Source organism: Pedobacter albus, assembly GCF_036324255.1.
GTDB classification, from domain to species: domain Bacteria; phylum Bacteroidota; class Bacteroidia; order Sphingobacteriales; family Sphingobacteriaceae; genus Pedobacter; species Pedobacter albus.
Genome location: NZ_JAZDQT010000001.1, coordinates 1,037,712 through 1,095,382 on the forward strand (window position 1 = coordinate 1,037,712; position 57,671 = coordinate 1,095,382).

49 protein-coding genes and 2 riboswitches (2 of these 51 cut by a window edge) are annotated in these 57,671 nt (G+C 43.7%); of the genes, 13 read left to right on the forward strand and 36 right to left on the reverse strand.

The genetic code is table 11. The features are described from left to right. The 5 genes from kynU to VRU48_RS04450 all read right to left on the reverse strand — a co-directional run. A protein-coding gene (kynU, locus tag VRU48_RS04430) for a kynureninase (RefSeq protein WP_330106715.1) crosses the window boundary here: on the reverse strand, positions 1–888 show its 5' portion. The gene continues 402 nt to the left of window position 1, outside the view; 888 of the gene's 1,290 nt are visible here — the first part of the coding sequence; its start codon is at positions 886–888; its stop codon lies off the left edge, out of view. 71 nt (positions 889–959) lie between these two features. Beyond that, positions 960–1,559 carry a rhodanese-like domain-containing protein gene (locus VRU48_RS04435; RefSeq protein ID WP_330106716.1) on the reverse strand — a complete coding sequence of 200 codons (600 nt, stop codon included), beginning with the start codon at positions 1,557–1,559 and terminating at the stop codon, positions 960–962. Between the two features lie 52 nt (positions 1,560–1,611). Continuing rightward, a complete protein-coding gene (locus tag VRU48_RS04440; RefSeq protein ID WP_330106717.1) occupies positions 1,612–2,217 on the reverse strand; it encodes a DNA-3-methyladenine glycosylase in 606 nt (201 codons plus the stop codon). Beyond that, on the reverse strand, positions 2,210–2,686 hold the full coding sequence (locus tag VRU48_RS04445; protein ID WP_330106718.1) for a GAF domain-containing protein: 477 nt from the start codon (positions 2,684–2,686) through the stop codon (positions 2,210–2,212). The genes VRU48_RS04440 and VRU48_RS04445 overlap by 8 nt, the downstream gene beginning before the upstream one ends. A 90-nt stretch (positions 2,687–2,776) precedes the next feature. Continuing rightward, positions 2,777–3,028, reverse strand: coding sequence for a PLDc N-terminal domain-containing protein (locus tag VRU48_RS04450; protein WP_330106719.1), 252 nt, complete (start codon positions 3,026–3,028; stop codon positions 2,777–2,779). Between the two features lie 111 nt (positions 3,029–3,139). Here VRU48_RS04450 and VRU48_RS04455 point away from each other — a divergent pair, with 111 nt between their 5' ends. The 3 genes from VRU48_RS04455 (at position 3,140) to VRU48_RS04465 (ending at position 6,598) form a co-directional block, all read left to right on the forward strand. Then, positions 3,140–5,308 carry a S46 family peptidase gene (locus tag VRU48_RS04455; protein ID WP_330106720.1) on the forward strand — a complete coding sequence of 723 codons (2,169 nt, stop codon included), beginning with the start codon at positions 3,140–3,142 and terminating at the stop codon, positions 5,306–5,308. Positions 5,309–5,372: 64 nt separating this feature from the next. Beyond that, a complete protein-coding gene (locus VRU48_RS04460) occupies positions 5,373–5,621 on the forward strand; it encodes a hypothetical protein (RefSeq protein ID WP_330106721.1) in 249 nt (82 codons plus the stop codon). Positions 5,622–5,956: 335 nt separating this feature from the next. Beyond that, positions 5,957–6,598 carry a hypothetical protein gene (locus VRU48_RS04465; protein WP_330106722.1) on the forward strand — a complete coding sequence of 214 codons (642 nt, stop codon included), beginning with the start codon at positions 5,957–5,959 and terminating at the stop codon, positions 6,596–6,598. A 7-nt stretch (positions 6,599–6,605) separates the two neighbouring features. On the opposite strand, the gene VRU48_RS04470 is transcribed toward VRU48_RS04465, so the two are convergent. The 9 genes from VRU48_RS04470 to VRU48_RS04510 all read right to left on the reverse strand — a co-directional run bounded on the left by VRU48_RS04470 (position 6,606) and on the right by VRU48_RS04510 (position 16,503). Next, positions 6,606–7,307 carry a Dph6-related ATP pyrophosphatase gene (locus tag VRU48_RS04470; RefSeq protein WP_330106723.1) on the reverse strand — a complete coding sequence of 234 codons (702 nt, stop codon included), beginning with the start codon at positions 7,305–7,307 and terminating at the stop codon, positions 6,606–6,608. Then, positions 7,300–7,992, reverse strand: coding sequence for an SIR2 family NAD-dependent protein deacylase (locus VRU48_RS04475; protein ID WP_330106724.1), 693 nt, complete (start codon positions 7,990–7,992; stop codon positions 7,300–7,302). The genes VRU48_RS04470 and VRU48_RS04475 overlap by 8 nt, the downstream gene beginning before the upstream one ends. Before the next feature lie 224 nt (positions 7,993–8,216). Next, positions 8,217–8,801, reverse strand: coding sequence for a DUF6580 family putative transport protein (locus VRU48_RS04480; RefSeq protein ID WP_330106725.1), 585 nt, complete (start codon positions 8,799–8,801; stop codon positions 8,217–8,219). 66 nt (positions 8,802–8,867) lie between these two features. Further along, the gene (locus tag VRU48_RS04485; protein ID WP_330106726.1) at positions 8,868–9,965 is read right to left on the reverse strand and encodes a DUF5074 domain-containing protein; all 1,098 of its coding nucleotides are present in this window, start codon (positions 9,963–9,965) and stop codon (positions 8,868–8,870) included. 82 nt (positions 9,966–10,047) lie between these two features. Beyond that, positions 10,048–11,184 (reverse strand): PKD-like domain-containing protein, encoded by a 1,137-nt coding sequence (locus tag VRU48_RS04490; protein WP_330106727.1) that lies wholly within the window; start codon positions 11,182–11,184, stop codon positions 10,048–10,050. Between the two features lie 37 nt (positions 11,185–11,221). Further along, positions 11,222–12,181, reverse strand: a complete 960-nt coding sequence (locus VRU48_RS04495; protein WP_330106728.1) for a PKD domain-containing protein — start codon at positions 12,179–12,181, stop codon at positions 11,222–11,224. 1 nt (position 12,182) lies between these two features. Continuing rightward, positions 12,183–13,322 (reverse strand): YncE family protein, encoded by a 1,140-nt coding sequence (locus VRU48_RS04500; protein WP_330106729.1) that lies wholly within the window; start codon positions 13,320–13,322, stop codon positions 12,183–12,185. An 11-nt stretch (positions 13,323–13,333) separates the two neighbouring features. After that, on the reverse strand, positions 13,334–14,467 hold the full coding sequence (locus tag VRU48_RS04505; RefSeq protein WP_330106730.1) for a YncE family protein: 1,134 nt from the start codon (positions 14,465–14,467) through the stop codon (positions 13,334–13,336). Further along, a complete protein-coding gene (locus tag VRU48_RS04510; protein ID WP_330106731.1) occupies positions 14,464–16,503 on the reverse strand; it encodes a TonB-dependent receptor plug domain-containing protein in 2,040 nt (679 codons plus the stop codon). Before VRU48_RS04510 ends, VRU48_RS04505 begins: the two co-directional genes overlap by 4 nt. Before the next feature lie 89 nt (positions 16,504–16,592). Further along, a riboswitch (cobalamin riboswitch) is annotated at positions 16,593–16,781 on the reverse strand. A gap of 496 nt (positions 16,782–17,277) precedes the next feature. On the opposite strand from VRU48_RS04510, the gene VRU48_RS04515 reads away from it, so the two are divergent. Next, on the forward strand, positions 17,278–18,534 hold the full coding sequence (locus tag VRU48_RS04515; RefSeq protein ID WP_330106732.1) for a serine hydrolase: 1,257 nt from the start codon (positions 17,278–17,280) through the stop codon (positions 18,532–18,534). Positions 18,535–18,958: 424 nt separating this feature from the next. On the opposite strand, the gene VRU48_RS04520 is transcribed toward VRU48_RS04515, so the two are convergent. The 4 genes from VRU48_RS04520 to VRU48_RS04535 all read right to left on the reverse strand — a co-directional run bounded on the left by VRU48_RS04520 (position 18,959) and on the right by VRU48_RS04535 (position 23,794). After that, on the reverse strand, positions 18,959–20,830 hold the full coding sequence (locus tag VRU48_RS04520; protein WP_330106733.1) for a TonB-dependent receptor plug domain-containing protein: 1,872 nt from the start codon (positions 20,828–20,830) through the stop codon (positions 18,959–18,961). Between the two features lie 97 nt (positions 20,831–20,927). Further along, positions 20,928–21,116: riboswitch (cobalamin riboswitch) on the reverse strand. A 142-nt stretch (positions 21,117–21,258) separates the two neighbouring features. After that, a complete protein-coding gene (locus VRU48_RS04525; protein WP_330106734.1) occupies positions 21,259–22,140 on the reverse strand; it encodes a polyphosphate kinase 2 family protein in 882 nt (293 codons plus the stop codon). Between the two features lie 163 nt (positions 22,141–22,303). After that, positions 22,304–22,939 (reverse strand): DUF6624 domain-containing protein, encoded by a 636-nt coding sequence (locus tag VRU48_RS04530; RefSeq protein WP_330106735.1) that lies wholly within the window; start codon positions 22,937–22,939, stop codon positions 22,304–22,306. 48 nt (positions 22,940–22,987) lie between these two features. Further along, entirely contained in the window at positions 22,988–23,794 is an 807-nt protein-coding gene (locus VRU48_RS04535) for a helix-turn-helix domain-containing protein (protein ID WP_330106736.1), read from the reverse strand. Positions 23,795–24,292: 498 nt separating this feature from the next. Between VRU48_RS04535 and VRU48_RS04540 the strand changes: the two genes are divergently transcribed. Continuing rightward, entirely contained in the window at positions 24,293–26,755 is a 2,463-nt protein-coding gene (locus tag VRU48_RS04540; RefSeq protein WP_330106737.1) for a transglycosylase domain-containing protein, read from the forward strand. Between the two features lie 68 nt (positions 26,756–26,823). Then, a complete protein-coding gene (locus VRU48_RS04545) occupies positions 26,824–30,000 on the forward strand; it encodes a tolB protein precursor (RefSeq protein WP_431311609.1) in 3,177 nt (1,058 codons plus the stop codon). Between the two features lie 209 nt (positions 30,001–30,209). On the opposite strand, the gene VRU48_RS04550 is transcribed toward VRU48_RS04545, so the two are convergent. Continuing rightward, positions 30,210–30,554 (reverse strand): GIY-YIG nuclease family protein, encoded by a 345-nt coding sequence (locus VRU48_RS04550; RefSeq protein ID WP_199140826.1) that lies wholly within the window; start codon positions 30,552–30,554, stop codon positions 30,210–30,212. 133 nt (positions 30,555–30,687) lie between these two features. Between VRU48_RS04550 and VRU48_RS04555 the strand changes: the two genes are divergently transcribed. After that, the gene (locus VRU48_RS04555; protein ID WP_330106739.1) at positions 30,688–31,464 is read left to right on the forward strand and encodes an XRE family transcriptional regulator; all 777 of its coding nucleotides are present in this window, start codon (positions 30,688–30,690) and stop codon (positions 31,462–31,464) included. Positions 31,465–31,544: 80 nt separating this feature from the next. Further along, positions 31,545–31,973 (forward strand): DUF4890 domain-containing protein, encoded by a 429-nt coding sequence (locus VRU48_RS04560; protein WP_330106740.1) that lies wholly within the window; start codon positions 31,545–31,547, stop codon positions 31,971–31,973. Between the two features lie 45 nt (positions 31,974–32,018). Here VRU48_RS04560 and VRU48_RS04565 read toward each other — a convergent pair whose 3' ends face one another. The 8 genes from VRU48_RS04565 to VRU48_RS04600 all read right to left on the reverse strand — a co-directional run bounded on the left by VRU48_RS04565 (position 32,019) and on the right by VRU48_RS04600 (position 43,627). Beyond that, the gene (locus VRU48_RS04565; RefSeq protein ID WP_330106741.1) at positions 32,019–32,924 is read right to left on the reverse strand and encodes a glycerophosphodiester phosphodiesterase family protein; all 906 of its coding nucleotides are present in this window, start codon (positions 32,922–32,924) and stop codon (positions 32,019–32,021) included. Between the two features lie 254 nt (positions 32,925–33,178). Then, positions 33,179–33,598, reverse strand: a complete 420-nt coding sequence (locus tag VRU48_RS04570) for a hypothetical protein (protein WP_330106742.1) — start codon at positions 33,596–33,598, stop codon at positions 33,179–33,181. 74 nt (positions 33,599–33,672) lie between these two features. After that, positions 33,673–35,082, reverse strand: coding sequence for a calcineurin-like phosphoesterase family protein (locus tag VRU48_RS04575; RefSeq protein ID WP_330106743.1), 1,410 nt, complete (start codon positions 35,080–35,082; stop codon positions 33,673–33,675). A gap of 66 nt (positions 35,083–35,148) precedes the next feature. Next, positions 35,149–36,723, reverse strand: coding sequence for a DUF5689 domain-containing protein (locus VRU48_RS04580; RefSeq protein ID WP_330106744.1), 1,575 nt, complete (start codon positions 36,721–36,723; stop codon positions 35,149–35,151). Positions 36,724–36,748: 25 nt separating this feature from the next. Beyond that, on the reverse strand, positions 36,749–38,320 hold the full coding sequence (locus tag VRU48_RS04585) for a SusD/RagB family nutrient-binding outer membrane lipoprotein (protein ID WP_330106745.1): 1,572 nt from the start codon (positions 38,318–38,320) through the stop codon (positions 36,749–36,751). Between the two features lie 11 nt (positions 38,321–38,331). After that, a complete protein-coding gene (locus VRU48_RS04590) occupies positions 38,332–41,760 on the reverse strand; it encodes a SusC/RagA family TonB-linked outer membrane protein (RefSeq protein ID WP_330106746.1) in 3,429 nt (1,142 codons plus the stop codon). Between the two features lie 190 nt (positions 41,761–41,950). Then, positions 41,951–42,955, reverse strand: coding sequence for a FecR family protein (locus tag VRU48_RS04595; protein ID WP_330106747.1), 1,005 nt, complete (start codon positions 42,953–42,955; stop codon positions 41,951–41,953). 102 nt (positions 42,956–43,057) lie between these two features. Then, positions 43,058–43,627 carry an RNA polymerase sigma factor gene (locus VRU48_RS04600; protein ID WP_330106748.1) on the reverse strand — a complete coding sequence of 190 codons (570 nt, stop codon included), beginning with the start codon at positions 43,625–43,627 and terminating at the stop codon, positions 43,058–43,060. A gap of 166 nt (positions 43,628–43,793) precedes the next feature. On the opposite strand from VRU48_RS04600, the gene VRU48_RS04605 reads away from it, so the two are divergent. Genes VRU48_RS04605 through bioD form a run of 5 tightly spaced genes read left to right on the forward strand, consistent with a single transcriptional unit; the run spans position 43,794 to position 49,407 of the window. After that, positions 43,794–45,356 (forward strand): glycerol-3-phosphate dehydrogenase/oxidase, encoded by a 1,563-nt coding sequence (locus VRU48_RS04605; protein ID WP_431311630.1) that lies wholly within the window; start codon positions 43,794–43,796, stop codon positions 45,354–45,356. A gap of 38 nt (positions 45,357–45,394) precedes the next feature. Further along, complete coding sequence (glpK, locus tag VRU48_RS04610; protein WP_330106750.1) at positions 45,395–46,891, forward strand: glycerol kinase GlpK; 1,497 nt, start codon at positions 45,395–45,397, stop codon at positions 46,889–46,891. A gap of 12 nt (positions 46,892–46,903) precedes the next feature. Next, on the forward strand, positions 46,904–47,638 hold the full coding sequence (locus VRU48_RS04615) for an MIP/aquaporin family protein (protein ID WP_330106751.1): 735 nt from the start codon (positions 46,904–46,906) through the stop codon (positions 47,636–47,638). A gap of 31 nt (positions 47,639–47,669) precedes the next feature. Next, positions 47,670–48,806: an aminotransferase class I/II-fold pyridoxal phosphate-dependent enzyme gene (locus VRU48_RS04620; protein ID WP_330106752.1), complete on the forward strand. Its 1,137-nt coding sequence runs from the start codon at positions 47,670–47,672 to the stop codon at positions 48,804–48,806. Further along, a complete protein-coding gene (gene bioD / locus VRU48_RS04625; protein WP_330106753.1) occupies positions 48,796–49,407 on the forward strand; it encodes a dethiobiotin synthase in 612 nt (203 codons plus the stop codon). The genes VRU48_RS04620 and bioD overlap by 11 nt, the downstream gene beginning before the upstream one ends. A gap of 6 nt (positions 49,408–49,413) precedes the next feature. Here the strand turns inward: bioD and VRU48_RS04630 are convergent, their stop codons facing one another. The 9 genes from VRU48_RS04630 to VRU48_RS04670 all read right to left on the reverse strand — a co-directional run. Beyond that, positions 49,414–50,499 carry a peptide-N-glycosidase F-related protein gene (locus tag VRU48_RS04630; protein WP_330106754.1) on the reverse strand — a complete coding sequence of 362 codons (1,086 nt, stop codon included), beginning with the start codon at positions 50,497–50,499 and terminating at the stop codon, positions 49,414–49,416. Between the two features lie 69 nt (positions 50,500–50,568). Further along, positions 50,569–50,913: a 50S ribosomal protein L20 gene (gene rplT / locus VRU48_RS04635; protein WP_330106755.1), complete on the reverse strand. Its 345-nt coding sequence runs from the start codon at positions 50,911–50,913 to the stop codon at positions 50,569–50,571. Between the two features lie 84 nt (positions 50,914–50,997). Continuing rightward, the gene (gene rpmI / locus VRU48_RS04640) at positions 50,998–51,198 is read right to left on the reverse strand and encodes a 50S ribosomal protein L35 (protein WP_330106756.1); all 201 of its coding nucleotides are present in this window, start codon (positions 51,196–51,198) and stop codon (positions 50,998–51,000) included. A gap of 26 nt (positions 51,199–51,224) precedes the next feature. Next, positions 51,225–51,794 carry a translation initiation factor IF-3 gene (gene infC / locus VRU48_RS04645; protein WP_330106757.1) on the reverse strand — a complete coding sequence of 190 codons (570 nt, stop codon included), beginning with the start codon at positions 51,792–51,794 and terminating at the stop codon, positions 51,225–51,227. Positions 51,795–51,805: 11 nt separating this feature from the next. After that, the gene (gene thrS / locus VRU48_RS04650; RefSeq protein WP_330106758.1) at positions 51,806–53,731 is read right to left on the reverse strand and encodes a threonine--tRNA ligase; all 1,926 of its coding nucleotides are present in this window, start codon (positions 53,729–53,731) and stop codon (positions 51,806–51,808) included. Positions 53,732–53,851: 120 nt separating this feature from the next. Then, positions 53,852–54,973 (reverse strand): acyltransferase family protein, encoded by a 1,122-nt coding sequence (locus VRU48_RS04655; protein ID WP_330106759.1) that lies wholly within the window; start codon positions 54,971–54,973, stop codon positions 53,852–53,854. Between the two features lie 171 nt (positions 54,974–55,144). Further along, positions 55,145–56,062 carry a hypothetical protein gene (locus tag VRU48_RS04660; RefSeq protein WP_330106760.1) on the reverse strand — a complete coding sequence of 306 codons (918 nt, stop codon included), beginning with the start codon at positions 56,060–56,062 and terminating at the stop codon, positions 55,145–55,147. 157 nt (positions 56,063–56,219) lie between these two features. Beyond that, entirely contained in the window at positions 56,220–56,948 is a 729-nt protein-coding gene (locus VRU48_RS04665; RefSeq protein WP_330106761.1) for a (Fe-S)-binding protein, read from the reverse strand. 18 nt (positions 56,949–56,966) lie between these two features. Beyond that, positions 56,967–57,671, reverse strand: partial view of an MFS transporter gene (locus VRU48_RS04670; protein WP_330106762.1) — the 3' portion only. 597 nt of this gene lie beyond the right edge of the window; the window shows 705 of its 1,302 coding nt (coding positions 598–1,302); its start codon lies off the right edge, out of view; it ends in the stop codon at positions 56,967–56,969.

Genomic DNA, 57,671 nt, shown 5'->3' on the forward strand with positions numbered 1-57,671 from the left:
ATCGGCACCGGCCTCGGGCACAAAGCCTTTTTCCATCTTAAAGCGTTGTGCTTCCTGATAGCCCCACCAACCGGCAAAACGATGCAGCGAAGTATCGGCGAAGTGTTTTTCGTGTACAAAAATGCCACTGATGCCTCCTGGGCCGGAGTTTTGATATTTATAAGAACACCAGCAGGCAAAATCAATGTCCCAATCGTGTAGCTTCAAAGGCACATTTCCGGCGGCATGGGCCAAATCAAAGCCTACGGTAGCGCCCACAGCATGCCCGGCCTTTGTAATTGCCGGCATATCGTACCATTGTCCGGTAAAATAGTTAACGCCACCAAACAACACCAAGGCAATCTCGTCGCCGTTGGCAGCTATTTCCTGTAAAATAGCTTCGGTTTCTAAAGTATAGGCTCCTGCTTTCGGCTTCACTTCAATGATGGCTTCCTTGGGGTCGTAGCCATGAAAACGAACCTGGCTTTCGATGGCGTACTGATCTGAGGGAAAAGCGCCTGCCTCCATGATGATCTTGAACCTCTTGCCTTGAGGGCGATAAAAACTCACCATCAGCAGGTGCAGGTTAACCGTTAAAGTATTCATCGGACAAACCTCTGCTGCTTTTGCTCCCACAATGGGCGCCATCAGCTTTTTCAGCTCCTTATGGTAAAACATCCATGGGGTTTCGCCTTCAAACCAACCTTCAACGGCCAGGTTTTTCCAGTTGTCTAATTGTACCTGCATTACTTCTTGTGCTACTTTAGGTTGTAATCCTAAAGAATTACCACACAAATAGATAAACTCTTTTCCGTTGTGCTGTGGGAAAAGAAATTGACTGCGCATTTCCCTTAATGGATCGGCTTGGTCCAGCTGTTGGGCAAAAGACAAATTGTTCTCAAAATTCATGTCCCAATATTAATAAAAAAAAGCCTAACCTCTCGGCCAGACTTTGCATTTGCTTCCATAAACAGGACAATTTATTTTGCTTCCGAACCTTCGAATTTGATCCTTTTGTCGTTCACATTAACCAGCTCATCTAACTCATAAATATTTTTATAGCCATAACCATAGAGGTTGATATAAGTTGGGATATTCAAGGCCAACATCACCGGCTTATCAGCTTGCGACAATTGTTTCTTTAGTGATTTTGCCGGCGCTACACTCTTCGTCGCAAAATCAATTTGATCGCCGATAAAGTTGTTGTTGCAGTAAATCAATATTTTAGTGGCGGTATCTGGAACCAGCTTTCTTAGATTTTCTTGTGTAAAATCGGTAAAACTGAGGTGGATTGCCCCTTTTAAGCGCTTTCTGTTGTAGCGAAAGTCAGAGCGGGCATCTAAAATAACCACATTGCTTCCGCTGCTTATCTTCAAGAAGTCGTCCAAGCTAACCAGACGCTTCTTCCGGTGCTGTTCAACTTCGGTTACCAGGGTTTTGAAGTCCTGATAATCAACCATTGCCTTTTTGTACTTCTTTGTTTCTTTGGCAATTTCGTTCTTTTTTAGGGATTGTGCGTTACTGCTATGGCTAACTAACAGGCCACAAAAGATGGCAATGAGGGCTGTTTTCCTGATCATGGTTTTAAAAATTATCTGATTTTGTATCCTAAAAATACAGAATCAAATCGACTTAAGCATGAGGCTTGCTTACATATTTATTGCCCTTTACATAAAACCGCCAAGGCAACAAGGCATGGTCCTCGGCATAAGCTACACCGATACGTGGCGAGGCTACAATTTCTTCGGGACCAAAACTGATGCCATTGTCTTCTATCCAAATTTCATCGCCCAGCAAGTCTTTGGCATTTAGCGCCTTGTTAATGGCTAATGCCTGTGCCAATGCACCCGGTCCGGCGGTTATCCGAGGTGCCAAACTATTCATTTTCCTGCGTTCGAGCATGGTTTCAAGGCCAACCGTAGGCATTAGTCCACGAATGAGCACCGCATGGGGCGTATTTTTTGAAGCAGTAACTACATTAAACAAGTGGTGTATGCCGTAGCAGAGGTATACATAAGAAATGCCACCGGGCTCGTACATGGTTGAGGTGCGGGGCGTAAAACGGCCACCATAAGCATGCGAAGCTTTGTCGGCAATACCATTGTAAGCTTCGGTTTCTACAATCGTGCCCCCGGTTAGCTTACCGTTTACCAAGGTAAAAAGCTGTTTGCCCAACAGTTGTACGGCCAAATCGGTTACATTGTCTTGCTGATAAAAGGAATAAGGCAGTTTAGGCATCTAGCAGATTTACGATTTGCTGTAGGTATTTGGCATCAATTTCATCAAAATGAGCCAAGTATTCACTGTCAACATCCAATACGCCTATAATGTTTTGCTGTTGGTAAAGTGGCAACACGATTTCTGATTTCGAAGCCGAAGCGCAGGCAATATGGCCTGGAAACTGATCTACATCCGGCACAACCAAGGTTTCGGCTTGAGCCCAGGAAGCACCACAAACGCCTTTGCCCTTTTTAATGCGCGTACAGGCCACTGGCCCCTGAAATGGACCCAATACCAGTTCATCGCCTTTAACCAGGTAAAAACCTACCCAAAACCAGCCGAATTGCTCTTTTAAAGCCGCACAAACATTAGCCAAATTGGCAATCAGGTCTGTTTCGCCAAAAAGCAGGGCTTCAATTTGCGGGATAAGCGATTGGTATTGTTCTTCTTTGGTTCCGGTACGGGTAATGGTTAAGTCTTCTGCCATGGCTATGTGATGTTGAATAACAAAACTAGCAAATAACAAGGTTCATTTTGTTTTTCGAATCAATAAATAACGTTCAACTGACAGATGAAACTACCTATTGGTGGCGAGCAGGTCTTTCTTGCCCACGTAAAAATAAATGAGGCCCCCGGCAATGGGCAACAACATCACGATATTGGTCCAGATCCATTTTTTCCGGCCACGGTCCAAAGGAAATTTAGCGATATCGAGGATAGCCCAAATATCAATGGCTAGCACAATGATTGCCAATATGGAGAAGGCTAAAATGCCCAAAACATTTTCCATCATCGTTTCTTTTGCTCCAAGATAAGCAATGTTAAGCATTTATTCAAGTGCAGTTGCGCAAGTATCAACATGGCAAGACTATTCAACAATGCCTCGTTAGGTTAAACAAATTGATTAGCTTTGGCTCGTACTACCCTAACACGAAGTGAAATGAATAAAAAATCCTTACTGATTACTTTACTGCTCTGCGCTGCCATAGGCCAATTCGCCTACCGTGCACCCGAAGAGGGCATGTTTCCCCTGAGCGAAATCCACAAAGTTGACCTGAAAAAAGCAGGCCTTAAAATAGACCAGAACGAAGTTTACAATCCGAACGGAATCAGTTTGGTAGATGCCCTTGTCAATGTAGGCGGCTGTACGGGTTCTTTTGTATCGGACCAAGGGCTGATTATTACCAATCACCACTGCGCCTTTAGCGCGGTACAACTGGCCAGCACACCCGAGCACGACTATCTGAACAATGGCTTTGTAGCCAAAACCCATGAAGAAGAAATTGAGGCAAAAGGACTAACTTGCCGTATTACTGATAGTTATGAAGATGTTTCCGATAAGGTTCTAGGCGCAGTAGCCAACATCAGCGATCCGGCTACCCGACTGCAACTCATCAATAACGCCATGAAGAATTTGGCTTTAGAGGCTGAGAAAAAAGACCCTAGCATCAAAGCCGAGGTATCAGAAATGTTTATCGGCAAAAGCTATGTACTGTTTAAATACAAAACCATTCAAGACGTACGCTTGGTTTATGTGCCCGATCGTCGCATTGGCGAATTTGGTGGCGAAACCGATAACTGGGTTTGGCCACGCCACACCGGCGACTACTCTTTTATGCGTGCTTATGTTGCCAAAGATGGTTCGCCAGCCAAATACTCGAAAGACAACGTGCCTTACACCCCTAAAAAGTTCCTGAAAGTAAACGCTAAAGGAACCAACGAAGAAGATTTCGTGTTCATTTTGGGTTATCCGGGCAAAACTTTCCGCCACCGTCCGGCGCAGTTCATCAATTATCAGCAACAGTTTTTATTGCCTTACGTATCGCAATTGTACGATTTCCAAAACAGCACAATGGAAAGCGTAGGCAAAAAAGACAAAGCTACCGAACTTAAACTCGCCACCCGTATCAAAAGAAATGCCAACGTAATGAAAAACTACAGGGGCAAACTTAAAGGCATTAAAGGCATCGATTTGGTGGCTCAGAAAAAGCAGGAAGATGCGGCTTTGGCTACTTTCATCAATTCGAATGTTGACGTAAAGGCTCAATACGGCAATTTGATGAGCGATATAGACCAACTGTACCAACAGATTAACGGCGACGCCAACAGGGACCTTTGGCTGGGGCAAATCTACACCTCTACCAGCCTGCTCAATATGGCCAAGCAACTTAACGCCTTTAAAAGCGATTTAGAGGCACAACCAAGCGCCCAGAAGGAAAACTACTTCAACAGCAATATTGCCAAGCTTAAACAGTCTTTAAATACCGTTTACGAGGCTTACGATATTGATGTAGACCGCAGGATATTGAAGAAAATGATGATGGATGCCACAGCCTTCTCCGCCAACCAAAGAGTAAGTGCGGTAGACAAAATCACCAACCGTGGCACCAACAACGAAAACATGGTCAACGATTTCATTAACGACGCCTTTGGGCTGAGTCGCCTGAAAGACCAGAACTACGTATTCAACAACATCCTGAAATCGGCCAAATCGGTTAACGACTACAACGACGGGATTTTATTGTTCGAAAAGGGCATTGCCGAACAAATTGCCACGCTTAAGCCTGAAAAAGACCGTAGAGATGGCGTACTGAACAAGTTAATGGGCGATTATGTAAACGTCAAAGAGAAGTTTCTGAAGAAAGACTTCATACCTGACGCCAACAGCACGCTAAGGCTTACCTATGGCCATGTGCGTGGCTACTCGCCTGCCGATGCCAGTTACATGGCACCCTACACCACCATTAAAGGCATTTTAGAAAAAGGCGCCACCGGAAATCCCGAATTCAATTATCCGCAGCAGATCAGGTCGCTTTGGGAAGCCAAGGATTTTGGACCATTTGCCAAAAAAGAGCTGAACGATGTTCCTGTAGCTTTCCTTTACAACATGGACACTACCGGAGGCAATTCAGGTTCTCCAATCATGAACGCTTACGGCGAATTGATTGGTGTGAATTTTGACCGCGCCTACGAAGCTACCATCAACGACTATGCCTGGAACGAAAGCTACAGCCGCTCTATCGGCGTAGACATCAGGTACGTACTTTGGGTAGCGCAAAAAATTGACCATGCCGATTTTCTATTGAAGGAAATGGGCGTTAAACTTTAAACAAAAACAGGCGATAATGGCGAGGCAAAGGCTTCGCCATTTTGCCATAAAAAAAACATAACACATGAGGATAGTTGCCGAATTGCCACACCCGAATTTCAAGATCACCCTGTTTAGCATGAACCAGAAATACATTGTCAAATTTGAACAGGGACAACTGGAACAAAGCTACAAATTAGCCGAGCTCGACCTGATGGGAGGAGGAGCAAACGAAGTTTTCCAAATGCTTGATGAGGAGTTTTTAAACACAGTTACCGAGCGTTTCAAAACCATGCGAAGTGATTTCTCCGCTGCCTACCAAAGAAAACAGTAATCATTCACTTAAGAAGTATAACTAACTGTAAAATAAGGAGTTTAATTTCAATACAGAATATTATTCTTTATTTTTAACTACCTAGACCCTATTTCAATAACCCAAATTAAAACAATTACTTCATGATAATAATTATAACTTATTGATAATAAATAAATTATAATAACAAACAGAACATTATTCTGGTTACTATTTTAGCCAAATAAATGCAAAGTTTGCCCAAAGAAGACCATCTTTGGGCATTTTTTGTTTTTGCGCCATGAGTACCATTGCTACCTAGCCAACCAAACAAAACACTGCCTATGCTGTTGTATTTAAACAGCAAAAACTATCGAATGAAAAAATATATTATGGCAATAGCCTGTAGCTTATTGGCCTGTATAACGGCCACACTGAAAGCACAGGATTCTCCTACCCGACAGGATAAACTTTACAGCATGAGTGGCATCGGCTTCTCTTTTCCAGTTGGGGAAAGCACGGATTATTTAAAGCCCAAATTTTCTACATCGTTAGGTTTAAATTTAGGGCTCGGCAACAAAGGTCTTTTCCTTTATCCCAAGGTAAGTTTGCATGCTTACGGTTACCAGGAATTAAACCCTGATGAAGGCTATACCCATTCGTTAAAAAAAGCGAGAACTACCACCTACCTGCTCAACTTGGCTTTGGGCTATCGGCATATCAACGGTAAATTTGCCTGGTACGGCTTTGCCGGTGGCGGTGGCGGGATTATCCTTACCCCACGCGTTACCATCGATCAAAGCGGGCACTTGGCTACGCTCGACAACAAAAGCAACGGCATGGGCATGATAGAAGCCGGATTGGGCACAGAATACAATATTGGCGGGGCTTCACTCTTTATCGAGGCCAGCTACATGCAGGGTTTCAGCAAAATACAGAACCGCAGCTTTAGCGCCGTACCACTTACGGTAGGCATTAAACCCAACCTGAGCAAGCTGTTCAATAAAAAGAACAAATAAGCGCTTGCTAATCGGCAGGGATAAGATCGATATACCAATATCCCGTAGGCAGGTCTTCTTGGTTAAATTTAGGGAAAGCCTTAAAAACCTTTTCGCCTAAGGTAAAATTAATCGGTTTTTCGAAAATGGGGCCATCAAACACAAAAGTGTGAAACTCTCCATTTTCGCCACAAGGATCGACATAGTTGGGCAGGTCATCCAAAAATTGGTGGTCTATTACCCGTCCACAAAAATCCTGCAGTCCATCTTCGGCTCCTACTACAATGGTTTTATACCCCAATTCTATAAAATCCCGTACCAGTTCCAAACTATCGCCCTTCCATAGCGGAAAAACGGCCAACATACCAAGCTGTCCCAATTGGTTTTCCCGATAGACCTTCAAATCCTCCAAAAAAATATCTCCAAATATGGCATGGCTAATGCCTTCTTCTTTAAGCTTGCTCAGTTGTCCTCCCATAATCTGCTCATAAATTTCCATGTTGGGCATTTCGGGCAATCTTACTTGCAGCAGGTTGAGCTTTAGGCTTTCTACTTGTGCTATCAAAAGTTCCTCTCTTACGCCGTGCATGGCAATACGATTAAAGGAATCGTTTAGCGTGGTGAGCAAATAGCTGATTTCGAATTCTTTTTGTTGTAATACATAGTGAAGGGCCAGCGTACTGTCTTTCCCTCCGCTCCAGTTAAATACGGCTTTTTTGCGATTAGACATGTTGTTTTAATAAATCGGCAGCCACTTTTAAGCCTATAGTAGCAGATTTTTCAATTTTGATCAAATTGTGATAGCGCTCTACCGATGGGATTTTAGGATCGATAATATATTTAGGTACATGTTTGGGTATATAGTCAATTAATCCAGCGGCCGGATAGACGGCCAGCGAGGTGCCTACCAGCATAAACAGGTCGGCAGTTGCACAAATATTGGCCGCGGTTTCAATCATGGGCACAGCTTCGCCAAACCAAACCACATGAGGCCTTAGCTGCGAGCCTAGTTCGCACAATTCGCCCATTTTAATTTCGTTGCCGGTTATGGGATAAACAAGCGCTGGGTTTTGATCGGATTGCGCCAGGGTAATGAGTCCATGCAAATGGACAATCTGGCTAGAACCTGCCCTTTCGTGCAGGTCGTCTATGTTTTGGGTAATGATATGGACATCAAAATGGGCTTCAAGTTTGGCCAGTTCCAGATGCGCTTCATTGGGCAGGGCTGCGCGTACCTGCTTGCGGCGTTCGTTATAAAACTGCTGTACCAATACCGGATTCCAATCCCAAGCCTCTGGCGTAGCCACTTCCCTCACGTTATAGCCTTCCCATAGTCCGTCAGAATCCCTGAAGGTTTTAAGGCCGCTTTCTGCGCTGATGCCTGCTCCCGTTAAAACTACTAGTCTTTTTTTCATCACTATTTTTTCGTGGCGATGAAATTGCACATTGCTGCAAACGGAAATCATTGGCATTACCCTATTTACGGATATTTGCCCATGGCAGTTTCATCGGTTTATACGCTTATCGCTCAAAAGCCGGCGAGGGTTGCTAGTCATATTGGCGGCTTTGAATCTGCTAATTTAAACAAAAAGCCCCTTTGCACGCTAGTACAAAAGGGCTTCTTCGAATATTTTATTTGTTACGAGTGTACAATATCTCTTTTTAGGCTCAAAACAGGGTATTTCGCTTTTAAACTTTCGAATACGCCAAACATCAAAGCCGTATAGGCCAAGGTTCCGTAAAGGAAGTTGAGCTCAAAAGGAATAGCGGCTACCAGGCAGGCCCAAAAACCGGCCAAGGTTTGCGGATAGGTTGTAGAACCCAGCCAAACACCGAAATCGGAAACGATCCAGTGTATAAAAACTACAGCCAAGCTAGCTACAAACAGATTTTGGATGTTTACTTTTTTAATCAAAACCCTACCTACCAATACCATCAGCGCAAAGGCGATATAGGTATAGTACCATCCCTGATAAAAACCATAGTCTTTGCCCATCACCTGTGCAAGGCCGATATCGCTCAATAACAAAACGAGCATAGGCAAGGCAAAGGCATTAAACGTATTTTTGAAATAAGCACCACCAAATAAGGCTACCGCACCAATTGCAGAGAAATTGGCAATGACTTTGAAATCTGGAGAAAGCGGCGCAATTACCCTTAATCCAATGATGACAACCATAAACAATAGCAGTACTAGTGTTCTCGAGTTAAACTTGTTTTCCATTATTCTTTATTTTACTCACAAAACTAGCTTATTTATCGATAATATAAAAGAGTTTAGTTTAAAGCCTTACTGATGGAACACGCTTAGCGAAGGAAAATAATACCCCTCGTAAGAGATAGTTTGCTTCAGGCTGCCATTGGGATCGTAAAAAAACAGGTTGTTGATGGCAAAATTAGCACCAAAACCCGATTGCACGGTTTGGATAACCAGCTGGTTTTGTCTGCCGTCGAAACCTATTCCTTTTCCATAAAATATTTGCTGCGCTGGATTGGTGATCAATGGTGCATCAACCGACGATTTATTGCCGTATACGTAACGATAAACTTCGTTACCACCGCTAAAGCTGGCATTTTTCAATACGTAAACCGTGTTTTCTTTAGTGGATGCCACTATAGAGCTCGGATGCCAGGCACCCCAGGCTGCATAGGTCGTAAATTTGAGGTCAACGCTATCTTTGGCCAAGGTTTGCGGATCAACCTCGTAAAGGTACTTGCCACCAGTATACCACACTTTCCCATTTGGTGTTTGGGCAAATCCCATGGTTACGCCTTTTACCTTTTGGTTTAGGCTATAATCGTCGGCGTTGAAAATCAGCATGCCATTGGTGGCGCTGTGCATAAAAATATATTTACCGGCCTTTAGCATATCGCCAATCTGGCCATCGGCTCCAACCAGTTTGCTGTAGGCGCTCATGGTTTTCAGGTTTACCATGTACACACCCGAAGAACTGCTCAAGAGCCCTGTATTTTGGTCGATGCCTAAAAAGGCTCGCCAATCATTGCCTCCCTTGGCCGCAATACGCCCCTTTTCTTTAAAAGTCAAGGCATCAACTACTACCATAGGTCCGCCAACCTTGCTCACCAGGTACATGTTGTTGTTGAAAATCGTCCCGAACTGTAAAGTAGAACTCGTGGGGTTTAAATCTTTGCTTGGGTTTTCGCGTTTAAAAATACTGTCGGTTATCTTTTTCGTGGTGTAGTCGTAAAAGCTGATTTCGCCGGTACCGTGTCCAAACCAGCCCTCGTTCACCATAAAAAAGCCGTTTTCGTATTTGCCCTGAACTACTGGAGCCGGTTCGTTAACTTGGTCTTTTTTACAGGAGAACAGCAAAAGTGCAGCCGAGGCTACACATAATAATGATTTGGATAGTGTAAATGGTTTCATTTGTGTTGATATTATTGTATGATAAGTGCAGTTAAAGGCTCCTCTGCCAGCAAACAGCACAGGAGCCCAAAGAAGGTATTGTCTATTTGATGTTTAAATCGGTAGCGCCTTTGATTTCTGTAGAAATTTCTCCCAAAAGGGTATTGCCTTTTTCATTCTGACCGGTATATACCTTTACAAAATCGATGGTTTTCAGTTCTACTTTTTTGCCGTTTTTATCTACGGCCCAGGAAATATCGAAGCCATTGTAGCGGTTATTCTGGTAATCGTCGCCAATAGACCAGCTGTCGGTATAGCCCCATGCAAAAGCCGAATTGATAAAGATGCTGCCATATTTGCCCCAGGTAGACCTGAGCAAGGTGCCTTTAAAAGTAAGCGTTTCTTGATTGGGTGCAAATTCTGGGTAGTAATTGTGTTTATGGAAGGTATTGATGTCTACCGAACCGCTGTTGCCCTGGTTGTCTGTCCAGGTTACATTGGCATAGGCCTTCGGATTTTTGTAGGTAATTTCGTAGTTCTTGATGGTAGCAGGGTCGTTGTATTCGCTTCCGGCCAATTCGTACCATTCGTCGTCGGGCAGGCCATTGCCATTCTTATCTTGGCTTACCATTACAATTCCGGGTTCGGCCCAAGGCGTTGTACCTCCTATCGGATTGCCATAAATGGCCAAATCGTAACCGGTTTGGTTGTTTACCGAGTGATCGAAACCAAAAACAACGTAACCGCCGTAGGCACCCAAGGTTAACAGGTTGTTGGTATTGCCAACCAGTTTTTGCGCTTGTTCTAACGAACCTACATTCGTTTCGTTAATGAACTGACCCGGCGCTGGCAAGTATTCGAAAACCTTGCTGATGTACTTGCTGCTGCTTGGCGTGGTGGCAACCACGGGAACCGGAACGGTGATTTTGTAGGTGTAGCTAAAGCTTCCGCCCTCGTTGGTGGCCTTATACACTAAAGTATAGGTACCCGCTACGGTTGGCGTAAAACTGTAGGTATAATCGGTGCCCACCACTTTTCCATCAAGTGTCCACTCGTTGCTAAAGGTTTCGCCATTGAGCGTGGTTACTTTAAAGGCATATTTTTCTGCCAATTTAACCGATACATCGGGATAAACGCTGCCCAAAATAGGCACCGGGGGTTTGGCCACATCGTTCTTTTTGCAGGACGATAGCACTGAAACAAATAAGGTAGCGAGCAATAGATAGTTAATGATTCTCATTTTTTTTTAGGATTAGCCTTGTCTTATAAATTAATTGTTATTTTTTCTGTTGTTGGTATAGCCGGATGTCGATGGCACCGGCAATTTCTGTCGATATTTCGCCGAGGTAGCGCGAACGCGGATTGGTAGTTACCGGATGATAGGGATTGCCATTGCAGTTTTGCGCAGTATACACCTTTACAAAATCGACCTGCGTTAATGCCACTTTTTTGCCGTTTCGGTCAACCGCCCAATCGATGTCGAAAGCATTGTAGCCCCTGCCCAAAAGGCTTTGCAAATTCAAATATTCCGGCGATCCACTGTCGGCATAACCAAAAGAAAACGGCAGATTGGTAATGAGGCCACCTTCGAGCAAGGTATTTTTGAGCAAGGTGCCCTCAAAAGAAAGCTGTGTTTCGTTGATCCAGTTTGGATAATAAGCCTGGTTGTGGTATGAATTCCTGAGCACATAGCCTTCATTACCCAGGTTATCCGTCCATCGGATATCATCGGCAAGCGTACTTGGCTTGTAGTAGGTAATTTTGTAGTTTTTTCGGGTTTCGGCTGCGTTGTATTCGCTACCTGCCAGTTCGTACCATTCGCCATCATCGGGCAAGCCGTTGTTATTAAGATCTTGCATTACGCAAACAATACCCGGTTCAGACCATTCGCCTCCATCGCCAATCAACGGATTGCCAAAAATGCCCAAATCTTTGCCGTTTTCGTTCTTAATCGGATGGTCGAAACCGAATACCACATAGCCTCCAAAAGCGCCCAACGACAACAGGCCGTTATCGCTGGCATCAATCAACGCATTGGCTTTGGCCAAAGTGCCATAGCTCGCATCGTTAATGAACTGGCCGGGTGCCGGCTTGTATTCGTATATTTTACTGATGTAGGCACTTTGTATGATTGGTGCCGGCTTTTCTTCTTCCTTGTTCTTTTTACAGGCAAGCACAAAGAGCAACAGCAACAATGCCGAACTTTTTAAGGCTCGTTTTAATGAATACTCCCTCATCTTATTTGTAGCTATAATTAAACACGGCATGTTGTGGCAATCCCGCAGTAGCGAAACTGTATTTCAGCTTGCCATCTTTTCCAAAAATGTAGGCTTGACCCGCGGAGGAATTGTAGTTCATGGCATCGGCAACTGCTACCGACTGGTCGAAACCATTTACGGTGAGGCCATAAGGCGTGGTTATTTTTGTTCCATCGGTAATCAGGCTGTTGCCCAATTTGCCAGTTGCCAAGTTGATGGCTTTAACGGCTGGATTGGTGTAAACATCCTGGCTTACCCAAGCTTGGTCTTTCACAATGTTTACAGCGCCCAAATCGTAAGATTCGGTTTGTACCACGGCATCGGTTGTACTGTTGATACGTACCAGAGATGGATTGTTGAAAATGATATAATCGTTCCAGGTAACCACATACAGATCGCCATTGGCAGCCGCGGCAATTCTCACCGGGTTATTGCCTACTTCAATATCCTTAACCTTGGTAAACGAAGCCAAATCGATAACCGTAACCTTGGTTTTTAAGCCGTTTGGATAAAAAGGATGCGATGAATTGGTTACGTATAATTTTCCGTTGGCCACTGCCAGTTCTTCGAGACCTTCGGCTTTGTTGGCGCCGTTCATGAGCTGCAGTTCGCCATCAACCGCCAAAGATGCTGTGTCAATGCGACTGATTTTGCCATCGTACCTCGATACATAAGCTTTGTTCCTGTAAAAAGTCACAAACCTTGGCATGTAGCCATCGTTGGCACTGTTAAACGAAATCCTTTTCAGTGATTTGCAGGTAGCGATATCGATAATGTCTACAAACGACTTGGCTTCGCCCTGGTTACCGGCCACCACACAGTACATTTTGCTGCCATAGGCTTTCAAATCGTTGGCCGTTTCGCCCAAATCGGTTTTGTTTACCTTTTTGTACCTATCTTTTTCTACGGTATTGGTAGCTATATCGTAGTAGGAAATGGCACTGTTGTTCATGCCCCAAAGGCCTTCGCAAAGCATATAAACGCCTTTAGTGCCTGCTATTTCCGGAACTTTTGGGATTGGTGCTGGTGTACGGTCCTTTTTACAGGAGCTGGCGAATAGTGTACCCCATAAAATGGCGATCACCATGGTTTTAAACTGTTTGTTGTGAATAGTTCTCATATCTGATTTAATTAATAAACAAAAGCAATGTGGGCTGGGATATCGCCAGTGGTAACAGACCATTTTAATTTGCCTAGCGCATTGTAGCAATGCAATTTGCCGGGTGTTACATAATCCTTGGCATCGGTTACGTATACATCTTTGCTCATCGGATTTACCGCGATTCCATAAGGGATTTTGATGTTTTTTTCGGTGCCGTCGGTTATAAATTTCTGGTCGAGCAGCATTTCGTTCTTTACATCGATCATGTGGTAGCTGATGGTGTTCTTGCCCTGGATATAGTTCCATTCGGTGCTGTACAAATAGGCCAAGTCTCCATCAATGGCCAAGTTGCTGGCCGCGATATCGAATACCTTTTTCACCCGATCGGTATGGGTATCGATCACAAACAAGCGCGATGGGATGGTGTAGTAATCGCCTCTCGAGGTTACATAGAGGTCGCCATAGCGATCGGCTTTTAGGCGATGCAGGTTAATGGCCACCTCAATGCGTTTGATTTCTTTGAAAGTAGTTAAATCGATAACCGAAACCGTACTTTCGTAGTTCGGCGGACTATAGCCTCCCGAATTGGCAATGTAAAGCTTATTGCCTATGATGGCCATTTCTTCGGGTTGCCGGCCTACCTCTACCGTCCTGTTAATGGTTAGCTTTGCCGTATCTATTTCGGCCACCATGCCATTGGGTGCTGTGGGGTCGCCTACCTTGCCCAAATAAGCACTTACATAAGCCTTGCCATTATTAAAGGTTACATAGCGGCAGTTGGTGATGTTGATTTGACCAATACGTTTACCTGTTTTTGCCTGCATCACTTCTACTTTGTTAGAAATATTGACCACTACGTACAATTTATTGCCATAAATGCCAATATCGTTGCCAACATCGCCCAGGCCTTTGGTTGCTTCGGGATTTACCTGGTTGTACAGGTTTCGGGTATAAATGCCATTCACCAGATCAAGGTAATCCAACGAAGCCTTGTTCATGTTCATGTTGCCTTCGTTAACCAAATAAAAACCTTTAATCGCCGAGGTGGGCTCGGGTTCTACCCTGCTGACTTCGGCTGGCAAAGGCATCGGATCTTTCCGGCAAGCCACGAAGCCTAGCACCAGAAAAACAATCAAAAGGCGATGTATTTTACTTTTGCTCATAGCTTAAAGTTTAGGGTTAAACGGTAATTCCTGCCGGGCATCGGAAAGTTTGGAATAACATCATAATACTGGTTAAGCAGGTTATTTACTTCTGCATTGAGGTTAAAACTGGCCTGTTTGAGCTTGAATTCGTAGCCCAAAGCCAGGTCGTGCGTGTACCAAGGCTCCATATAGTTGTAAATGATGTTGGCTTTTTGGTTATAGCGATAACCGGTGTAAATGAAACTGTAGTTGGCGCGCCAGTTGCGGTAATCGATTTTGGCCAAGAAAGAACCGCTGTGTTTAGGGATATAGGGAATCTGTTGCCTATAATTTTCTTCCGAGGGATCGGTTACATCAATGGCCTGTTGAAAAGTATAGTTGATGGCTGTACCAACGGCGAGTTCTTTTCCCAAACTCCAGCCGGTTTTTAGGTTCAGCTCTGCTCCTTTGATATCAACCCTGCCCAAATTGTACATGATCCAGCGGATCAGGTTGGCTCCAGGCTGTGCGATGATCTTGTCCTTAACCTGGTTGTAGTAAAAATCGGCCTGAACCTCTATAGAAGCAAGGCGCTGTTTTTTGAAGGAATTTTGATAGGTAAAACCCAAATCGTATTGCTTGGCAAACTCGGGTTTGAGTAAGGTATTGCCGATAAAGGTATAATAGAGATCGTTGAAGGTGGGCATCCTCAAAATATCCTTGTAAAAACCCCTCAGCCTGAAATTGGACTCTTCAAAAACCTTCCAAGAAAACAGCAAGGCCGGACTAAACACCTGTTTGTTTCCAGCCGAGCTGTACTCCCTTACCTCGTCGTTTACCGTGGTGCTCAATAGGTTGGCCTGCACTTCGAACCTTGGCAGTTTGAACGAGGAACTGAGCACATTTAAAAAGGTGTTTCGGCGAGGATAGGCAAATCGATAAAGATTGGCCTTAAGGTCTTGGTATTGGTAATCCGAAGCAAAAGATACTTGCCAGCTATCGGTGAGCTTGTAATTGGCCGATAGAGCAACATAAGCTTCCCTTTCATGAAAACGATTATCGAGAAAGCCGTTAAGGGTAATGTATTCTGGATCGAGAAAACGGGTATAATCGTAAGCCAGCTTCGTGTTGGCCAAAATCGTAAGGCGTTCTCCAAATTTTTGGGTTAAACTGCCTTGCGCAAAGAAATTTCTGTCCCAAATACGTTGGTTGTAATCGAATTTATTTGCTACAATAGCCCCTGGCAATCCCCTGTCAGACAAGAAGGAATAAAGCTGTGCATGCCATTTGCCCTGTTTGTTCAATTGGCCAAATAAGGCCGTTTCGAGCCTGAACCGGTTTACATCGCCATTGTTTCGTATCGCCGTGGTATCGTAAACACCGTTAGTATACCTAAATTTGTATTTTCCGTTGGCTTTGATGTATTCGCTGCTTACACTGGCCGAAAGATGGTCGCTGATTTTACGTTGGTAAACCAATGAAGGATTGATGAGGCCAAAATCGCCGGTTTTAAAATTAGCCGTGAGGTTGTATTTTTTATTGTCAAAAGCAGGAATGCGGGTTTTTAGGTAAATGGCGCTGGCCGAAGCATAACTTTTGGCCGGTTGCAGCTGTTCGTCGCTTTGGCCACTAACCAAGGCTATCTCTTCCAGGTTATCGAGCGAATATTTGCCCAAGTCTACCTGACCATTCTGCGCATTGCCCAACTGAATGCCGTCGTAGAAAACCGCAGTATGGTTGCTACCCATACTCCGTACATTAATGGTTTTAAGTCCACCAATGCCGCCATAGTCTTTAAGCTGCACACCCGAAAAATACCGAATGGCATCGGCAACCGACAAACTGTTGATTCGTTTGAGGTCTTGGGCGGTTAAAAGCTGTAGCGGAGCCGGCGACAGGCTTTGTCGGCTAACCCGGTATTCGTTTATTTTTACTTCTTGCAATTGGTTAACCTTGCCCAAGGTATCTGTGTTTTGGGCAAAGGCAATGCCTTGAAATGCGCAGAGCATTCCCACTACGGCGAAACCAATAAAAGCAACATAGCCTTCAAAAAAGGCCAATTTCTTTTTTGTCATTTTTGTTGTGAGTTAAACCCACAGCAAACAGAAATGAAGGAGCATGTATCAACAAGCATTTACTCCTAGCTTCAATCCCCGAAAGCTATGAAATCGTAATGCTAAAGGCAGGTCTTCTGACTTGCTCCCGGTTTCCGGCCTTCCCCTTTCTGATCGAAAAAGTGGCCAAGATTTGAAAACCGTTACAGAGCTTACAGCTGCGGGACAGTTACGGATTTACACCGTATTCCCTTTTAATCCCAATTCGAAAATCGGGAACCAAAAGCGATGCAAATATAGCCAAATTAGGCAGAGGTGCAAAAAAACGCAGACAGATGTTACAATTAGAGGGTCGGCTAAAGATTGTGATGGTTTTAACCGCAATCCTATCAAGCCAATAAGCTGTCTAGCTGTGGCTAACCAACAATACACTGCCAAGTCAATTTAAGCCTAGCCACAGCTAAACAGATTTGATAAGGCGTATTATGGCTCTTGTGTTATAGCTCTGTGTTATAGCTCTTGTTGGTGTTCTTCACCAACGGGAAAAGAAACATCTTTGTTTTACATTCTAACCTGTGGCTAATTACCAATACATCTTGTTAACCTAAACACAAGCATGGCGACAGCTAAACAGATTTGATGAAGCGTTTTATAGCTCTTTTGAAGCCATTGTTGGTGTTCTTCACCAACAAAAAAAGAAATATCCTCATTTTAAATCATAACCTGTGGCTAAGTTATCCGTACACCCACCGCGTCTGATTTTAAAACCCTATATTTAAACTTAAAAACAAGCCTATGCGCAACCTATCATCCCTTCTTTTATTATTGATCATCAGTATCCAAGCCATGGCACAACAAACCGACACCCTGTTCTTGGCAAAGCTCATGCAAGGCAAGCCCGAACTTTTTTCAGGTGTACTGAACCATCCCAACAAAAACGAAGTGCAGGTAATCTATACCCAGGTTAACCGCGACCAGCACAACAAGCCAAGCTTTAAGACCTTTAGCTATAACTTCAATCCGCAACGGTATTTTTATCCGGCCAGTACCGTTAAGTTGGCCGCCGTGGTCTTTGCGCTCGAAAAAGTAAATGCCTTGAAGAGCAAAGGCCTAAGTGCCGACCTCACCATGCTAACCGACAGCAACTTTAAAGGTCAAACCAAAGTATTGAAAGACGAAAGCGCACCCAACGGCAAGCCTTCGATAACGCATTACATCAAAAAGATACTCCTCACCAGTGATAACGACGCTTTTAATCGTTTGTTCGAATTTATTGGCAGGGCCGAAATCAATGCCAAGCTCAACAAATATGGCATGAACCACAGCCGTATTTTAAACAGGCTGGCCATTGGCGATGGTGGCGAACAGGCTAGGCATACCAATCCCATCGATTTTTACAAGGACGGAAAACTGGTTTACCATCAGGATGCCCAATACGATGATAAAGACTACCCCCTAACCCTAACCAACCTATTGGTGGGCAAGGGCTACATTGATAGCAAGGAGCAATTGGTAAACGAACCTTACAGCTTTGCCAACAAAAACGTATTTACGGTTGGCGACCAGCAATTGCTGATGAAACGCCTGATGATGCCCGAAGCATTTCCAGCCAAGGAAAGATTCAACCTCTCGCCTGCCGATTACCAGCTCATTTACACCTACATGAGCAAATTGCCAACAGAAAGCGATTACCCCAAGTACGACCCGAAGGAATTTTGGCCAACCTATGCCAAGATGTTGTACTACGGCCGAGAAAAAGAAGTGGCTTTAGACCCAAACATCAGGATTTTCAATAAATATGGTGATAGCTATGGCTACATTATCGACAATTCGTATTTCGTAGATTTCAAGAACAAGATCGAGTTTTTCTTAACGGCTGTTGTGCAATCGAACGAAGACGGCATTTACAACGACAGCAAATACGAATACGAAACCGTGTGCTATCCTTTTATGAAAAACCTGGGACGTACCATTTACGAGTATGAACTGAACCGTAACAAAAAACACTTGCCCAACTTGGACAAGTATAAAATGGACTACGGCAACAAATAACACTTCTACATTTTATCTTGCATAATAACCTGTGATTTAGTATATTAGAATTAACTAACCAAATTAATCACCCTAATTTTAAATCGCAAAGTTATGATCGGAAAAACTTTATCTAGAAATGAGATGAAACAGGTTGTTGGTGGCCTTTTTTCATGCGAAGCTTGTTTTAGCACTTGTCTTTACGACCCTTATGGACCAGGCGCAGGCTGTCCACCGGGAGGCAATTGTATTTTAAAAGAGTGCCCTTCTGTGCAATCGTTTTGCCCTAATTATGAAGAATACAGGTATTATTCGCGATGCGATTGGGAAGCCTAATCCCCTTAAAAACCCATGGGTATTTTTGATGAATACCAATTGGCCAAATACAAAAAAGCCCCATATTAATTTACGGGGCTTTTTTTAGCTTGATTAGAAGCTTAGATCGTTATTTAAAATTAAAGCTTACACCGGCATTCATGTTGAAGCCCATGGTGCTGTAGCCAATAATTTCGGTGTATTTTTCGTCGGTTAGGTTTTTCAAATCGGCAAAAATCTTAATGCGTTTTTTAGCCAAAGCGTATTCCGCATAAAAATCCAATAATTTGTACGAACCCAGCATTTTGTTTACCGAAGGATAAGTGCTAAAATCGCTGTCTACACGCTGACCGGTAAATTTATAGTTGGCGCTCAGATACAACTCGTTGGTCGCTTGTACACCAGCGTTGATGCCATAAGTGTTTTTAGGTCTGCGTAACAAGAAATCGGTTACGGTATTGCCCGAAGTCTGTTTGCCTTCTACATAAGCATAGTAGCCTTTTACGGTAAACTTGCTAAAGGTAACACCTGGTTCGATTTCAAAACCCCTATCCTTTTGCTTATCTTGATTTACATAGCCAGTAGCGCCATAAATAATAGCATCGGTCATATCGCGCTTAAAAGCTACCGCACGCAGGCTTATTTTTTCGTTGAGGAAATTAAAGCTGGCACCGGCTTCATAATTAGTTGCTTTTTCAGGTTTCAGGTTCAAGTTTGCACCATATTGGCCAAAAAGCATATCTAAGGTTGGCGCCCTGAAAGCCGAAGAAACCGTTCCGAACAATTTCACTTCTTTGATAATGTTCAAGCTCGGCGTAACCGCATAAGTATAGTTTTCGCCGTATTTGTTGTGCTTGTTGTAACGGCCACCTACTTCGAGGTTAAAGATACTTAGGTCGTGCAAAAATAAAGAGCCATAAGTACTGAACAGGTTGGTATTAGGCCTTTTCAATACGTTGCCATAATAAGTAACATCGGTCGATCTGTTGTCTAAACCCACCAAAAGATTTACCTTTTCGCCCAGATTTTGGTTATAGAACAAATCAACCAAGTTCATACGGCCTTGATATTGGCCAGGAAAACTGCTTTTATACACACGACCGGTATTCTCATAACTGTAGTTCAAGGTGATTTTGCCTTTATCCAGCTGATATTGTGCATTTAAACCACCGTTAAAGTGCTTAACCGTTGAGGTATTGTTGGCATCGGCGAAAGGTCCGGCATCATAATTAAATTTGCCATAAAAATAGCGCAAGAAAGGATTAATGCTCAAGCGCTTGTCTAATTGCAAAGAGAAATTGGCATTTAAAGCGTCCTGCTTCACGCCATCCTTATCAAACACCTGTGTGTTGCCTACCGGATTAGCGGCTTCAGAAATACCGTCGGTTTTGAAGTGGCTGTAGCTTACATTATAGGTAAAGGCATCTACCTTGCTGCTCAAGCCAATGGTTCCTTTGTAGGAATTATAGCTTCCTGCACTGGCAACGCCATATACATTATTGCCTTTAGTACCTGTTTTTTTGGTAATGATGTTGATTACCCCTGCCACCGCATCAGAACCGTACAAAGTAGACTGTCCGCCTCTTAAAATTTCGATATGGTCGATCTGGTCGATGGCAAACATGCGCAAGTCAAAGGCACCACCGGTACCCGATGGATCGGTTACAGGAATACCATCTACCAAAATTACGGCATAGGCACTGCCGGCTCCCCTTAAAAATACGCTTTTGTCTTTGCCGTAATTGCTGCCGGCACCAACCACGTTAATTCCTGCCTGTTGGTTCAATAGTTCGGCCAAGTTTCTGCCCGCGCTTCGCTCCAGTTCTTCTCTGGTAATGATGCTGACTACCTTACCCGTTTGTGCCTGTTTCTGATCGTTTTTGGTAGCAGCAATAACGACTTCGTTTAATGACTGTACCTCTTGGGCCTTTGTTTGGCTGCCCATTAGCACCAATTGCGCAAGTCCCAGACCTGCTGCAATACATTTGGTTGTTTTGTTCAATGTAGTGAGTTTTTTTGTGCCCACAGCTACAGAATCAATGAAAGAAATGAGGTATAAATAAATTAGTCCCACTCCTAGCTCCAATCCCCGAAAGCTATGAATTATTTACTCGTAGGCAGGTCTTCTGACTTACTCCCGATTTTCGGCCTTCCCATTTCTGATCGAAAAAGTGGCCAAGATTTGAAAACCGTTATAGAGCTTACAGCTGCGGGACAGTTACGGATTTACACCGTATTCCCTTTTAATCCCAATCCAAAGATCAGGAACCTAAAAGCGAGGCAAAGGTAAGTTATTTCTGATTGATTAAAAAAAGACGGCAGTTTATTTTGAATAGAACTACGGGTTAATAGCTTTTAGCATGGCGATTAAAAATCCAGCTACGCGAAAAAATCCGCATATTTATTCTCTGTTCGATTATTTCGAACCTTTTACTTTTCGTCCAGCAATTGTTGCTTTAACACTTGCAACTGATTGGCTTCTTCTTTGGGCAGCACGGGATATTTGAGGTTCATTTTCTCGAATGTTTCGGCAATCACCTGACTGATGACCAAGCGGGTGTACCATTTTTTATCGGCAGGTACTACAAACCAGGGCGCATTAGCGGTAGAGGTTTCTTGGATGGCTTCTTCGTAAGCTTCCATGTATTTCTTCCACAGCGCCCTTTCTTTTAAGTCGCCAGCGGCAAACTTCCAGTTTTTGGCAGGATCTTCAATACGATCCAGAAAGCGCTGTTTCTGTTCCTCTTTTGATACGTTTAGGAAAAACTTCAAAATAACGGTTCCATTATCGGTCAGCTGCTTTTCAAAGTTGCGGATGTTTTCGTACCTGTTTTTCCAAAATTTAGCATCCATTTGCTTTACATTGGTATAAGCAGGAATGTTTTCGCTCAATACATATTCCGGATGCACTTTGCAAACCAACACATTTTCGTAGTGCGAACGGTTGTGTATGCCTATTTTTCCTTTTTCTGGCAATGCCTTGTAATGTCGCCATAAAAAATCGTGGCGATACTCTTCGCTGCTTGGCGTTTTAAAACTGTATACCTGGCAGCCCTGTGGGTTAAGTCCCGACATTACATGTTCAATGGCGCTATCCTTACCCGCGGCATCCATAGCCTGAAAAATAATCAAAACCGATTGCTGGCCCGAAGCATACAGCTTTTCCTGATAGTTGCTGAGCTGCAGCTTGGCTTTCTCCAGCTCGAGCTTTCCTTTTTCCTTATCCAAATCGCCACTATAGCTGGTAGCGAAATCTTTAAGTTTAAATTTCTTTTGAGTAGAGGCCTGATATTTTTTGATGTCGATTTTCATAAGCATTGCATTTTAGCTTTAAATATAAAGCAAAATTTATTCTTCTTGCGCTACATGAAAATCTTTTGAAGAATTGTCTGTCCCCTTTCGTTGTTATACGAGCGCCTAACCGACTTTTTGGAACTGCCAGTAAAAGTATCGCCAGGCATTTAACTTTTCAAACCTAGTTTTTCGATGGAGGTCTTTTCCAGCCCAGAAATGCAGCAGTGGTTTCATAATATTCTTCTATGGGCTCGAGTCCAACTGACTTTCTCCTTGCATTTACATGTTCCGGATCGGCCAAATCTGGCGGATAGACGATTTTGTTGTTGGCATCAAACAATCCTGTTTTTGGAGAAAAAGTAAGCTGTGTTCCATAAAGCTGTTTTCCTCCACTGTTGCGTTGCACACGGTCATATAAATAGGCGTAGTTCCTTCTCGAAGCCTGACCTTTTTTAGAAAGCTTGTCTAAAACAGGAAGTATTTGCTGCTGAAAGCTGAGGTCTTTATCGGCATGCTGTATCAGTACAAAAAAATTGTTCGAAGCTTCTTTGCCAATCATTTTAAAAGTTGGATAACCATATTTGGCATAAATATCCTTTACGATTTTTATGTTACGCACAAAAGTTTCGTTTTTTAATGTTTCCTGTTTTTTGATACTGTCTGCAGGGGCATTCTGTTCGTGCATCTCCTTAAACTTAAGCTGTACCGCTTGATCTGCTGTATAAAGGCTGTCAATGGTTTTGGCCAGGCGGGGATTGGTTTGTGCAGTTGCCTTAAAACCCATCAAGACAACAACAATTACGTATAGCTTTCTCATACTCCAAAATTAGCAACCGGTTTAATTCTAAAATTGTACGGATGTAAACTAGATATACAGCCAAAGGTTTTCTTGCTTGGTCGTTGCTTTTTCAAAAAATGCCTTGGGCGAAAGCGAAGTCAGCTCCTTCACATCCCTAATAAAATGAGATTGATCATAGAAAAAATTGCCCAGCGCCAATTCGGTCAGGTTTTTAGTGGCTGCACTGGCGGCCACAGCATTTCTAAAGCGCTGGATTTTGCGAAAATCGCTTGGTGTTTTGGCCAATTGCCTTAAAAAAAGCCTGTTCATGTACTGCCTCGAAATTCCCAAATCTGCCGCAATAGCCGAAATGCTCTTGCCTTGGTCAAGCCAGTTGAGCATTTGTAAAAGCAGCTCGTCTAGCTCAAATGTCTTTTTCGACAGCCAATATTGCTCCAATAGCTCGATTTGTTCGCTCCTATCAGCAATAGCCAATATATTCCCCATGGTTTCTTCAAAATCGGCAAAAGGCATAAAATTGTCGAAGCTGGCCCTTTGGTGATAATTGGCCACCGGGGCAAAAGCATGTAAACCCAGCGGCTTAAAGTAAATGGTCAGTTCGTTAACGGGCCCCTGATAGTTGATCCGCAATGGTGCCGTATAATTACAGGTTAGGTTGGATTGAAAATTTGACAGGCCGGTTGGCGTACAGTCTGCATAACCATCGGCTACCGCCACTTGCGAACCAGTGAGCACAGACAAGATGAAGAAATTGTTCGGAAACGTATAATAACTCAGCTCTTCGCCCTTTTCGGTTCCACGCAAAAAGTAATAACCTTCTATATAATCAAAGAGTGCAGGATCTGTAGGGCGATAGAAATCGAGTTGCATCATATAATAGTGAACAATCCTTACAAATAAAGTATATTTCCGTCAAAGTGTTTCAATGAAAAGACCAAATCAATCTAGGCTGCCTATTTTTTTGATCAATTGTTCAACTTAAGTCCATCTTTTCACCACCAAAAACACTGTAAATGAAATCTTTTGTCGTAAAAACAACTGCCATAAAAATTTGGCACACCTTTTGTTAAAACATATCCGAGAGCGTTAATTTAGAAATGGGGCCAAAGTCATCCTTGACTAAGGCCTCATTCTTTTTATGGGGTTTCCGTTGGGCGCATTCAAACAGAACCCACACCCAGTATTTCAACCCCATTTGGCCATTAATTATTGTAAATCAAGGCAGTAATTAAACCTAGCTCGGCCCTGTTAAGTCAAAAAACTTTATTTGAATTTAATTGAGTAACTTTAAGCAGTTAAATGCGTTATTTGTACCAGTACTTTTAACACAATTTAACAGATAATATTTTACGTTTTTTCCATCTTTATCCCATGTTTAAAGAAATAAAAAATAAATACATTCGCTATATCACGATTTTTATCTTCTTTGTCATTTTATTCTTCTGCGCATTACAGCTTAACTTTTTATGGCTGTTTGGCTATTCTCCCACTTATACCGACATCAAGAAACCTGCCCAGCGCGTAGGTTCTGAGCTTTATACGGCCGATGGCGTGCTGATTGGACGCTACTTTAAAGAGAACAGAACGCCGGTAAAATTCAACGAAATATCGCCCAGCGTGATCAATGCCTTGGTAGCTACCGAAGACGTGCGCTTTTACAAACACAACGGCATCGACATCCAGGCTTTGGGGCGCGCCGTGGTAGGCATGGGCAAAGATGGCGGCGCCAGTACCATTACCCAACAGCTGGCCAAGAACCTTTACCGTATCCGCTACAACAAATCGCAGGGCTTATTGGGCCGGCTTCCTTTGGCAAGAACCTTAATTCCAAAACTGAAGGAATGGATGACCGCCATTAAGCTCGAATCCAACTATAACAAAAACGATATCATTACCATGTACCTCAATACGGTATCGTTTGGCAACAATACTTACGGCATCAAAACCGCTTCGCGAATTTATTTCAACAAACAGGCCAATGAGCTCGACGTGCCCGAAGCCGCTGTTTTGGTGGGTATGCTCAAAGCCACTACCTCTTACAACCCGATCAAAAATCCCGAAAAATCGCTCGAAAGACGGAATGTAGTGCTTTCTCAGATGAGCAAATACAATTATTTGAGCAAAGCCGATCTCGAAAAATACAAAGCCGTACCCTTAAAAATAGAACAAGGCAGCGTTGACGATGGCAGCGATGGCGATTCTTACCTGAGAGCTGCAGTAGACAAATATCTCGAAAAGTGGTGCAACGACAACAATTACGATCTTTATGAAGATGGCCTGAAAATATACACCACCATCGATTCGAAATTGCAAGGTTATGCCGAAGAAGCCGTACAAGACGAAATGCGCATCCTGCAAAAAAGATTTTACAGCGTTTGGGGCAATGAAGATCCTTGGGAAGATTCGGAGCGTAAAAAAGTAGACTACCCCGAAAGAGCCAAAAGAAACCTGCCCATCTATGCCTTGCTGCAAAAAAAATACAACAACAATACCGATTCGATAGACGCCTATTTTAACAAAAAGAAGAAAATGAAAATCTTTTCTTACAAAGGCGACCGTGATACTTTGTTCTCTACCATGGATTCGATCCGCTATTATGGCAAGATCATGAACACCGGCATGATGACCATGGAGCCCAAAACCGGCAAAATCAAGGTTTGGATTGGAGGCATAGACCATAAATTTTTCAAATACGACCACGTTAACCAAGCCAAAAGACAGGCTGGCTCAACCTTTAAGCCTTTTGCCTATTTGGCTGCCTTGGAAAGCGGCATGAGCCCTTGCGACAAATTTACCGATAAGCCTGTTAAAATTGCTTACCAAGACAAAGGCAAAACCGAATATTGGGAACCTAAAAATGCCGATTGGAACAATACCTACCAAGAAATGTCGCTGCGTTGGGCCATGGCCAAGTCGGTGAATACCGTAACTGCCCAAGTAACCGAAAAAGTGGGTTGGGATAATGTAGTGAAATGGGCACACGAATGCGGCATCGAAAGTCATTTGCAATCGGTACCCTCGGTAAGTTTGGGACCAAACGATGTTTCCGTTTTCGAAATGGTAAAAGCCTACGGTACCTTTTTAAATGAAGGCGTAAAAACCGACCCGATTTTGGTAGAACGCATTACCGACCAAGAAAACAATGTCATTGAAGAATTTACGGCCAAAACCAAGCGCGTACTGAGCGAAGAAATAGCCTGGCTCATGCTGTATATGTTTAGAGGCGGCATGGACGAACCCGGAGGTACCTCAAGGGCCTTATGGGAATGGGACCTTTGGAAAAAGAACAACCAGATCGGTGGCAAAACCGGTACTTCTTCTGATTATGTAGATGCCTGGTATATGGGCATTACCAAAGATTTGGTTACCGGTATCTGGGTGGGTTGCGACGAGCGTACGGCCCACTTTAAAAATGGCGAACAAGGCGAAGGTTCGCGGACCGCATTGCCTATTTTTGGCAAATTTATGGAAAAGGTTTACCACGATCCGAACAGTGGCTACACTTATGGGCCGTTTCCGAAGGCCAAGGTTCCGATTACCAGAAATATCGATTGCCCTACTCCGGTACAGCAAACCGATACCACGGCTACAGACAGTACACAAATAGATTCTTTGACTATAGCCACGCCTATAATAGAAGAGCAACAACCCGTACAGCCTAAAGTGGAGCCTGAAGTGCAAAAAGTAGAAGAAAAAAAGACTACCGAACCACAGCCCAAACAACAACAAACGCCACCGGCTACGGTGCCGCTAACCAGGAAAGAAGAGCGCGAATTGAAAAGAAAACAACGCCAGGAAGAAAAAGAAAGAAAGAAAAACGGAGGCGACAACTAAGCCGAGCAAACCACGCTTCGTCGATTTCCGTAACTGAATATAAGCTTATGTCCTAAAAACTATAACATATGAATAGAAACGCTACTTTTCGAAAAAGATCATGGCTCCTCTTATTGCTTATACTTGTATCTGCCGTTTCGGTGCAGGCCCAGTACTTTGGGCAAAACCGCGTAAGGTACAAAAATGCCGATTTCAAGGTACTGCAAACGCCCCACTTTGAAATCTATTACTACATTAAGAATGAAAAGCTGCTTAAAAAGTTCGCACAGGATGCAGAAACCTGGTACAAGATGCATCAAGAGGTTTTTCGCGATACTTTCTTGAAGAAAAACCCAATCATTCTTTACAACAACCATCCAGACTTCCAGCAAACAACCGCGTTAAACGGCGACATCAGCGTAGGGACTGGCGGGGTAACCGAGGCCTTAAAAAACCGCGTAATTATGCCCGTGTTGGAACTGAATAGCCAAACCAGACACGTTTTAGGACACGAGTTGGTGCACGCTTTTCAATACCATGTGCTGCTGGAAAAAGATTCGATCAGTTTAGAAAATATTGGCAATACGCCGTTGTGGATGGTAGAAGGTATGGCCGAATATCTCTCAGTGGGCAAAAAAGACGCCTTCACCTCGATGTGGATGCGCGATGCCTTGCTCAATCGCGATATCCCTTCGCTAAAAGACCTCACCAACTCGAACAAATACTTTCCTTACCGTTACGGTCAGGCTTTCTGGACCTTTGTAGGTTCGCTTTATGGTGATACTACCATTGTTCCCTTATTTAAGAATACAGCCCGATTTGGTTACGAAAACGGTATTAAATATACTTTTGGCTACGACGACAGAACCTTATCGGGTTTATGGAAAAATGCCATCGAACAGCACTACCGTCCTTTGCTAAAGGCAGACAGTTCGCAGATTAAGATTTCAGGCGCCAAAATCATCGACAACAAGAATGCGGGCAACATGAACGTAGCCCCGGCTATCAGTCCAGATGGCAAATACTTGGCTTTCCTTTCTGAAAAAGATCTATTTGGTATCGATTTGTTTTTAGCCGATGCAAAAACGGGCCGAATTATCAGGAAACTGAGCAGCCAAATCTCCAATTCGCATATCGACGATTTCAACTTTATCGAATCGGCCGGAGCTTGGTCGCCCGACGGCAAACAGTTCGCCTTCAGTATTTTTAGCAAGGGCCGTAATCAACTGCTTATCGTAAATGTTGATAACGGAAGTACCGTCTTGCAAACCGGCATGGGCGAAGTAGAACAATTTGGCAACCTTACTTGGTCGCCCGATGGCAAAGAAATCGCCTTTTCGGGTATGATTGAGGGACAAAGCGATATCTTTTCGTACAATTTGGCCACCAAAGCCGTTACCCAAATCACCAACGACGAGTATTCTGACTATGCGCCGAACTTTTCGCCAGATGGTAAAAAAATCATCTTCTCTTCAGACCGCGCAGCCATTATGGGTGGCAACATCAATGCGGTTAATCCGATCAACATGACCATTTACGATATTGCCAGCAAAACGCTGACCAATATCCCGGTTTTTCCAGGTGCCAACAACTTGAACGCCCAGTTTTCTGGCGACAGCAAACGTGTTTTCTTCCTTTCCAACCGCGATGGTTTCAGGAACCTTTACGAATACACCTTGGATAATGGCACCGTAAAACAGTTAACTGACTATTTTACTGGTATCAGCGGCATCACGGAGTTCTCCCCTGCCATTACCGTTTCGAGAAACGACGATATCATTTACAGCTATTATCGCTACCAGCGCTACACCCTGTACAATTCGCCATTGAGCAACTTCAAGGCAAAAAGCGTAGACCCGCAAGAAGTTAATTTCGATGCGGCCATTTTGCCTCCGATGGAAAATTCTGGCGTAAACATCATCAACTCTAACTTGAGCAATTTTGAGCGTTTTGAAAAAACCATCCCCGATTCATTAAAAACCATTCCTTACCGACCTAAATTCAGGTTGGATTACTTGGCCAATAGTGGTGTTGGTGTTTCGACCAGCAGATTTGGAACAGGTGTACAAGGCGGTATTATTGGTATGTTCAGCGATATTTTGGGTCGAAACCAAATCATTGCCAATGTTTCTGTAAATGGCGAAATCTACGATTTTGGTGGTTTGGTTGGCTACATCAACCAAAAAAGCAGGATCAACTGGGGCGTTGCGCTTTCGCACGTGCCCTACATTACGGGTTTCAGAACCTATGGCGCCTACAACCCTGCCACAGGCGGCAATCCGATAGACACCATCAGCACCAATATTTTACGTACGTTTGAAGACAAGGCCGAGCTCTTTGCTTCTTATCCGTTTAACAAAGTACATCGTTTCGAAGCCGGAGGCGCTTTCTCGCGTTATAGTTATCGCTTAGACCGCTTTAACGAATACTATCAGGATGTGAACGGTTATGCGGCTTATTATTTGGGTTCAGACCGTAAAAAGGTATCTACTGCAGAAGCTGCTAATTCTTTGGGTGTACCATTGAAGCCATTCTCGGTTTTCCAGGTTAACGCGTCGTTTATTGGCGACAATTCCATATTTGGGGTGACGTCGCCCTTGGATGGCTTTAGGTACAGGATTGGCGCTGAACAATATTTTGGCGATTATAATTTTAGCGCAGTTACCGTAGATGTGAGGAAGTATTTCAGAATCAAACCTATTACCATTGCGGTGAGGTCGTACAACTACATGCGTTTGGGTAAGGATGGCGAAAACCTTTATCCGCTTTACGCTGGTTACAATTACCTGATTAGAGGTTACGAAGCCAGTTCTTTCTATAACATCAGAAATCAAAGCCTAGGTAGTTTCGATATCGATCAGCTATCGGGAAGCAAATTGGCGGTATTCAATTTTGAGCTTCGTTTGCCGTTCACCGGTCCGAAAAAACTGGCTCAAATCCCTTCAAAATTCTTGTTTACCGATTTGAACCTTTTCTTTGATGCAGGCTTAGCTTGGAACGAAGACAGCAAAGTAGCTTTTAAAAGTCAGCCTAGCTACAAAACGGTTCCTGTAACCGATTCTCAAGGCAATCCTATTTTAGATGGCAGCGGCAAGCAGGTAACTACCCAAATTGCCAACGAAAGAGTGCCCGCCATGAGCGTGGGCGTATCTGTAAGGGTAAACGTATTTGGCTATTTTGTATTGGAGCCTTACTATGCCTTCCCTTTCCAACGCAAGGAAGTGAAGAACGGCGTGTTTGGGGTAACCTTTGCACCAGGCTGGTAGGCAAACAAGTTTTCAATAGGCAGTCTGCTGTTAGCAAACTGTTCAACAAAAACATAAAAAGCGTCCTGATATTCGGGACGCTTTTTTTTATTGAAACTATTAACTAATTATGGGCAATTGTGTAAAGATGGAAATAAACTATACAGCTCCTCTCCTTTTATTCTCTCCAGTCAATCGGAACAGATATCATGGATGATGCTAAAATAGCATTACGACATTAGAGGCAAAGCCACTTGGGTATTGATTCTAGGCTGAGAAAGGATATGCTCAAAATCCAAACCAATGGTTAAGTCAATCCAATCGGGATTACAAGAGCGTACCATGCGTTCTTTTTGCATACGGGTAAAGCGGCTTACCAGCTTAAAGCGGTTTAGGGCCTGTGCTTCGGTTTTGAATTCTTCGAAATAAACCAAACGGGTTAGCTGCTGGCCGCTATCAAAAAACAAATTGGGCATCTGCTTATAGAAATCGAGTGTTTTGATCAGGTCTGCACTCATTCCTACATGTAAACTTGTACGATTTCTGTCGGTTACGATATAAACAAACTTTTGCATGATAACGGCTTTTAAAGGTTAAAAACTAAATTAATTAGATAATTTCTTGTACTTTCAATAAATATTACTAACTTTATTGGCACAATAATACTAACAATTTTAGTAAAAACAAATTTATTTTAAAATTATTTTTATGTCAAACATTTCATCAAACCTAAAATACCTTAGAAAGAAAAAAGGCCATACACAGCAACAATTTGCTGATTTAATGGAAATTAAGCGATCATTGATTGGCGCTTACGAAGAAGACAGGGCTGAACCGAAATACGACTTACTAAAAAAAATAGCAGAATACTTTGATCTCACCATTGATGAATTCATCAACGAAACCATCAATGATAACTGGAAACCAAAGCCCAAAAGCCAAGGCTCTAATTTGAGAATATTGAGTATTTCTGTCGACCAGAACGATAACGAGAACATAGAATTGGTTCCGGTTAAGGCCAGTGCCGGCTACCTGAATGGCTTCTCCGATCCGCAATACATCCAAGACCTGCCTAAATTCCAATTGCCGTTGCCGGCTTTGAGGCAAGGCACTTTCAGGGCTTTTGAAATTATGGGCGATTCGATGTTGCCTATCCAGCCGGGCAGCGTAATCATTGGCGAGTATATGGATAACTGGAACGACGTAAAAACCGGTGAAACCTATATCATCATCAGCAAAAACGAAGGCGTGGTTTACAAAAGAGCCGGAAACAGGTTTAAGGAAAACAAGGAGCTGAAACTGGTATCAGATAATAAGGTATACGACGCCTACTCTCTGCCGGCCGAAGACATCTTGGAAATCTGGAAAGCCAAAGCCTATATTTCTACGGCATTGCCAGAACCTACGCCAGAGCCAACCATCGAAACCTTATCGAGCATGATGGCCCAAATGCAGAAATCGATTTCGCAACTGAACAAAAATTAACAAATTTTAACAAGCTTTCGTTTAAACTCTCTCCCACTTTTTGCATCTATGCTATAAAACACCAATTAATTTAAAAGCAGATGAAAAGGATGATTTACACAGTAGCCTTGGTCGTAATGGGAGTTACCGCCAGCTACGCACAGCAAGCTGGAAAACCAAAATTAAGTGCAGAACAGCGTGCCGAAAAAGCAGCCGTTGCCATGCAGCAAAAACTGTCGCTAACCGACGACCAGAAACAAAAAATTCAGCAGATCGAATTAGACCGTATTAAAAAGAACGACGAATGGCGCGGACAAGACAGAAGTGCCATGAAAGACAAAATGGAAGAGCGTAAAGCTTTTGCCAAAGCCAATAAAGATAAAATTGATGCGGTTTTAACTGCCGATCAGAAAAAAACCTTGGAAAACTCTCGCCACGAAATGAGGGACAAGCTGAAAGACAGAAAAGGCAAAAGAGGTGGCCGCCCAGGCGACAAAACCCCTCCGCCACCTCCAGCTTCAAACAATTAATTAATTTTTTAAGGGTGTTGAACAAATATGTGCAGCACCCTTTTTCTATTTGGATTTGACCAGCAAATCGGGATAATCTGAAATAATGCCATCTACCGCCAAAGCCCTCAGCTTTTTCATATCGTCGATGGTATTGGCCGTCCATGGAATAACCTTAACGCCAGCTTCATGGGCTTTCTTTATCATATCTTCGGATACGGTGTGCCACTCCGGACTTAAAATAAAAGGCTTAAAGCCCAAATCGGCTATATTCTCTTCAAACGTTTTTTTATTGGCGATCAGGAACGAGGTTTTAACTTCCGGGTATTTCTCATGGATCAGCTGAATGGTTCGTTTATCGAACGACTGGATCACCACATAAGGCGTAATTTTCTTCTTTTCAATCACATCCATCAGCAATTGCACAAAAACCGCTGGTTCGGGATTGGTTACCCCATCTCCCGCCGGACTGCATTTGGTTTCGATATTGTAGAAAAACTGCTTGCGTTTGTTTTTCTTGATATCGGCCTGAACTGCATCGATCAAATCGCTAAGCAAAGGTATATGGGTTTTGATTTTCTCTTGTTGCGGAAAACCTGCCAAGGGTTTTGTGCCTAAATCAAACGATTTCAGGGTTTGGTAGTCCATTTGAAAAACCGGGTACTTTTTGGCATCGCTGGCCGGGATTTCCTGACCATCAGGTGTAAGCATAAAGCTTGGGCTCAGGTAATCGTCGTGCGTTACCACCACCAAATTGTCTTTAGTAATGTGCGTGTCCATTTCTAAAGTAGTAATGCCATCAATTTTCATGGCATTGAGCATAGCCACAATGGTATTTTCGGGCCATAGGCCTCTGCCACCACGATGCGCTTCGGCACTAAATGCCGGAAATTCAACTGTTTGAGCACTCACCTGCGAAGAATAGCTTAAAACTGCGATTAAGCCTAAAGATAGTGTTTTTGCAATTTTCATGTGTTCTGGTTAAATAAACAATGAGCCATTAAAATTAATGGCTCATTAATACTTTAAATTTCGGCAAACGCTATTAGCAAAAGATTAACAAATCCTGAACTTTGCAATTAGCTTAAGCGATGGTTGCCTTTAACATTTAAGGAAAAGGCGGGCCTTAATTCCTTAATGGTTCAATCCCGTTTTTTAACATTAAGGCATTTAGTTCCATTAAGAAAAAGCGGGCTCTTAGCTCTTTAATGGTTCAACCCCAGGCCTTATGGGATAATAATATAGTCGGGGCTCGATAGCAAACACAGGTTATAGGTTCTCGAGTAGTTGTTGCCTTCATCGTTTCCATAAGAACCGGAAAAAAGCACGTCGCTGGCCAGCAAGTCATAACCTGGCTGAATTACATATACACCGTTTGAGTGAACACCTGGAGGCAAAAACGGAGAGGTTGTACCAGGCGCCAAACCAACCAACACGGTAATGGCGTAAGTAGGCTCCAAACGCTCGGTCATGTTGGCATCCTTGTAAAAACGGATCATGTAGCTACCGCGTGTTTCGGTGCTCCAGTTATCGCCATTATTTTCTTCCACCGTATAATCATCTTCAATTTCGAGATGGGCGTAAACCTGTGCACGGCCTACTAGGCTACACAAAACAATGCTGAATAATAAAATAATTTTTTTCATGTTTTTTGATGATTTAATTTAACTTTTACTAAAGATAAAATAGCATGACTAGCTATATATTAATTGATTATGAATTAAATAATTTCACTAACATACTGCTCGCCGAAGCGGTCGGTGGCCACTACTTTTACCTTTTTAACCGATGGTGCAAAATGTGCCAAGAACAAGTGGTCGGTATTGCTTGGTTCGGCAAATGTTCTGCCTGCCGGCAATTTATCGCCTTGGTAAAGCTGAACTGCCATAGGATCTACGCCTTTTTGCTGTTCCATTTGGCCCATAGCCTTTCCATCTAAGAAATATTCTACTTTCCACTCGGGATCCCAATTCCAAACATTGGCAATCAGGCGTTTCTGATTGGTCAGCTCATCAACATAAATACGGATCTGCTCTTTTTTATCTAAACCTGTGCCTTGATAATGCCATTTGAGCTTGGTTCCCTCTACCTGATAAACCCCATAGCCTCTTGGTGCGCCATCGCCACAAATTGGCCCAGTCCACCAAGCACCGCAAACCGTACCGTGGTTGTGTTCAAAAATACCGTCGGTAATTACGTTACGGTTATAATGTGTATGGCCCGACATGATATGTACATTGCTATATCCTTTAAGCAAGGCATAAAAATCCTGGTTGTTTTTAACCGCATTATGTACCGGAATATGCAAGGAAATAATCAGCAGCGCATCTTTAGCTACATGTTTCAGGTCTTTGGCCATCCAATCTAACTGGGCTTGGGTAATGAAACCGTCGTATTCTCTTTCCTTGCCCAAATAGCGAACATCGTCTAATACAATATAATGGGCCTTGCCCCTGTTAAAAGAATAATAGGTTGGACCGTAGTATTCGCTAAAGGTTTTGTCGGAGGTTTCGTCGCCACCCTGACGATAATCCATATCGTGGTTACCCAAGGCCTGAAAAAACGGGATACCCATCTGCGCCACAGCCGCATCATAATCTGGAAACAAAGCCAGGTCATCCCAAACCAAATCGCCAACACCAATGCCATGGACCAAAGGCGTATTCATGGCTTTGATGGTTTTGATGGTATCGGGCACCGAGGTGCTCATCATTTGAGCTACGTCTTTTTTATTTTTCACCTGCGAATCGGCCCAGATGATAAAATTATGTTTGTTGTCGTCTTGCTTAAGTTTTTCGAGTTCGAAATTGTACTCGGTCTTGTTGCTTAGCACATGGTAATGCCTCGAAATATGCTTTTCGGTAATAAATTCGTAACCTGCGGGTACGCTGAGCCAAACAAACTTGGCTTTTTCGTTAGGTTCTAAAGCATAGTTTCCGTTTTTATCGGTTACCACTACGCTAAAGCCATCTGATACGATTACACCAGCAATGCTTTTCTTGTTTTTATCGGTAATACGGCCAGTAATTTTGCCCGTTTTTTTGGCAGTGCCGAGGGAATAACCTTTTAAGCTGATTAAAAAAGCAGTAGTAAACAGACCTGCTTTCTGTAAAAATGATCTTCTATTCATGTTAGGGATGTGCAATAATGGATGGATAAGGCATCCCGGTTACTTACCAGAATGCCTTTAAAGTTTCTATTTTAACTCCGTTGCATTGGTGGTCTCAATCTCGCTGATCACAGAAGTACTGCTCAGCTTGATGTGGATATGCGACCTGGCTTTTACCCATTTGCCCAAAGTGGTATCGAAAACACCTCCCAAGGCAAACCAGTAGCCCTGACCAGAGCCATCAGAAGCACCGGCATTAGGTTGGTAGGTGAATTTTTGAATGTTTGATCCCGAAAGGAAAAAAGGCTGTGCCTTATTGGTGTTATGGTCAACCACATCGTAAACATCGGTGTTGCCGATACGGTAACCGACTTGATTTGCCGAGTCGTACAAACTGCCGCCATTGTGCACAAAAACCACATCAATCGGCACCGTGGTCTTATCAACCGAGATGCCACGGAAAACGGCTATACCAAAAGCATTGCCACTATTGGCCAACAAATTGGTGGTAGAGCTTCCCCTGGTGGTATTTGACGAATTGAAGAACGGACTATTGGTATTGTAGGCGGCCGACCTGATCCATTTCGAAGCGGCAATAGAAGTCGATCCAGGACCATTAATCAATTTGTTAGAGGCACCTACGTAAAAGAACTCGCCTTTTGATACCGTGCCAGAAGTAAGCTCTAGCTTATAGGTTTTGCCACTTCCCGTTGCCCAGCCCTCTGCAGGATAGCCAACCGGCAATGTGGCTCCTGCATTGTTATTGGTAACGATGGTGAATTTGGTATCAGCAAAATTGATGTCTTTTGTGGCCCTGCACTGGATGTATTCGGCATTGGTATCGCTGCCTTGAGGGTCGTTAATAAAACCCGTGATGATGATTTCTGGAACATCGGGTGTTGAACTGAGCACGAAGGCATCGGCAAGCGTGCGGATATAAAACCGTGGCTGCAGCTTGCCATCTTGCATGTTGTTTAAAACAATCCCCCTATAATCGGCAGAATATGGTGGCGTTGAGTTTGCAAAAACCGCACTGTTCTGGGTAAAAAGCGTAATATCCCCCGTACCATCGTTCAACGTCTTGCTACCCGCAAATACAGCTGAGGGAGCCAAGCTTGGATTATAGGTACCTTTCCAGATATTCAAAAAGGTGCTTTCGTATTTATCCGGCTGACTATTAATCAGGTTAATGAACCCCCTGTTGATGATCAATTTTCGACCAGAGGAAATTTTGGTTACGTTGGCACCAGAAACACCTGTAATCTCCAAAGTACCATCCACTCTTTTCAAAATACCACCTTCTATCTTAACATGTACCGAATCGCCGGGAATATATTTGGCGGCATCAGCACCGATGTTGATGGCTATACCGCGTAGCGAATCGATACCATTGCCGGTGGCACGCAGGTTTTGCACCACCAAAAGCCCAGCTGGCAAGTTATTGCCCGAATGATCGGAAATGACCTGGCCTTTTAAAGAAGTAGCTGCCCGCATGTTCTCTTTGGTTAGGGTAACATCGGCACCAGTATATAATTTGCGCAAATCGAAATTGGATATGAAGTCGCTCGGTGTACTTATAATGTAATCGCTATCTCGTTTGCAACCCATCCAAACGGCAATACAAGCTGTGAGGACGAAACAATTTATCAATATTTTTTTCATAAAAATCTTGTCTATTATTCAAAAATTAAGGCTTTTGCCACCAAACACGGGTACTGATTTCGTCAGGGCCTTGTGCGGCAACTGCATTTTTATAGCTGGTTGGATTGGCCGATTGGCTAATGAGCGGATAGCTCATCCGGGCAGGCATTACCCCGCCGTTGGCCAAGCCTGGTCCTTTTGGCAAAATGGGATGCCCAGTACGGCGATATTCGTACCATTGCTGAAAATCGACCAGGAACATGGCGTAGTATTTTTGGCGATGGATCATTTCCAGCTTGCTGTTGCCATTGATATCGGTATTATCTAATGGCAAATAATCCAGCCATTCAATATCAGCTGTTCTGATGTAATCTAAAAAGAGCTGATCTGTTGTTTTGGAGATGTAGGTAGGCAACCAATAATTGATGCCATCCACAATACCTTTGTTATAATAGGCTTCGGCGCTTCCATTAATCCAGCCCCTTACGGCAGCTTCGGCCAAGATAAAATCAACCTCTGCACAGTTCATGATGATACCGGTGTATGGGTCTGTTTGCAAGGTGATGCCTGCATTTTGCGCATCTGAATAAAAATAAGCTTGCTTAGGCATGCCTGTTCCGGGTGCGTAGCCACTTGGCACACCCACATAACCTCCGGTAGAGCTTTGGGCTATGCCCCAACGGTTTGTGCCACCCTTGCCCAAGGCTCCATTCAGTCGCGGATCATTCCAGGCCGCCAACTTGTCTATAAAAAAGCTCGTTATGGCCGTACCCCTAAAATCGACAGCCCTCACCCCGATCATATATGGCGACGAATACACCGCGGTACTGCTGTTGGTGCCATTCCATAATATTTTGGCGGTATGGTCATTGCTTTCCATAATTGGATATTTGGCCGGGTTGGTATCGATCATTTCCTTGATTTTTGCAATCGCCTGCGCCGAAACTTCCGATTTGCCCGAAACACGCAACAGTAACCTCAAATACAGGGAATTACCCAATCTTCTCCATTTATTTACATCGCCTTTGTATACCGGATCGCCAGTTGGAATAATGGCTGTACCGGCTTCTAACAAAGTATTTGCTTCTTCCAGTTTTTTGAACATGTCCAGATAGATATCCTTCTGCTTATCGAATGCCGGTTCATAAACCCCTTCCTTGCCTTTGTTGGCATCGAAATACGGCACGTCACCATAGGTATCGGTCAGGAGCTGGGAAACCCAAGCCTGGGTAATGAGCGAAATTCCCTGATAAGACTTGTTCAAAGTAGCCGGCTGGCTGGCTATGGTATAAATGTCTTTCAGGTTGGTTAACTCAGGGTACCAAACGTTCCAGGTATAATCAGACCACGAACGCCTGTAATCGTACCTAAAAACCTGGGCTTCTGCATCGCTAAGCGCCACGGTAACCTGCATCAATTCGTTGTTAAACGAACGGTTACGCGACATATTGGCGTACAAAACATTGACCAATGCGGGTGCCAACAGCTGATTTGCCGTGGTAGTGCCCTTGCCGATCGGATCGGTATTGATGGCTTCAAAATTTTTATCGCATGACGAAAGACTAATGCCAAACGCCATCAACAAGATATAACTGATTTTATTTTTAATTCTTTTCATTTCTTTTTCCATTAAAGACCAACCACTAAACGTGCTCCAAAAGTGCGGGTAGAAGGCAACTGACCGGTTTCGAAACCTTGGGTAATATCTGATCCAGACAGGGTTCCGAATTCTGGATCGAATGCAGGCCATGGCGACCAGATGAACAGGTTACGGCCATATACGCCGATAGTAACTTTGTTCAGTCCCAAGCTGCTTACCAATCTTTTGCTCAAGGCGTAGGTGATGTTTGCTTCCCTAAACTTGAGGTAGTCTGTTCTGAAAATACTTCCTTCCGCTTGGTCAGATCCGTAAAGCGAAGTATAGTAATTTTCGAAATTGGTAGCGATTACATCATTCTTACGGAAGGTACCATCTGCATTTTGAACCACTCCTGGTCCGATGACACCATTGTAGCGACCCGGCAAGGTTACTTTGAGTTTACCCAAGGCAGCCATCCTCGAAAAGGTAAGCGAGTGGCCTACTGCGCCCAGCTGTGCATCGAACAACACATTGGTGCTAAACGAACCATAGCTAATGCCAGTACCAAAACTGAACCTGAATTTAGGAATGGTGTTGCCGAGGTAAATAAGATCTGTAGTATTGATTCTGGCGTTTCCGGTAACGGCATCATAAATAATTTGGCCATCAGGCGAGCGCATAAAGCCCCTGCCATACAAATCGCCCATGCTGCCACCCACATTGGCTACCACTTGGGCACCACCCAAAGCGCCCGAACGCAGAATAACCGAACTGTCGGCCAGTTCCTTGATTTTATTGCGGTTGGCCGAGAAAGTTGCGTTCAACGTCCATTTGAAGCTTCGGCGTTGCAACACGGTGCCGTTTGCGGAAAGCTCAATCCCTTTGTTATCAACCCTTCCGGCATTAAAAATAGCAATGCTATAACCGGTAGCGCGATCTACTTGGCGGCTCAAGATCTGGTTTTTGGTATTGCCCATATAGGCCGCAAAATCCAAGTTAAGCCTATTGTTAAACAACCTCAGCTCAGCACCAACCTCAATAGTCGTTGTTTTAAGTGGCTTTAGATTTGGATTTGGCAATATGCTCGGATTGGTCATGGCGCTATCCGGATAAATGCCGTTGGCCGCCAAGGCATAATTATAGGCTGTACGGTAAGGCGTTGTACCACCACTACCCACGATAGAAACCGATGCCCTCACTTTGGCAAAGTTGATGGCTTTTGGCATCTTCCACAAATCTGATGGTACAAAAGACAAACTGGCCGAAGGATAGAAAAATCCAACGTTATCGGTACGGGTTGGCGTAGCCAATACGCTGCTCCAATCTTTACGACCGGTTAAATCTAGATACAGGTAGTTTTTATAGCTTACCGACATGGTGCCATAAAAGCTGTTGATCCGATATCTTGCCGTATCTGGAACCGAAATTAAAGGATTGGCATTGTTATCCAGTCTGTAAACACCTGGAACAACCAACCCATCGGCACGGAGTTCGGCTTTTTTGTATTCGTTTCTCAGCTGACTGCCACCTGCACTCACCGAAAAATTAACCGAACGGCTAATCTGTTTCTGGTATTTGAGCATAAAATCGGCGCTGGCCTCGTACGAATTGATATTTTGTTCCCTATACGAACCTTGTGCAAATTTGTTGCCGGCCGCATCATACGGACGTTTGGTTTCGCGCACGTCCTTAATCATATCCAAAGTAGCCCTTACCATTAGGCTCAGCTCTCTGGTAAAGTTGTAAGTAGCCTGTACGTTTCCGGTTAGGCCGTTACGGCGTTGGGCGTTGATGTATTGCTCTGATATGGCATAAGGGCTTTCTGGGTTGGTGGTGGTGATGTTTACAAACTGCAAAAGTTCTTTGCCCGGCACCCAATAATCTCTGTACCAATCCACATTGACATTGGGCTGGGCAAACATGAACCAATACATCAACGATTGGTTGCCATAACCCGTAGCCGGCAAATTGTCGCTGTGCCTGTTGTTGTAGGCTGCCTTTACCGACAGGTTAAAGTTTTTGGTTATTTTTGAATTGGCCGATAAAGACACCGAAGTACGCTCTAAACCCGTATTAGGCACAATCCATTCGTTATTGCCATGGCTTGCCGAAAAGCGAAGCCCCACTTTTTTAACAGTGCCATCAATGCTTACCGAATTGGAAGTTTCGTAGCCGGTTTTAAAAAAGGCATCGATAGGATTTTGGTAGGCAACCCAAGGTGTTCTGGTTGTGCCACGGGTTTTGGTAGCCGGATCGTATTGATAATACATGGCCCCTGGCGTAAAAGGCGCGCCCCAGGTCGCACTGGTTGCGTTGGTACTGGCACCATCTTCGGTAGCACCATAAGAGAAATAAGGCACGCCATATTGACCTTGGCCAAATTCGGTCTGCACATCGGGCCCACGGTTTACCTGTTCCCACGACGTATTGGAAGTAAAGGTAATGCCGATTTTCTTTCTTTTGGCATTGGCCGATTTAGTAGTGATAATGACCGCACCATTGGCACCGCGCTGACCGTACAAAGCCGCTGCACCCGGGCCTTTCAATATGGTTACGCTTTCGATATCATCGGGGTTCAAATCGTTAAGGGCACTTCCAAAATCAGGAGGCATAATATCACCAGAAGTACCGTAAACACCACCCGACGAAGCCGCCGTACGCCTTGAACTGCTGCTGGCCACTACCCCATCAATCACAATCAGTGCTTCATTATCGCCGGTTAAATTGTTTTCGCCCCTTAAAATAATCTTGTTCGATCCGGCAGGGCCGCTGTTGCGCACCAAGTTCAGTCCCGCCACCTTGCCCGACAAAGCATCGGTCCAATTGCTGGAAATGGCATCTGTTAACTGGTTGCTGTCTATTTTGGTAACGGCGTAACCCAATGAACGTTCTTCGCGTTTGATACCCAATGCCGTAACCACAACCTCATCTAATGCCGTGCTCGATGCTTTAAGTACTACATTGAGTGTGGTCGTTTGGTTAGCTACAACTCTAACCTGCTGCTGTCTTGCGGTTTCGAACGAGATATACCTTACTTCAACCGTATAAACATTAGGTTCCAGGTTCAGGCTAAAAGTACCATCGTTGGCACTTTGGATCGTTCTGTTGATTTCAACGATATGAATAACCGCTGCCGGAATGGGGCTGCCATTATCGTCGGTTACCCTGCCCACCAATTTACCCGTAGTGGTTTCTTTCTTCACAATCAGGATATTTTTATCGCCTGATACCTTAAAAGTAACCGGCAGATCCTTTAAAATCAGGTTTAAGGCTTCGGCAACCGTACGTTCCTTATGTGCAACCTGCACCTTTCTTTGGTCGTTAAACTGGCTGTTGTTATAGCTGATGCTCATGCCACTCAGTTTTTCGAGTTGCTCAAAGGCCTGTTTAATCGTGATGTCGTTTGCACTGAATCTGATTTTTTTATCGGTTTGTGCGTACACTTGGGCAGGCAAGAGCTGCGCCAAGAGCAATATCATGCAAATTAATGTCTTTATTGCACGTTGATGGACATTTCTTGCCCATCGGAAATTAATTTTCATATATTTATTCAATTTTTTACTAATAAATGCGTTGTCAGCGTGTTTGAGGAAGCCAGAGCCGTTACCAGCGAACTCTGGTTTTTTTGTGCGTGAAATCTTGTAAGTCTTTTATCCCATAGTTTCTTTTTTAATAAATAGTTATTTTGTTTCCGTTTATCTGATAAGTGCTTCCGCTAAGTCTTGAAAGCACGTCCATTACTTGTTTAATGCCGCATTTATCGAATTTGGCCGTTAATTTCAGCTGGGCTGTTTGAGGTTGTTTGAAACTGATCTTTACATCGTAAGTCCGTTCTATGGAGGCCGCGATATCCTGCATCGATGTGTTGTAAAAAGCCAGCTTGTATTGTTTCCAGCCACTTACCGCTGTGGCATTGATGCTTTGTTTCACTATTTTTTCGGTAGTGGTATCAATCAGCAACTGTTCGTTAGGCAACAGGAAATTGAGCGTATCTTTTTTATTCGCGCGTTGCAGCACTACGCCAACTTTTCCGGTTTCTACGGTAACCTCTACGGCTTTGGCCGGAAATGCCTTGATGTTGAACGAGGTACCCAAAACAGTGGTCGATACTTTGCCAGTTTTGACAATAAATGGCCTTTTTGTTTCGTGCACCACATCAAAAAAGGCTTCGCCCTCTAATTTTACTTCTCTTTTATCGGCGCTAAAATGGGCATTGTAGCTAATGCGGCTCCCGGCATTGAGGTAAACTACCGAACCATCGGGCATGGTAATTGAACGTTGCTCGCCGTTTGGATTACTGATTACCTTGACAATGGCCTGTGGCTTTGTCTTGGCTCCATCGGATTTAAAAAGCAACAATCCCAGGCCACAAACCATCACCAACACAGCCGCCATAGCATAGCGATGCCAGCTGCCTAGTTTTTTTATTTTAGGCTTTGGCTCCTCATTTGCCGAATTTTGTGAGATATGATTGGCAACAAGTGCCCAGCTTTTGGCCTGACCAGTGGGCTGCTGCAGGTACATTTCTGTAGCCTCAAAAATCCTCAGTACTTCGCGGAATTTATGCTGATTGGCCTCATTGCTTTCTACCCAAGATTTGAGTTGATGCAACTCTTCGGCATTGATCGATTTATTAAAATAATGTTCTATTAACTGATAGTAGTGTTCTTCCATTAAAATTCGTGTTCTATAGCTAAGACAGGAATTTGGAAGCCTAATACGTAGTTAAAAAAGTTAAGTTTATATTAAGAAAAGGTTAATCGGCAAGAAACCGCATCAAAGCTTATTTGGCGAGGTTTTTACGATGTGCTGCAGGGTTTTGACAGCCTGATACAAAGTAGTTTCGACCGTGCGTACCGAAATGCCGAGAATAGTGGCAATGGTATTTTTGTCTAGATCGTCTATGCGGCTCATCAGCAGCACTTCGCGTTGGCGCTCGGGCAAAAGCCAGATCAGTTGCATGATTTTATGATAGGCTTCTTTGCTCGAAATGATATCGAATGGGTTCGGACCCGTATGTGGCAACTCGACAGAAGATTCGTAATCTTCGCAGTAGTCGATTTTGGTTTTAGGCCTTTGGATGTAATTAATGGCCATATTTTTGGCCGCAATAAACAAATAGGCCTTCACCGATTTGATTTCTTGTGTAGAGCGATTATCCCACAATTTGATAAAAAGATCGGCAATCAACTCTTCGGCCTTGCTGTAATCTTTTAAATGGATGGCAATGAACTTGCAAAGCGACTGGTAATACCGATTGAACAAGGCTTCTAGCGCCAAGCTGTCATTTAGCTTAATTAAACCTATCAGATCTTCATCATTTAGCACCCTGTAATTAAGTTCCATTTCATGGGCTAAGCTATAAAGCTATTGTTATCCATTTGTTAATTTATATTTAACTTAAAAACAAGAATAGTAATGACATTTAATTCAAAGTTAATTACGGGATGACCAATGTTAACTTTCGTAAAAGCCTTATCGGTTGTTGTATTTATTGATTACATTTATCCTGATGCGCAAACCCGACCATTATCTTTTTGCTACCCAAATTGACTGGGACATCATCATTATTGGTGGTGGAGCAACCGGATTGGGCATTGCCGTTGATGCCGCCAACCGAGGCCTACGTACCTTATTGGTTGAACAGGCCGATTTTGCCAAGGGTACGTCGAGCAGAAGTACCAAACTGGTACATGGTGGGGTAAGGTATTTGGCGCAGGGCGATATCGGATTGGTAAGACATGCCTTAAGAGAACGTGGCTTATTGGCCAAAAACGCCGCGCACCTGGTTCACAAGGAAGAATTTATCATTCCCTGCTATTCCTGGTGGTCGATACTTATATATGGTATTGGCCTCACGCTGTACGATTGGCTGGCTGGCAAACTAAGCTTTGGCAAATCGCGCTACAGGCCCAAAAAGGAAATAACCGCATTAATGCCCGGCATTAAAAGCAAAGGCCTAAAAGGTGGCATCAGCTATTTCGACGGCAAATTCGACGATGCGCGTCTGGCCATCAACCTCATGCAGACTGCGCAAGAACAAGGTGCCTTGCTCATCAATTATATGCAGGTTACCCAATTGCTCAAAAACGACGATACCGTTTGTGGCGTTGAAGTGAAAGATTTACTGTCTGGTGGCCACTACAATTTCGGCGCAAAATGCGTAATCAATGCTACCGGTATCTTCGTCGATGATATCCTAAAACTCAACAATCCGAATACCCCCCAAATGGTACGTCCGAGCCAAGGCGTACATATTGTGCTTAAAAAGGAGTTCCTAAACAGCAGCTATGCCCTAATGATCCCCAAAACCAGCGACAAAAGAGTACTTTTTGCCGTACCTTGGCATGAGCATTTACTGGTTGGCACCACAGACACGCCTATTGAAGAACATAGCCTCGAACCTAGGGCACTGCAACAGGAAATCGATTTTATTTTGAACAATGCGAGTGCTTATTTTGAAAGCAAGCCTAGTACCCACGATATCCTAAGTGTATTTTCTGGTCTGAGGCCACTTGCTGCACCAGCTAAGGCAGGAAAAAATAGCACCAAGGAAATCAGTCGCGACCATAAGTTAGTAGTTTCTGCCAAAGGTCTGCTCACCATTACCGGAGGCAAATGGACCACTTACCGCAAAATGGCCGAAGATACCGTAAGCCTAGCCATCAACGAAATGGGGCTTGCCCCTCGCCCCTGCGCTACCCAGCATTTGCCCATACACGGCAATAGCCAGACTACAGGCAACGACTACCTTGATACCTACGGCACAGACCGCAAGCATATTGAAGCTTTGTGCCTGCAAAAACCCGAGCTTTTGGCGCCATTGCATCCCAATTTCCCTTATATAGTAGCAGAAGTAATCTGGGCGGTACGAAGCGAAATGGCCTTGACCGTAGAAGATGTGCTGAGCAGAAGATTGAGGGTTCTTTTTATCGATGCCAAAGCCGCTATCGAAATGAGCACAATGGTAGCCTCGCTGATGGCCACAGAATTAAGTCTTGATCAAAAATGGGAAGCAGACCAAATCGAAAAATTTAATAAATTAGCTAATGGCTATGTTTATCAGGGCAAATAAATACTTGACAGACTAAAACCTTAACCAAATATATACTTATGGGCAACTATGTGTTAGCGCTCGACCAAGGAACAACGAGTTCGAGAGCCATTGTATTTAACCGCAGTGGCGAAATCGTATCTATTGCGCAAAAAGAATTCAAGCAGATTTATCCCGAAGCAGGCTGGGTTGAACACGATCCGCTCGAAATATGGTTTACCCAACTGGCCGTTGCGGCCGAAGCCATTGTTAAAGCGGGCTTAACGGCCAAAGACATCAATGCTATTGGCATCACCAACCAACGAGAAACCACCGTGGTTTGGGACAGGACAACCGGCCAACCCATATACAATGCCATTGTTTGGCAAGACAGGCGCACTTCAGCCTATTGCGATGAAATCAAAAGCAAAGGTTTGGCCAAGTCCTTACAAGATAAAACAGGACTGATTATCGACTCTTATTTCTCGGCTACCAAAGCCAGGTGGATTTTGCAAAACGTACCTGGCGCACAAGAAAAAGCAGCCAAGGGAGAATTGGCCTTTGGCACCATCGATACCTGGTTAATCTGGAAACTGACCAATGGCACAACCCACGTAACCGATGTAAGCAATGCCTCACGTACGTTGCTCTACAATATCCACACTTTAACCTGGGATAAGGAACTGCTCGAGCTTTTTGGTATTCCAAGTTCTATGTTGCCCGAAGTAAAATCATCGAGCGAAATATATGGCGAAACCGCCGGACAAATACTGGCTGCTAAAATACCGATTGCGGGCATAGCCGGCGACCAGCAAGCGGCTTTGTTCGGACAGATGTGTATTGAGCCTGGTATGGTCAAAAACACTTATGGAACTGGGTGCTTCATGCTGATGAACATCGGAAAGACACCAAAAATATCGACCAATAACTTGTTAACTACTATTGCCTGGAAACTGAATGGCGAAGTTTACTACGCCTTAGAAGGCAGTATTTTTATTGCCGGTGCCATTGTGCAATGGTTAAGAGATGAGCTGGGATTCATTTCCAAATCGGCCGATGTAGAAAAACTGGCGGCCAAAGTAAAAGATACGCAGGGTGTGTACATTGTGCCTGCCTTTGCGGGTTTAGGTGCCCCTCATTGGGACCAGCATGCACGTGGCACCATAACCGGATTAACTAGAGGTACCAACAAATCGCATATAGCCAGGGCGGCTTTAGAAAGCATCGCCTACCAGACCATGGATGTACTTAAAGCCATGGAAAGCGATGCAGGGGTTGGCATAGCCGAATTGAGGGTTGATGGTGGCGCTACGGCTAATAACCTTTTAATGCAGTTTCAGGCAGATGTATTGGATTGCAAGGTCATCAGGCCCAAAATAACCGAAGTAACGGCCATTGGCGCCGCCTACTTGGCTGGCCTGGCTACCGGATTTTGGGAAAGTGTAGCACAAATCAAATCGCAGTGGCAGATAGACCAGACTTTTACCGCAACCGAAGGGCTTGACAACACCGCAAAAATCAAAGGCTGGAACCGCGCCATCAAAGCGGCCAAAATTAACGCTATCGAAAACGACTAAAAACCAGAACAAATGTCACCATATCTTGCAGAATTTATAGGAACCGCCATCATGATCCTTTTGGGAAACGGCGTAGTGGCCAATGTTGTACTTAAGGGTACCAAAGGCAACAACAGTGGCTGGATCGTTATTACCACCGCCTGGGCATTAGCCGTTTTTGTGGCCGTGGTAGTTGCGGGGCCTTACAGCGGAGCGCACCTTAACCCTATTGTAACTTTAGGCGCCGCCATTGCCCACAAATTTGCCTGGAATTTGGTTCCGTACTATGTATTGTCGCAAATTGCAGGAGCCATGCTAGGTTCGTTTTTAGTGTGGCTGATGTACAAAGACCATTTTGATGCCACCGACGATCCAGGCTTAAAGGCTGCTCCTTTTGCCACGGCGCCTGCCATCAGGAATAAAATATCGAACCTTTTTTCTGAGATCATCGGAACTTTCGTGTTGATTTTTGTGATCTTTTATTTTACCGACCCAAGTTTTGGCAAGCCTGAGCTTACCACCATCGGCATGGGTTCTATGGGTGCCATTCCGGTTGCCTTTTTGGTTTGGGTAATCGGTCTATCATTAGGAGGCACAACGGGTTATGCCATTAATCCGGCACGTGATTTAGGCCCTCGCATCATCCATAGCCTCATCCCCATGAAAGGCAAAGGCAACAGCGACTGGAGCTACGCCTGGGTGCCAATTATTGGTCCGGTTATCGGTTCTACCTTGGCTGCTTTACTTTATTTGGCATTAAAAGCATAGAAATACGGCACATTGCTTATTTTTGAAGCCCATGAGCAAAGCCAATTCATTTTTGGAACAACGATTAAAAGAACGAAGTGAAAAAGGGTTATTACGCTCCCTGAAACAAGAAAACTCGCTGATAGACTTTTCTTCTAACGATTATTTGGGCTTTGCACATTCGGCAGCGTTGCATCAATACATCAATGCAGAAACCAAACGTATTGCTCCAAATCTAAACGGTTCTGGAGGCTCGCGTTTATTAAGTGGCAATTACGCCTACACCGAAGCAACCGAAAGCTTTATCGCCAGTTTCCACCAGGCCGAAGCCGGATTGATCTTAAATTCGGGCTACGATGCCAATGTAGGCCTACTTTCCGCCATCCCACAGCGTGGCGACACCATTATAACCGACGAACTTATTCATGCCAGCTTAATTGATGGGGCGAGGCTAAGCCTGGCCAACCGCTTTAAATTCAGGCACAACAACCTCAACGAGCTCGAACAAAAGCTAAAACAAGCTACAGGAAATATTTATGTAGTGGTAGAAAGCATCTATTCGATGGATGGCGATATGGCTCCATTAAAAGACATGAGCGAACTCTGCCAAAAATACGGAGCCAACCTCATTGTCGACGAAGCGCATGCTACAGGTCTATTCGGACCAAACGGAGCGGGATTAGTAGTGCAGTTAGGCCTGCAAGATGCTGTTTTTGCACGGATTGTTACTTTTGGCAAGGCCATGGGCATGCATGGTGCTATCATTTTGGGCTCGGAAACATTGCGCAGCTACCTGATTAATTTTGCCCGTTCTTTCATTTATACCACCGCTATGCCTTTGCACAACATCATTGCCATACGCTGTGCCTACGAATGGTTGATGAGGGAAAATCATCCTCAACAAATACATCAAAAAATAGAACTATACAATCTATTAATCAACCAGTTAAACAGTAATCATATTCAAAGTACAAGCGCTATTCAAACCCTCCTTTTCAGCAACAATAGCGAAGCCAGAAACGCAGCTTTGCAACTACAGGAAAAAGGTTTTGATGTGAGGCCTATCTTAAGTCCAACGATACCCGTAGGCCAAGAAAGGTTAAGAATTTGCTTACATACCTACAATACCGAAGCCGAAATCACCACTTTGGTTCAACAGCTTAAAGAATTGACACAAAATGCCGAATAAATATTTTGTAACCGGAATCGGAACCGGAATTGGAAAAACCATTACCAGTGCAGTAATTACCGAAAAATTAAAGGCCGATTACTGGAAACCCATCCAGTCGGGCGATTTGGAGCAAAGCGACAGCTTGGCTATCGAAAACCTAATTAGCAACAGCCAAACCGTTATCCATCCCGAAACCTATCGACTTACCCAGCCCCTTTCGCCACATTTGTCGGCAAAGCTGGATGGTTTAACGATCGAACTCGACAAGCTCGTACTTCCCGCTACCGAAAATACGCTGATTGTAGAAGGCGCAGGTGGCTTGATGGTTCCCTTAAACGACAAACATCTCATTGTTGACCTGATTAAACACTTGGAACTGGAAGTGATTTTGGTATCGCAGAACTATCTCGGCAGCATAAACCACACCCTACTCAGCATCAACCTCTTAAAGCAATATCAAATCCCAATAAGGGGCATCGTGTTTAATGGCGAAACCAATCACGAAAGCGAAACCTATATTTTAAACTACAGCCAGCTTCCTTGCCTAGGGCATATTCCATTGATGCAACACCTCGACAAAACGGCCATTGCAAATGCTGGCGAAAGCTTAAACTTGTAATAACACTTACCTGCCCAGTGCGTAGGCCGAAAAAGGAATATAACCCTCTTTGTTTTCGAACTTGGCATCTGGAACAACAATCTGCAGGCAATGTTCGCCTTTTTTCAGTTGGTCGAGCTTGATTTTGCGCAAGGGAATAACCGCGCCGGGGCACCAGTTAGAAAATTTCTGCCATTGCTCGTCGGTTTTGGGCGTTTTGCCATAAATCCCATTCGATTGTGTGTTGTACTGCCTGTAAGGCTCGCAGGTATTTTCGCCGGGAATGTACTTCAGTTGCAAAACATTGTCTAGGTAAACGTAGTGTACCCTCCTGTTGTATTCTTCGCCATTTTTATTGGCGCCATGGTTAGAGGAGATAATAAAAAACTCTACGTCTTTAAGGTTCTTTTCGGCTTTAAAAGTATAAGTTCGCGTGGTTTTACCCAAACTATCTGTGGCTTTGTAGTTGTTGAGCGAATCGCTGTAGGCAATCGGGATCAACTGATAAACTGCTTTTGATTTTTTCTGGCTAGCCTTAACGTCAAAATAAAGATTACCTATAAACACGTCGTTTCTGCCTTCGCATCCCTTTACCTGTTTTTGTGCAGCATAAGGCACACCGAATACATTCATCTGGATATAAAAATCGTATTGGTCTGCAAAAGATTTATTGCCCACTATTTTGCCAATAGCCGAAGCATCCCAAACATAAGGCCTAACATTGGGCTGTTTGTTCATATCCATAAACGGCGTAATATAGCGACCAATTTCTATACGCTTGGTCACAGCCGGATAGTTTTTGCCTTTTTCAATCAGCAATAGGGCTACATTGGCTATACGGTCGTAATTGTCGCAGGCAGCTTTCAGGTCTACCTGCATGTTGACATCTTCATTGGTCAGCAAGGCTATTTCCCTGTCGTTGAGCTTTCTCGTATAGGAAGTATTGCTGCGATAGATGCCCTCTTGCACCTTTAAAGGCACCAATTGTGCATAGCCATCGTAATAAACGATGTTATCGAATACCGTCAGCCTTAAGCTATCGCGTTCGCTGGCCTTTAATGAGCTGGCTGAAATGAGGCAGAGTGCCAGACAGGTAAAAAAGTAATTTTTCATAGTGCACGAATATAAAACAAAAAAAGCCCCGATTTTATCGGGGCTCTCTTTTTTCGATATCGAAATATCTTATTTTACTGCATCAATGATAGCTTTGAAAGCATCTTTGTGGTTCATGGCTAAATCAGCTAATACTTTACGGTTCAAACCGATGTTTTTAGCGGCCAATTTACCAATCAATTGAGAGTAAGATACACCGTGCTCACGAGCTCCAGCGTTGATACGTTGGATCCATAGGCTACGGAATTCTCTTTTCTTAACTTTACGGTCGCGGTAAGCATATTGCAAACCTTTTTCTACCGTGTTTTTGGCAATGGTGAATACCTTGCTTCTTGATCCCCAATAGCCTTTGGCCATATTAAGGACTTTTTTTCTTCTGCGTCTAGACGCTACTGCGTTTACCGAACGTGGCATAATGTGTTGTTTTTGATAAGCGGTGTTGCGTTTTGCCTATTGGCGCAGCAATCTTACAACCGACGTACCTGGTTAAAAAATTAATTACTTACCGATGCAAAGCATACGTTTAACGTTGCCCATATCAGCGTCATTTACCATACTAGTATGGCCTAAGTTACGCTTACGTTTAGTGCTCATTTTGGTTAAAATGTGGCTTTTGTAGGCGTTCTTTCTTGCGATTTTACCGGTTCCAGTAAGCGAGAAACGCTTTTTGGCACTGGAATTGGTCTTCATTTTTGGCATAACCCTGTTTTAATTTATATAATTTATTACTTCTTTGCTACTTTAGGCGCTAATGTTAAAAACATACGCTTTCCTTCTAATTTAGGCAACAACTCTACCTTGCCCACTTCTTCTAAAGCCTGTGCGAACTTCAACAATAAGATCTCGCCTTGTTCTTTGTAAACAATGGCCCTGCCTTTAAAGTGTACGTAAGCCCTTACTTTTTCGCCATTTTCTAAAAAGCCAACGGCGTGCTTTAGCTTAAATTGAAAGTCGTGGTCGTTGGTATTAGGTCCGAAACGAATTTCTTTAATAACGGTTTGTTTGGCATTGGCCTTGATTTCCTTCTGTTTTTTCTTTTGTTCGTAAATGAACTTGCTATAGTCGATGATACGACAAACAGGAGGAACTGCATTAGGAGAAATCTCTACCAAATCAAGCTCTAGCTCATCGGCTAATGCTAATGCTTTTGACAGGGGATAAATCCCTGGCTCCACATTATCTCCAGCCAGCCTAACTTCTTGAGCCCTAATGTGCTCATTGATATTGTGTTCTGCTTCTTTTTTCTTAAAAGGAGGACGTGGTCCCCTATTAAATCCTGGTCTACCTAATGCCAAATGTCTGTTCTTTAAACTGTTATTTCTTTAATTATTAATGCGCTAAATTCTGCCAAAGTCATTTCGCCCAAATCTCCCTCGCCGTGCTTACGTACCGAAACCTTTCCTTCCGCCATCTCTTTTTCGCCGATTATCAGCATGTAAGGCAACTTTTTAACTTCAGCGTCTCTGATTTTCCTTCCAATTTTCTCGTCTCGAAAGTCTATCAGCCCGCGAATATCGGAATTATTTAATTCATCTGAAACTTTTTTTGCATATTCTTCATACTTTTCTGAGATCGGAAGAATAATATATTGTTCAGGAGAAAGCCATAACGGGAAGTTTCCGGCGCAGTGTTCGATGAGTACAGCCACGAAACGCTCCAACGAGCCAAACGGCGCGCGGTGGATCATAACCGGACGGTGCTTCATGTTGTCGCTACCAGTATATTCCAGTTCAAAACGCTCCGGCAAATTGTAATCAACCTGGATAGTTCCCAATTGCCATTTACGGCCCAGGGCATCCTTAACCATGAAATCGAGCTTCGGACCATAGAAAGCGGCTTCGCCCAATTCTACTACGGTTGGCAAGCCTTTTTCTGCAGCAGCTTCAACAATCGCCGCCTCGGCTAGTTTCCAGTTCTCGTCAGAGCCGATGTACTTGGCTTTGTTTTCCGGATCGCGTAATGAAATCTGTGCAATATAATCGCTAAAGCCCAAGGATTTGAATACGTGCAACACCAAATCGATTACCTTCATAAACTCTTCCTTCACCTGATCTGGCCTGCAGAACAAGTGCGCATCATCTTGAGTAAAGCCACGTACACGGGTTAAGCCGTGCAACTCGCCACTTTGCTCGTAACGATATACAGTACCAAACTCGGCAAAACGAACCGGAAGGTCTTTGTACGAGCGAGGCTTGAATTTATAGAGTTCGCAATGGTGCGGACAGTTCATGGGTTTTAAGAAGAACTCCTCTCCTTCTTGTGGCGTTTTAATCGGCTGGAAACTGTCTTTGCCATATTTCTCATAGTGGCCAGAAGTTACATAAAGGTTTTTATGGCCGATATGTGGGGTTACCACTTGCTCATAGCCATGTTTAGCCTGGGCTTTAGCCAAGAAATTAACCAATCGCTCGCGCAAGGCAGTGCCCTTTGGCAGCCACATCGGCAAACCCATGCCCACTTTTTCAGAAAAAGTAAACAATTCGAGTTCTTTGCCCAACTTGCGGTGATCTCTTTTCTTCGCCTCTTCAATCATATGAAGATAGTCGGTCAGTTCACTGGCCTTTGGAAAAGTTACGCCATAAATACGGGTCAACTGCTTTTTGGTTTCGTCGCCACGCCAGTAAGCACCAGCCACATTCATCAGCTTAACCGCTTTGATAAAGCCAGTATTCGGAATATGTGGTCCACGACACAAATCGGTAAAATGGCCTTGGGTATAAAAAGTGATTTTTCCGTCTTCCAAGCCATCGATCAGGTCGAGCTTGTACTCGTCGCCTTTTTCGGCAAAATATTCGATCGCATCGGCTTTGCTCACGCTTTTTCTTTCAAAAACCTCTTTTTGCTTAGCCAATTCGAGCATTTTAGCTTCGATTTCCTTGAAATTATCAGAAGAGAAATCGCGGTCGCCAAAATCTACATCGTAATAGAAACCGGTTTCGATAGCCGGACCGATACCAAATTTGGTTCCCGGATAAAGCGCTTCCAAGGCTTCAGCCATTAAGTGGGCTGATGAGTGCCAAAAAGTCGATTTGCCGGCTGTGTCGTTCCAAGTGAGCAATTTTACATTAGAATCGGCTTCGATGGGTCTCGACGAGTCCCAAACTTCTCCGTTCACTTCTGCTGCTAAAACGTTTCTGGCAAGGCCTTCTGAAATAGATAAGGCGATTTGATGGGCAGTTGTACCCTGCTCATACTGACGGACCGAGCCGTCAGGTAAAGTAATGTTAATCATCTACAACTATGATTTAAAAGTTAAAAAAATTGTTTTATCAATCACTTACTACGTGATTTTCATCTCAATTGCAAAAATAAGAAAATTACTTTGTTATCTGAAATAATTTCGATTGTAGCCTTATCGTTCAGCTTGCTGGATGCGGTTTTGGCTTTGGGCGCTGACCATTCTCTTCTTGAAATAATTGCGCAACGGTTCGTCTACATAAACCATAATCAGGTAAGCGATAACGATCAAAAGAACCACCGAAACCGGAATAACGACCGACAACAGCGACATGCTTGGCTTCACTACTGCCACATAGGTCAAGAATACCCACACAAAAGGATAATGGGTCATGTAGAGCGGATAAGATATATCTCCCGAGAACTTGCAGATTTTTTTGAAGCGATCGGCCAGGCTTGCTCCAGCACCCAACGACACCAGCAATGGAAAATACAAAAGCACGATAACAGGCTCTACTACCCAATTATACCTATCGGAATAAGGAATCAAAAAGCTGAGCACCAACATCAACCCGATGCTTACAAAGCCCAATTTGTTTTTGATGATCCAGTTGCACCTGTAAATGAGCATACCCATTAGGAAAGAAAAGAAAACCCTGGCGCCGCCATCGGTGAAATTTGGTCCGCCCCAACCTCCAGCTACGTTACCCGATTTGCTGGCCACGTAACAGAGCACGATCGCGGCCAAAACCGTAAGCACCATCAACGCATTATTCTTTAGCCTGCACAGCACAAAAATATAGAGAATGTTGGCAATATATTCCCAAAAAAGCGACCAGCTTGGTGCATTTAAACAAAAGAGGTTCAAGTAACGTTCGGGCATTGACGGATAGGGAATCAGAAAAACGGAGGCCAAAAAGATCAGCGCCGTTTTGCCCAAACCGTAAACCGAAAAGAAATCGCTAAAAGGATCGAAAAGAAAAGTAAGCAGGCCCAATACCGAGCCAATAATAACCAGAGGATGCAAACGGATGAGCCTCAGTTTAAAAAATTGCTTAAAGCCCAACTGCTCGGCCCTGTTATCGTAGGCATAGGCGATAACGAAGCCCGACAGGCAGAAGAAGAAATCGACGGCCAGGTAGCCATGGCCGATAAAATTTTGGCTGTAATCGGTGATGGCAATCTCCATAAAGTGAAAAATCACCACCGCTACGGCGGCTATTCCCCTCAGGCCGTCTAAAATTTGAAAATGTTGCTTTGTTTGTAAGAGTTCAGGATTGTTGTTTAGTCTAGTCATTAGGTTTCATCGGTAAATGTGTGCCCAATAATAACCATTTGTGCCGTAGGTTCAAAAAAAAGAGGCCATAACAGGCTTTTTTGCACGTAAAATAATTGATGGATAGCCTAAAACAAAAAAGCCCCCGGAAAAAATCCGAGGGCTCAAAACTATTTATGTAGGAAGTAAAATCTAGTTAATTACGATGTTTCTCACTTGGCCAGCTGGGGCTGCGCCGCCTTGTCTGCCTTGGCCACCGCTAAATCTTTTCATCATGGCTTCCATTTTAGCCTTGTACTGATCGGCAGTAATCGGAAGTGCTTTTTTAGGAGCCGTCACATCTTTACTGCTTACCCCTCTGTATTCGATACTTTTAGCCAAGGTACTGTTGCCTTTGTTTTCGATGGCTAGTACCGTACCTTCAGTCCATAGGTTAGGATTTGGCGAGAAATTAAAGCCAAGGTCATTGGTATACCACAAAGCGGTTTCGTCAACGATATCTCTTTCTACATCAAGTACTTTAGCTTTACGGATTGTTTTTACGATAACCTTGTTGCAGTTGAAGCCCAAAATCTTTTTGGTTTCGTCGCTTTTAACGATTTCCTGGGTTGGAGGAACCGGCAAAAACTGAACGGCGCTGTTATTTGCTGTGGCATTGGCATTATTGTTTTGTCTGTTGCCCATGTTAAAGTTTTGGTTGCCCAAAGCAACGGTTAGTTTGCTCGGCATGGCATAGGTTGTATCCATCAAATCGAAAACTTCGGTCAGTTTTTGATCGGCAAAAGAATAATAGTATTCTCTTGCACCACCGGCGCCACCAAAACGCATCATCATACGGCCCATGCCGCCACCACCGCCACCATTACTGTCTTCATTATCTTCAACAGGCATATAGCTGGCATTGGTTGCCGTAAATAGGAGTTCGAAATTGGTTTTTACTGATTTGGGCATACGTGCCTTCATTTCTTCGCTTAATTGTATGCCATTGGCCGAAGCCATTGCAGCGGGATCTAAAGTGGTTTCAAATTGTATAGCACCAGATTTTTTTTGTGCCTGAGCTGTTAAAGCAAGGGTAAACAAGCCAACAAAGGCAATTAGAATCTTTTTCATTTAATATTATTTTGCTCTTTTTTATACTACAAATTTATCGTTGTTTTTAGACAAATAGTGTTAAAAAAAGTTAATTTCTTTAGAACATATTTGTTACAAGGCTAAAGCTGAAAGACTAAAGAAGGTCAACGTCTTTTACGCCGTCCTCAACAGTGTGCTAATAATCCAACCAACCATTAGCCAGTACATCGGCAATGTGCATCGTTTTTAACGGGATGTTATTTTTTTGGATATAGCCATCCAAGTGCATCAGGCACGACAAGTCGGTAGAAATGATGTAATCGGCCTCCATTTCGAGCGCATTGTTTACCTTTTGTTCGGCCATGGCTGATGAAATAGCATCGAATTTAACGGCAAAGGTTCCGCCAAAGCCACAGCACATGTCGGTATCTTTCATTTCGAGCATTTCGAGGCCGTGAACTTTGGCCAAAAGCTGTCTTGGCTCTGCTTTGATCTTGCACTCGCGCAAGCCGCTGCACGAATCGTGGTAAACCGCCCGTCCTTCCAGTTCGGCGCCAAAATAATCGCGTTTCAGCACATTGATCAAGAAATCGGACAACTCGAAAATATTCGACTGCATGCTGCGACATTTGTTGTGCACCATGGTATTGGTAAACAAATCGTTAAAGCCATTCTTAACCATGCCCACACAGGAAGCCGATGGGGCCACGATATAATTGGTTTCGGAAAAATCGTTCAAAAACTTATTGCCGATTTCCTTGGCCTGTTCCCAATAGCCGGCATTATAGGCAGGTTGGCCACAGCAGGTCTGCTTGGCATTGTAGGATACTTCGCAACCAGCTTTTTCTAATATTTTGATGGTATTAAAGGCAGTTTCGGGATATAACTGATCAACAAAACACGGTACAAATAGCTCTATCTTCATCGTAACACTTTTCTCAGGCTATGCTTTAGCCATTTTTTTCTCTACTCTCTTTAAGATGAGCAAAAATATTAAACCTATTACAAAAAACGATGCCAAAGCAATAATAGAATTTCGCATGTTGTCTGTTTTCTCCTCAATAAAGGCAAAAGTAGCCAATCCAATTACAATAGATAGCTTTTCGGTAACATCATAAAAACTAAAGAAGGATGCTGTATCGGGCGTATTTTCGGGAAGGTATTTCGAGTAGGTAGAACGCGATAATGATTGGATGCCCCCCATAATCAGGCCAGCTACTGCAGCCAATCCATAAAACTCATATTCGTTAGTGGTGAAATAAGCGCAAATGCAGAAACCTATCCAAATCAGCACCACAAAAATCAGCACTTTTACGTTTCCTATCCGCTTTGCCAAGGCCGACATGGCATAGGCACCCAAAATTGCCACCAACTGGATAATCAAAATCGTAGCAATCAGTTTGGTTGTGCCTAATTTCAATACTTTTTCGCCGAAGCTTGCTGCAACGAGCATGATGGTCTGCACACCCATCGAATAAAAGAAAAACGCAATCAGGTAATTTTTCAAAAACTTCATTTCCTTCAGCTTTTTCCAAACTTTTGCCAACTCTAAAAAACCACTTTTAAAGATATTGGCACCTGTGTTTTCGATAGGCTTATCTTTGGCGAGGTTTTTAAATGGGATTTGGGCAAAGGCAATCCACCATAT

Bases quoted from the DNA above. Each gene is read 5' to 3' on its own strand.
- VRU48_RS04605 (WP_431311630.1), top strand. From the start codon at position 43,794: ATGCGCAAACCCGACCATTATCTTTTTGCTACCCAAATTGACTGGGAC.
- VRU48_RS04570 (WP_330106742.1), bottom strand. From the start codon at position 33,598: ATGAAAAAAATTATTTTATTATTCAGCATTGTTTTGTGTAGCCTAGTA.
- VRU48_RS04470 (WP_330106723.1), bottom strand. From the start codon at position 7,307: ATGTCTAATCGCAAAAAAGCCGTATTTAACTGGAGCGGAGGGAAAGAC.
- VRU48_RS04500 (WP_330106729.1), bottom strand. From the start codon at position 13,322: ATGAGAACTATTCACAACAAACAGTTTAAAACCATGGTGATCGCCATT.
- VRU48_RS04440 (WP_330106717.1), bottom strand. From the start codon at position 2,217: ATGCCTAAACTGCCTTATTCCTTTTATCAGCAAGACAATGTAACCGAT.
- VRU48_RS04540 (WP_330106737.1), top strand. From the start codon at position 24,293: ATGTTTAAAGAAATAAAAAATAAATACATTCGCTATATCACGATTTTT.
- rpmI (WP_330106756.1), bottom strand. From the start codon at position 51,198: ATGCCAAAAATGAAGACCAATTCCAGTGCCAAAAAGCGTTTCTCGCTT.
- VRU48_RS04530 (WP_330106735.1), bottom strand. From the start codon at position 22,939: ATGAGAAAGCTATACGTAATTGTTGTTGTCTTGATGGGTTTTAAGGCA.
- VRU48_RS04485 (WP_330106726.1), bottom strand. From the start codon at position 9,965: ATGAAACCATTTACACTATCCAAATCATTATTATGTGTAGCCTCGGCT.
- VRU48_RS04585 (WP_330106745.1), bottom strand. From the start codon at position 38,320: ATGAAAAGAATTAAAAATAAAATCAGTTATATCTTGTTGATGGCGTTT.
- rplT (WP_330106755.1), bottom strand. From the start codon at position 50,913: ATGCCACGTTCGGTAAACGCAGTAGCGTCTAGACGCAGAAGAAAAAAA.
- VRU48_RS04435 (WP_330106716.1), bottom strand. From the start codon at position 1,559: ATGATCAGGAAAACAGCCCTCATTGCCATCTTTTGTGGCCTGTTAGTT.
- VRU48_RS04475 (WP_330106724.1), bottom strand. From the start codon at position 7,992: ATGAAAAAAAGACTAGTAGTTTTAACGGGAGCAGGCATCAGCGCAGAA.
- glpK (WP_330106750.1), top strand. From the start codon at position 45,395: ATGGGCAACTATGTGTTAGCGCTCGACCAAGGAACAACGAGTTCGAGA.
- VRU48_RS04615 (WP_330106751.1), top strand. From the start codon at position 46,904: ATGTCACCATATCTTGCAGAATTTATAGGAACCGCCATCATGATCCTT.
- bioD (WP_330106753.1), top strand. From the start codon at position 48,796: ATGCCGAATAAATATTTTGTAACCGGAATCGGAACCGGAATTGGAAAA.
- VRU48_RS04555 (WP_330106739.1), top strand. From the start codon at position 30,688: ATGTCAAACATTTCATCAAACCTAAAATACCTTAGAAAGAAAAAAGGC.
- VRU48_RS04600 (WP_330106748.1), bottom strand. From the start codon at position 43,627: ATGGAACTTAATTACAGGGTGCTAAATGATGAAGATCTGATAGGTTTA.
- VRU48_RS04665 (WP_330106761.1), bottom strand. From the start codon at position 56,948: ATGAAGATAGAGCTATTTGTACCGTGTTTTGTTGATCAGTTATATCCC.
- VRU48_RS04550 (WP_199140826.1), bottom strand. From the start codon at position 30,554: ATGCAAAAGTTTGTTTATATCGTAACCGACAGAAATCGTACAAGTTTA.
- VRU48_RS04455 (WP_330106720.1), top strand. From the start codon at position 3,140: ATGAATAAAAAATCCTTACTGATTACTTTACTGCTCTGCGCTGCCATA.
- VRU48_RS04580 (WP_330106744.1), bottom strand. From the start codon at position 36,723: ATGAAAAAAATATTGATAAATTGTTTCGTCCTCACAGCTTGTATTGCC.
- VRU48_RS04575 (WP_330106743.1), bottom strand. From the start codon at position 35,082: ATGAATAGAAGATCATTTTTACAGAAAGCAGGTCTGTTTACTACTGCT.
- VRU48_RS04460 (WP_330106721.1), top strand. From the start codon at position 5,373: ATGAGGATAGTTGCCGAATTGCCACACCCGAATTTCAAGATCACCCTG.
- VRU48_RS04535 (WP_330106736.1), bottom strand. From the start codon at position 23,794: ATGATGCAACTCGATTTCTATCGCCCTACAGATCCTGCACTCTTTGAT.
- VRU48_RS04505 (WP_330106730.1), bottom strand. From the start codon at position 14,467: ATGAGCAAAAGTAAAATACATCGCCTTTTGATTGTTTTTCTGGTGCTA.
- VRU48_RS04495 (WP_330106728.1), bottom strand. From the start codon at position 12,181: ATGAGGGAGTATTCATTAAAACGAGCCTTAAAAAGTTCGGCATTGTTG.
- VRU48_RS04525 (WP_330106734.1), bottom strand. From the start codon at position 22,140: ATGAAAATCGACATCAAAAAATATCAGGCCTCTACTCAAAAGAAATTT.
- VRU48_RS04545 (WP_431311609.1), top strand. From the start codon at position 26,824: ATGAATAGAAACGCTACTTTTCGAAAAAGATCATGGCTCCTCTTATTG.
- thrS (WP_330106758.1), bottom strand. From the start codon at position 53,731: ATGATTAACATTACTTTACCTGACGGCTCGGTCCGTCAGTATGAGCAG.
- VRU48_RS04660 (WP_330106760.1), bottom strand. From the start codon at position 56,062: ATGAAAAAGATTCTAATTGCCTTTGTTGGCTTGTTTACCCTTGCTTTA.
- VRU48_RS04655 (WP_330106759.1), bottom strand. From the start codon at position 54,973: ATGACTAGACTAAACAACAATCCTGAACTCTTACAAACAAAGCAACAT.
- VRU48_RS04590 (WP_330106746.1), bottom strand. From the start codon at position 41,760: ATGATATTGCTCTTGGCGCAGCTCTTGCCTGCCCAAGTGTACGCACAA.
- VRU48_RS04490 (WP_330106727.1), bottom strand. From the start codon at position 11,184: ATGAGAATCATTAACTATCTATTGCTCGCTACCTTATTTGTTTCAGTG.
- VRU48_RS04595 (WP_330106747.1), bottom strand. From the start codon at position 42,955: ATGGAAGAACACTACTATCAGTTAATAGAACATTATTTTAATAAATCG.
- VRU48_RS04465 (WP_330106722.1), top strand. From the start codon at position 5,957: ATGAAAAAATATATTATGGCAATAGCCTGTAGCTTATTGGCCTGTATA.
- VRU48_RS04560 (WP_330106740.1), top strand. From the start codon at position 31,545: ATGAAAAGGATGATTTACACAGTAGCCTTGGTCGTAATGGGAGTTACC.
- VRU48_RS04565 (WP_330106741.1), bottom strand. From the start codon at position 32,924: ATGAAAATTGCAAAAACACTATCTTTAGGCTTAATCGCAGTTTTAAGC.
- VRU48_RS04630 (WP_330106754.1), bottom strand. From the start codon at position 50,499: ATGAAAAATTACTTTTTTACCTGTCTGGCACTCTGCCTCATTTCAGCC.
- VRU48_RS04445 (WP_330106718.1), bottom strand. From the start codon at position 2,686: ATGGCAGAAGACTTAACCATTACCCGTACCGGAACCAAAGAAGAACAA.
- VRU48_RS04515 (WP_330106732.1), top strand. From the start codon at position 17,278: ATGCGCAACCTATCATCCCTTCTTTTATTATTGATCATCAGTATCCAA.
- VRU48_RS04450 (WP_330106719.1), bottom strand. From the start codon at position 3,028: ATGCTTAACATTGCTTATCTTGGAGCAAAAGAAACGATGATGGAAAAT.
- VRU48_RS04480 (WP_330106725.1), bottom strand. From the start codon at position 8,801: ATGGAAAACAAGTTTAACTCGAGAACACTAGTACTGCTATTGTTTATG.
- VRU48_RS04620 (WP_330106752.1), top strand. From the start codon at position 47,670: ATGAGCAAAGCCAATTCATTTTTGGAACAACGATTAAAAGAACGAAGT.
- VRU48_RS04510 (WP_330106731.1), bottom strand. From the start codon at position 16,503: ATGACAAAAAAGAAATTGGCCTTTTTTGAAGGCTATGTTGCTTTTATT.